The following is a 57,671-nucleotide window of genomic DNA, read 5'->3' as shown; positions in this document are numbered from 1 at the left end:
CTTGAACCCGTGCGAAACGGATGCCCCGTTGTATTTGAGGTGTTCCATGTCCCACAGGTGGCTGAACTGGTGTTCGGCTCCCGACGCGGGTCGGCTCGACTGGGTTGCCTGCATCGCAAAACCGCTCAGCAGCAACCCTTCGGCCAGCTGTTCCACTTTGACGACATTCCCCGCATGTACGCCCGCCGGGTCGCAGAGCGCCTCTTTCAGGCCGTCCTGCACCACCGAGAATGCGAAGTCGTCCATCAACTCCGACCCCACGGCGTCGGCCAGCATCCAGTCGGCACCGGCCGGGATCTTGGCAATCAGGTCGGCATAGCCCGAGGCGGAGAGCTTCGCAGGCGCAGCCGCAGCGATGTTCGGGTCGAGCACCATCCCCAGCGGCGCCGGGCAATCGAAAGTCTGCTTGTTGCCATCCTTGGTGATCGAAGCCCCGTAGGCCGTATAACCGTCCATCGAAGCGGCCGTACCCACGACCATGTAACGGCGTCCGTTATGGCTGGAACAGAGTTTCGTCAGGTCGTTGATCACCCCCGAACCGACGGCTACGGGCACGGCATCGGTCTCGGCAAGCACGGTATCCAGCTCCCCGACATACGCCCATTCGGCATAGAGCTTCGGGTCGGTAAAGACATATGGTTCATCCTGCGCGACACCCGCTCCGGCCAGTATCTTATGCACGTCATCGCCGGCCACGCGCCATGTATTGGCATCGGCCACAACAAGCGCCCGCTTATCCGGGAAAAGTTTTCTGAACATTTCCGCAACCTGCGGAAGGGTATCGGTTCCGATCACCAACGCCTTGGTGTCGGTCGTGCGCGACAGGGCACTTTCTACTTTATTCATAGTACGAAATTAATTTATTACCATCCGGAAAAGGGGATAAGCCATCCTAAAGCAAAATAAAGACGCAAGAATTTTCCCTTTCATGCCTCAAAGTTAACATATTTTACTTTATTATGCAATATAAGAAAACAAAATACCAACAAATAGCTATCTTTTTCTTTTCTTTTTAATCTCCAATGTCGATAAAAACCAGGGACTGCAGACACCCGCAGCCCCCGGTTCACCATATCCACCAAAACTAATTAACCTTCTTAACTTTCAGATTATCCAGCCACATACGATGGTTTTCACCATCTTTATCAAGAGCCGAATAGATTTTAATGCGCGTATCGGCCGTAACGCCGGTGATCTTCACTTTGTGATTCGTATAGCGGTACGTATCCTTCAGTCCCTCCTCGATCATTTTATCCACAAGCACGTTACGTAAAGTCACCGTGGCACCGCCGTCACTGATAACAGCATCGGTCGAGGTCTCGCCCGTTACGCTCACGATCGTCGCTCCGGTCACCGTCACCCCGAAATACTCGGTAATATCGGTGTTCGAGGGCGCCATCATATCCCCCTTCGTACTGGGCTCATAATAGGGGCACGCATCGAATTCCAGCTCGATCTCCGTAGCACCGGACAACGAGGAAAGTTTCGGCAAAGTCAGCCATGCGGGATTCTTGCCGCCACCGAATTTCATATATCCGGCGGCAAGCCCGACATTGGAACTGTTAGCCTTCCAATCCGCACGATCCCACTCGGGCAGGTATGCACTGAAATAAGAGTCATTATCCTTCACGCCCTGGCAATAGATGGAGTTCGCATCGCCCGTCGTAATCAATATCTTATCCGGATCGGAAAAATCGGTCGTGCTGCCCAGGCTGAAGCCGTAGGCACCATAGAAGGGCTGACCGCCTCCGGGAAGATTCTCGAAGTCCTTATAGAGGAGGTATCCGGACTTGTCGGGAGCCGCGTCGGTCGTAACGGAAGCCGAAGCCCACTCGGAATCGAGAAGCGCCTCCTTATTCGCCGTCGACTTGCGGCGGAGCTCCAGTGTATAGGTCGCCCCGGGCGTCAGCCCGCCCCACACGAGCCGGTAATATTTATACTTCGTAAAATTGAATTTCGAGAAGTTCTCGATCGACCGGATCACATTCCCGCCGGCATCCTTCACCCGGAAATCATAGGTATCGGTCGACCCTACGGGCTGCTGCTCCAACGCTGCGGCGGACAGCTCCCACTCCAGCACGGCAAGGCCGTGTGTCTTCGCGTAAATCCGCGCAGTGGGAGCAATCATAGGCACGGGATCGGTGGTCACGAACTGAACCGCCACCACGTCCGAATCGAATTCATTCGCCACGGAGCCGTCGCCGACAAGCGCCTGAACCGAAACCGTATAATCCGTACCGGCCTTGAGCCCGGCAGCCGTATAGCTGGTGGCGCCGACGATCGTCGAGGCAACCTCCTGCCCATCGAACGTCGTTTTGACCACGACCCGGTAATTGGCGGCGCCGTTCACTTCGGCCCAGCTGATCTTGGCCCCCGAGGAGGTCACGTCGGCAGCCGCCAATTCTGTTGGCGTCGCTAATTTTTCAGCCGCGAAGCCCAAAGTCCCCACGACCTTCTGCGTCGGGTCGGAATTGAATTCCGCATTCCCGGCGTAAAGCGCCCTGACGGTAAAGATATAAAGGCCGGGTTCCAGATCGGCGAACTCGCAGTTCGAATCCTCTGTCTCGACGGTTTTCCTGAAGTCGGGACGCGTTTGCTGCGCCACGGAAGCCTCATAGGAGGTCGCCCCCTTCACGCCTTCCCACGCAAATGCGATGGAAGTCTTGGCGGGCGTATAGGTAATCTTTTCAAGCTCGGGGGCCGGCAGTTTCTCGGTCACCTCCGTCTTGTCGGCAGCCATAACGACGATATTGTCGATATTGATACGGTACCCCTTTTCGTTATAGGTCTGCGCCTCGATCTTGATGCGCGTCTTGTTGGTAGCGTCCTGAACGGTAAAGGTCAGCGTCTTCCATTTGCGGCCGGCAGCCGAAGTCTGTGCCGGGAGCACGGTATTGTTCACTTCGCCGTTGGTTACGACTCCGGCACCCTCGGCAGAAACGATGTAGGTACCCGTTTCGTTATCGAAACGCAGGAAGTCGATCGAAACCGACACGGTCTCGGGTGCCGCCGAAAGGCTTTCGAGCTCCGGCGTCATGATCCAGCCGCCATTGGCCGTAACCCCCAGCTTCACATAACCCGGGTGCTCATATACACGCAAGCCCGACCACTTTTCAACGCCGCGGTTGATGCGGTAGGTCTCGCCCATCGTGTTGAAAACGTCGCTCGTACCGTCGGATCCCGCCGAAATCACATCGGGTTCCGCAGGCTCCGTGCCATCGAACTCCTTGCCGGCGCCGTCCTTTCCGTTCGGGCCGGGGCCCTTCTTGTTGTTCGGGTAATCGCCGCCCCATTTGAACAGGTCGAAGCCCATGCCGAACACTTCGTTCGACGAACTTACGTTCCCCGAAACATCGCCCTGGAATTTCACGACCCCGTCGAGTTTGAAAGTCACATGGCACACCACCTCACCCAGCGTCACGGGCACACCGGTGATAGGCACCGAAATCGTACCGCTACCTTCGTGCTCGATCACAGACTGATAGGGGCTGCTGATGCCGAGCCCCTCGGCGGCAAGGCCGTCGAGCGTGGCTTCGATTTCCACCATCTCTTCGCCGAAAGCCTTGTCATAGGCGATTTCGAGCATTGCGGCGGATTCCGTATTGGACTTGAGCGTCCCCGAAATCACGGGGTCGTTCACCGAGAAATGACCGTCGGCCTGTGCGACCTCGATCTTGATCTCCTCACCGTTGGCCGGTTTCAGATAAATGTATCCCGTACGTTTGTCGCCGGGATTACGCTCGGCCGTAACGGTCACCCACTGGTAATCGCGTCCGTTACCGACACCATTGTCCGGAGAGACGGAGAACCAGTTGTTCACCGGAGCCCCGCTTCCGTCCGTACACTCGACACGCGCCGACCACGAACCGGCATAGCGTACCGAGATCTGGGTCGTGGCGCCTGAATTGTACGTCAGCTCGACGGCATCGGTATCCCGTTTGAGCGGAGCCACATCCGGATCGTCGGAGCAAGCCGCCAGACAGAGGGCCGACACGAAGAGCATCGTCTTTATCCAATTTTTCATAAGTTTCATAACATTTTGATTAGAGTAATAACTATTACCGAAAATAGCAAAGCGGATACGCCTCGGGGCGCGTCCTTACTCTCAAGAGATATGTCGGAACAACTTGCAGGACAAACATAAGCACATTTTTTCTTTTTTGCAAATTTTCGCACCTTAAAAACACTATTGCAACACAAATTGTTTCCTTTAGTGATTATTTAAATAGTTTTTAACACGCATGAAACATCAATAAACGAGCTTTGCCACACAAAAGACAATAATAAGACAACACGAATCAAGACTAACAAAATACAAACACTAACAATTGATTTTAAGGTATTTACAATATATAAATATAAAAACACCCCAAACCTACATAATTTTTACTATTCTTTTTGCAAAGTTTTTAAACCAAATAGTTGCACGAAAGAAAATAAAAACATATATTTGAAAGCAAAATTAGAAGAACCTTATTTATTAAATAATTAAAACACACAAACCTGACACACGCGAAAACCTAACTACTTTTTTTCACACTCTCCAGCAGAAGTTATATCGGGAATGACTTGCAACCAGCCGAAATCCCCGGAAAAACCCGGCCTTATATAATAATAGGTATGGGATCCGGCAACGAACCGATTGATAACTTAAACTGATGTAAAATGAAACAATGTTACACGCTGACCGGACTTGACGTACTGGGCAAAATACGCTCGTACATCAGGCTCCTGACGGTTATTCTTTTATATGTGACATTTGCGCTCCCGGCCTCGGCACAAGGGGGGGGGAAGGCCGTCTCGGGTATCGTTAAAGACGACACGGGAAATCCACTCATAGGTGTCACCGTCACCGTCCCCGGTACCACGAAAGGCACGACTACCGATGCCAACGGTACATACACGATCAATGCTGACAATTCAGAGAGCCTGAATTTCAGCTATGTGGGCTACAAACCCCAGACAATCCACGTCAACAACCAATCCACCATCGACGTCACCATGAGCGAAGACAACACCAGCCTCGAAGAGGTCGTCGTCGTCGGCTACGGCGTACAGAAGCGCCGCGACATCGTAGGCGCCGTCGAAACCCTTTCGACAAAGGGGCTCGAAGAGCGCATGGGTTCGTCGATGAGCATTTCGCGCTCGTTGCAGGGCGCCATCCCCGGCCTTACGATGACCTTTTCCGACGGTAAGCCCAACCGCGGCGCGACGGTGCGCATCCGCGGCGCGGAGAACTCGATCGGTTCAGGCGGTTCGGCCCTGGTGATGGTCGACGGCGTCGAAACCGACATGTCGACCGTGAACCCGGACGACATCGAGTCGATCACGGTGCTCAAGGACGCCTCTTCGACCGCCGTATACGGCGCCCGCGGCACCTTCGGCGTGATCCTCCTTACCACCAAAAAGCCTCAGAAAGGCAGCGCCAAGGTGACTTACAACGGCACCTTTACCTTCTACAAGCGCGCCACCAAACCCGAGATGGTCACCAACGGCTACGATTATACCACCTCGTTCCTGGAATCCTACGTCAACGCATTCGGCAAGGATCCCTCGAACATCAACAACGTATTCAAATTCTCGCGCACCTGGTACAACGAACTGGCACGCCGCAACAGCGACCCCTCGTATGAGAAATGGCGCGTCAACAACCGCAACGTCTACGAATACTTCGGCAACACCAACTGGTACGACGTATTCTACAAGGACTATACGACCGGACACCAGCACAACATCAGCGTGACAGGCGGCGGTGACGTGGCATCGTACTACGTCTCGGGCCGTATGTTCGAGCAGGACGGCATCTACAACGCCGGCGACGAGAAATACCAGCAGTTCAACGTCAAAGCCAAAGGCATCGTCAACGTAAAGCCGTGGCTGCGCGTGGAGAACACCACCGACTTCATGTACCGCTATTCGCACCAGCCGACGAGCCACACGGGCATCTCCACAACGCCGATGACGGTATCGCGCATGCTCAACCACCAGGCTTACCCCGTAGCCCTGGTCACCAATCCCGACGGCACGTGGACGGAAGCGGCCGTATACACGGGCTGGGCAGGCTTCGTCGAGGGCAACTCGTGGCGTAAAGACCGCAAGTTCGACATGAACAACCGCACGGCGGTCACGATCGACCTGTTGAAGGACGTGCTGGTCGCCGCCGCCGACGTGAGCTTCTATTTCAACCAGACCGACCGCCGGCAGGCCGTGAACAGCTACACCTACTACACGGGGCCCGACAGTTCGGGCGAACGCCCCTCGGGCTCGCTCTACGAAGAGCGCTCCTACAACCGTCAGAAAGTCGCTTCGAGCGCCACGCTGACCTACACGCCCCGCCTGGGCGACAACCACTCGCTGAGTATCATGGGCGGTTGGAACATCGAAGATTATACCTACAAGAGCAACCTGATGAGCCGCGAAGGCATCATCATCCCCGGCAAGCCCAATTTCAGCCTGCTGGAAGGCGAAGCGATGACCCTGAAGGACAACGGCAGCTACGACTGGGGACTGGTCGGCGCATTCTACCGCGTAAGCTACTCGTACAAAGGGAAATACCTATTGGAAGCCAGCGGCCGTTACGACGGCAACTCCAAGTTCCCGTCCAACCAGCGTTGGGGATTCTTCCCCTCGGGTTCGGTGGGATGGCGCATCTCGGAAGAGAACTTCATGAAAAACGCCAACTGGCTCGACAACCTGAAGATCCGCGCATCGGTCGGTTCAGCGGGCAACGGCCTCATCAGCGATGCCTACGCCTACCTCTCCACGATGTCGATCGCACAGTCGAGCCTGCTGAACAACGGTTCGGTGTTCAACTACACGCAGGCACCCTCCCCGATTCCCAAGAGCCTGACATGGGAAAAGGCCACGACCTATGACCTCGGCCTGGATTTCGAGGCATTCAACGGCCGCCTGAACTTCTCGGCCGACATCTACCGCAAGAAAACAACCGACATGTATGTGGTGGGCGAAGAGCTGCCTGCCGTATTCGGCAACAGCGCCCCCAAGGGCAACTACGCCGACATGCGCACCGATGGCTGGGAGGCCAGCCTCTCGTGGCGCGACAGCCACAAGGTTGCGGGCAAGACCCTGAGCTACAATATTAAAGTCGCCGTATGGGACAACACCAGCAAGATCACCCGCTATACGGCCAAAACTGGCACGCTCCCGACCAACTACTCGATCAACTATTACGAGGGGATGACCCTCGGCGAAATGTGGGGCTACAAGTGCGACGGGCTGTTCCAGAGCGACGAAGAGGCGCAGACATGGGCCAACTATTCGAAGTTCACCAACCGTTCGGCGACCTGGCAGGCCGGCGACCCGCGCTACCTCGACCTGAACGGCGACGGATACGTCAACAACGGCAACAACACGATCTACGACCACGGCGACCTGGTGAAGATCGGCAACACCACGCCCCGCTACAGTTACAGCATCCAGGGCGGCGTGCGCTGGAACGGCATCGGCATCAGCATGATGTGGCAGGGCGTCGGCAAACGCGACTGGTATCCGGCCAAGGAGTCGGGTTATTTCTGGGGACAGTACGGCCGCCCGTACAGCATGGCACTCCCGTGGCATAACAGCGACCGCTGGTCACCGACCAACCGCGGCGCCTACTGGCCGCGCCTGGTCGGCTACTCGGCCAGCGACTCGGGCCTGATCCTCGCGCAGCCCAACACGCGCTACGTGCAGGACGCTTCGTACATCCGCCTGAAGAACCTCACCATCGACTACAACTTCCCCAAGGAGCTGGTCAACAAGATCGGCCTCCAGGCACTCAAGATCTATGTGTCGGGCGAGAACCTCCTGACCTTCTCACCGCTCAAGAAGTACGCGAAAAACTACGACCCGGAAGGTATCTACGCCGGCGATGCGGACTACGGAACCAACAAGTTCGGTAGCGACAACTTCGGCGACGGCGACGGTTATCCCGTCATGAAATCGTACACGATCGGTTTGAGCATAACTTTCTAAATTACGGACGACAATGAAAAAGATAACAATATATTTACTTTCGGCCTGTTTCCTGCTCACGTCCTGCGAGGATTTCCTTAACAGGGATCCCGACGCCAAGGTCGGATCCGGGGATTACTTCACGGACGAAGGCTCTCTGCTGACCTATATCAACGGGTTCATCCAGAAATACACCCCCAGCGCAGCAGACCTGGGTTACGGCGACGGATACTCGGACATCATGGCTACCGAAAAGTCGTTCACGTTCCTGACCAACGCTTCGTGGACACCCGACCTGCAGAGCGGCTGGTCGATCAGTAACTGGACACCGATCTACAACATCAACTATTTCCTGGTGCACATGCGCGAGGCGAAGGGGCTCTCCGAAGCTACCTACAACCACTACGAAGGCACAGCCCGTTTCTGGCGCGCATGGCAGTATTTCGAGAAGGTCAAGACCTTCGGTGCCGTACCCTGGTACGACGAACCGATCGACCCCGAAGACATGGTGGCGCTCTACAAACCGCGCGACAGCCGTGAATACGTCATGGAGCGCGTGCTCGAAGACCTGAACTTCGCCTGCGAGCACTGCTACACGTCGTCGGACTGGATCAACTGCGCCCGCATCAACCGGTACATCGCCCTGGCTTACAAGGCCCGCGTGTGCCTGTTCGAAGGTACCTACCGCAAATACCATTCGGTAGACCCGTCGACGGGCAAGGCATGGGAAGACAAGCAGGCTTCGGCGAAATTCCTGCGCGAATGCACCGAGGCCTGCGAGGAACTGATGGCAGCCGGCGTATACAGCATCGTGAACAACCCTGCCAAGGTCAAGACCCAGTACCGGGAGCTCTTCACACAGGAGGCCGTCAACACGACCGAAGTGATCTGGGCTCGCCAGATGAGCGTCGGCATGACCACGTTCCACGACCTTACGTGGCGTTACACGTCGGGCAGCTACGGACAGCGCTGGTCGCTCGACCAGGATTTCGTGAAGACCTACCTCAACCTGGACGGCTCGCGCCACACGACCACCGGCGAGGAGTTCACGACCGAAATCGAAAACCGCGACTACCGGCTCTCGCAGAGCATCATCACGCCGGGCTACACGAAGCTGGTGGGCGGCATCTCGACCGCAACACCCCCCGATTTCACGGTGACGCTGACCGGCTACCAGGTCATCAAGTTCAACATCGACGACAAGGCATACGAGTCGGCATCGGTTTCCTACAACTCGCTGCCCATCATGCGTTACGCCGAGGTGCTGCTCAACTACGCCGAGGCGAAGGCCGAACTGGGCGAATTCAGCGACGACATTTGGAACAAGACCATCAAGCCGCTGCGTGAGCGCGCAGGCGTCGACGGCAAGCGCCCGACATCGGCAGACCCCTATCTGCAACAGTACTATGGGCTGAGCGACAGCGACCTGCTCGAAATCCGCCGCGAGCGTGCCATCGAGTTGCTGCTGGAAGGGTTCCGTTACGACGACCTGATGCGCTGGCATGCGGGCGAACTGCTGAACAAGCAGTGGTACGGCATCTACATCCCGGCCATGGACACTTCCTACGACCTCAACGGCGACGGCATCAACGACGTCTGCGTGACTTCGGGCGAAGCCGGCAACGAACCCGGTGTAACGTACATCATACTCGACAACAGCAAATACTCGCTGGAGAACGGCACGACCGGACGCCTGCTCTATACCGTGGGCCGCAACTTCGAGGAAAAGCGCTACCTGCGCCCCATCCCCAAGACGGCACTGAACATCAACCCCGACCTGGGACAAAACTATTACTGGAGATAAACAGGGAGGAAACGTGCCCCGGAGCGATATTTTCCCGGGGCGCGCATCCCGACACAAACCTTAATTCAGCATACAATGAAACGATACATATTTATCATCGCCGCGCTCACTGCCCTGATCTTTTCCGGGTGTTCGAATGACGACGACCGCCCGGTAAAGACCCCCATAGATCCGCTGACCGACATCTACGGCGTGGTGACCGACAACCAGGGGAACCGACTTCAGGGAATCGTCGTAAGCGACGGATACACCTGCACAGCCACCGACGAGAACGGCGTATACCAGCTTACGGCCGGGGAATTCTCCTATCATGTGTACCTTTCGATCCCCGCGGCATACGAGGTACCCGTGTCCGAAGGGCTGCCCTGCTTCTGGCAGAAACTGACCGAAGGGCGCAAGCGCTACGACTTCACGCTGACCCCGCTGGCCGGAGGTGCCGAAAACGAGTTCAACCTCTTCTGCGTGGCCGACCCCCAGTGCCAGAACACGACCAACATCGCACGTTTCAACAACGAGACGGTGCCCGACATCGCCGCACAGGTCGCAGCCTCGGCGCTGCCCTCGTACGGCATCACGCTGGGCGACATAGGGTGGAACACCGAGAATACGGACTACACGAACGACGTATTCCCGCTGATGAAAAAGGCCATGCAGACGGACAAGGTCGGGCTGCCGCTCTTCCAGGTGATGGGCAACCACGATAACAAGGTGATCGCCGTCAGCAAGGATAACTACACCGTCGCACACGACATCGCCGCACAGCGGAATTTCGAATACATCTTCGGCCCCGTGAACTATTCGTTCGACCGCGGCAACGTGCACATCATCGCCATGGACAACATCATTTTCCCGAGCCACAAGGATTATTCGCTCGGATTCCGCGACGACCAGGTCGAATGGCTCCGACAGGATCTGAGTTATGTTTCGAAAGACAAAATGGTGATCCTCTGCGTACACATTCCCATGCGCGCCAGCGGCAACCAGAACGTACAAGCGGTATTCGAACTGCTCAAGCCGTTCGCCGAGGTGCACGTCATGTCGGGGCACACGCACTACGCCGAGAACAACGTCTACGACAGCCACTACGAACACGTGCATGGCGCGGCCTGCGGCGCATGGTGGAACTCCACGATCAACGTCGACGGCACGCCCAACGGCTACGCCATCTACAACATCAAGGGCGCCACGATTACCGACTGGGTATACAAGGGCACGGGGCTCGATGCCCAGCAGCAGATACGGCTCTACCGCGCCAACGACATCTTCATGCGTGATTACTCGAAAAACTACCAGTTCTATTACAAGGGCGACGACCAGATCGTAGCCAATGTCTGGAACGCCGACAAGGACTGGAAAATCGAAGTATACGAGAATGGCATAAAAACAGGGGAAATGACGCATTTCGACTACACAGGCAATGAAAAGGACAAGTCCTGGGATGCCTGGGCACTGGGTTACCACATCGGCGTAGTAGGCAAGGCCGAACTGGACAGCAATAAGAAACCCACGAGCTACTACCAGCGCAACGTCCGCCACCTGTACTACTACACGCTTCAGTCACCGACAGCGTCGGTCGAAGTGCGTGCCACAGATCGGTTCGGCACGACCTTCACGCAAACGAAATTCACCACGGGCCTTGCCGAGGATTTCCCGGTCGGCGAGTAGGTTATTACGGAAAAATTCGTAACTTTGTGAATTGCGATTCAAAAGCAAAAACAAAATGAAACGACTGATCTCGATACTCGTCGCCCTATCGGCCTGGGGCATTGCCATCGGACAGCCCTCGGTACGCATTGCCCACGGGCCCTACCTGCAACAGGTCACCGACGACGGTTTCACCGTCGTGTGGACGACGACCATCAATGCCGCATCGTGGGTCGAAGTCGCTCCTGACGACGGATCGCATTTCTACGCCGCCGAGCGGCCGAAATATTACGATTCGCACATCGGCAAACGCCGCATAGGCCGCCTGCACCGCGTACGCGTGGAGGGGCTGGCTCCGGGGACGACCTACCGTTACCGCATCATGCAGCAGGGCGTGCTCTGCGACGAAGGCAACAAGCGGGTAGTCCTGGGCGAAGGTTACGGGAGCGACATCCTCAAACACAAGCCCTATACGGCCACTACGCTCGACGAAAAGAAGGATCAAACCGAATTCTGGGTTGTGAACGACATTCACGCCCAGGATTCGATCTTCCGGTTGCTGCTGGAAGGTGCCGAAAAGGCCAAACCCGATTTCGTCTGCTTCAACGGCGACATGCTCACTTCGATGGAGTCGGAGAAGCAGCTTTTCGAGGGGTATCTCAATTCGGCCGCCGAATTGCTGACGCCCGCGGGAATCCCGATCTTCGCCACGCGCGGCAACCACGAGAACCGCGGCTCTTTCTCCCCGAGTTTCCTCGACTACTTCCCGACCTCCACGGGCGAGGTATACTACACGTTCCGGCAGGGGCCGGCCTATTTCGTCGTGCTGGACTGCGGCGAGGACAAACCCGACAGCGACATCCGCTATTACGGGTTGTCGACCACCGACGCCTACCGCGAACAGGAAGCCCGCTGGCTGAAGGGCGTGGTCGAAAGCGAGGAATACCGCGCGGCACCCCTGCACATCGTCGTGCTGCACATGATCCCGGGCGGGAAAAGCAGCTGGCACGGCGAACAGGAGATCCGCAGATTGTTCGTACCGATCCTCAACGAAGCTTCGGTCGACATCATGCTATGCGGGCACTACCACCGCTACCAGTGGATAGACGACGGGAGCCGGGGCACGAACTTCCCGATCCTCGTAAATTCGAACCGGGACAAGCTCGTGGTGAAGGCCGACCGCAGGGGAATCGACATCGACGTCGTGAACACGGGCGGCGAGGTCATCAAACGCCACCGGATCGACAAGTAACCGCCTGAAAGGAAACAGAACAGGGACAAAGGCGCTTCCGGGCGCCTTTGCTCTTGGAACAAACCGCAGAGAACCAATAAAACACACTATGAAAACATCCAGACTACTGACCGCCTTCGCCACCGCCGCCCTGCTGCTCGGATGCGCCCCGGGCGGGCAAAAGGCCGAAGGGCCCTACTACATCGACATCAAAGACCGCGCACAGCTGCACGAGTGGTTCCGCTATTCGCCCGAGCGGCCGGTCGTCATCAGCGGCCACCGCGGCGGCATGGTGACGGGATTCCCCGAAAACTGCATCGAGTCGTTCGAGAAGACGCTCACGATGATGCCCTCGTTCTTCGAGATCGACCCGCGCATGACCAAAGACAGCGTGATCGTGCTGATGCACGACGCCACGATCGACCGTACCACGACCGGCACGGGCAAGGTTTCGGACTACACCTACGCGGAGTTGCAGCAGTTCTTCCTCAAGGATCGCGAAGGCAACGTCACGACCTACAAGATCCCCACCCTCGAGGAGTGCATCGCCTGGAGCCAGGGCAAGACGATCCTCAACCTCGACATCAAGGACGTCCCGCTCGAAGTGATGTCGCAATTCATCAACCGCCTGGCACCGGCCAACGTGATGTATACCGTGCGCAACGCCAAACAGGCGCGCACGTATCTCGACCGCGACCCGCAGGCGATGTTCTCGTGCTGGTGCAAGAACATGAAGGAGTTCAACGAGTATGTCGGGGAGCGGATTCCCTGGTCGCAGGTGATGGCCTACGTCGGCACGATGATGCTGCCCGACCAGCAGGAGCTTTACGACAACCTGCACCGCAACGGAGTGATGTGCATGATCTCGCTCGCCCCGACGCACGACCGCAGGGCCACCGACGCGCAGAAGATACAGGGCTATGAACTCGAAATCCCGACGGGTTGCGACGTCATCGAAACCGACTACCCCTACTTATTCCAGAACCTCAATCTCAACCGCAAGTAAACAAATGGCTGCATTCGAAAAATACCGCTCGGTCTACACGCACGACGAACTGATGGAACACCTGCGCCGCATCCGGCACGTGGCACTCGACATGGACGGCACGATCTACATGGGCATGTCGCTCTTTCCCTACACCAAGCCGTTCCTCGCGGGGCTCAAGGAGATGGGCATCGGGTATTCGTTCCTGACCAACAATCCGTCGAAGTCGATCGCCGACTACCTGCACAAGCTCGACGTGCTGGGCATACACGCCACACGCGAGGAAATGTACACCACCGCCCTTGCGACGATCGACTACATCCGCGAGCACTACCCTGCGGCCAAACGGCTTTTCCTGCTCGGCACGCCGAGCATGATCTCGGAATTCGAGGCAGCAGGTTTCGAATCGGCCGCGGATTCGGCGGACGACGTGCCGGACGTGGTGGTCGCGGCGTTCGACATGACGCTGCAGTATGACCGCCTGTGCCGCGCCGCATGGTGGGTGTCGCAGGGCGTGCCCTACATCGCTACCAACCCCGACCGGGTATGCCCCACCGACCAGCCGACGGTACTGGTCGACTGCGGTTCCATTTGCGCTTGCATCGAACATGCCACGGGACGGCGGCCCGACATCACGCTCGGCAAACCCGATCCCAACATGCTCTCGGGCATACTCTCGCGCCACGGCCTGCAACCCGACCAGATCGCGATGGTCGGCGACCGCATCTACACCGACGTGGCGATGGCGCACAATGCCAAGGCCATGGGCGTGCTGGTGCTCTCGGGCGAAACGACGCTCGACGTGGCGGACAAGGCCGACCCGCAGCCGCACATCACGGCCGACAGCATCGAAGTGCTGGGCGCGCTGATCCGCGAAGCGCACAGCAAATAACCGGACGCAGCATGCCGTCCGGCAGACCGGCAGCACCGCACCGCCGCACCGGCATATCAGCGCTTGGGCGCACAAATGCCTGTCGGAAACAGCACTCCGAATAGGCGGAGGTTATACTCCTATCAGAAAAACCGGGCTCCGAAAGGGCCCGGTTTTTTACGGTGTTCACCGGAAAAGCACTATCTTTGCAGAAGATAAACCGCACCCGGACAATTGGGAGTTTGCGCTCTTGCCGCCCGGTTGCATTATCTTCGCGGCGATAGAGCCATACAAACGAACGGTAAACCCTATGGAACACAATATCCTCATACCCCTGCTGCTGACGCTGGGCGCCGGACTGGCCACCGGCATCGGCAGCGCCATCGCTTTCTTTGCCCGCCGCACCAACAAGCGGCTGCTGTCGTTCTCGCTGGGCCTGTCGGGCGGCGTGATGATCTACGTATCGTTCGTCGAGCTGTTCCAGCAGGCGCACACCACCCTCTCGGACGAATGGGGCGCACAGACGGGGATCATCGTCACCGTCGCCAGCTTCTTCGCCGGGATACTGCTCATCGGCATCATCGACCGGCTCGTCCCCTCGTTCGAAAACCCCCACGAGGCACACATGGTCGAGGAGATGGACAAGCAGCCCCGCAACCCGAAACTCATGCGCATGGGCGTAATGACCGCACTGGCAATCGGCATACACAATTTTCCGGAAGGTATCGCCACGTTTACCTCGGCCGTGGACAACATGGCTCTGGGCGTTGCCATCGCCGCGGCGATCGCCATCCACAACATCCCCGAAGGCATTGCCGTCTCGATCCCGGTTTACTATGCCACGGGCGACCGCAAAAAAGCCTTCAAACTCTCGTTGTTGTCGGGGCTCGCGGAACCTGTCGGGGCGGTGCTGGCCTACCTGGTGCTGATGCCCTTCATGACGCCGACACTGATGGGCTGCATCCTCGCGGGCGTAGCGGGAATCATGGTATTCATTTCGATCGACGAACTGCTGCCAGCAGCCCGTGAATACGGCGAAGCGCACATCTCGATCTACGGCGTAGTGGCCGGCATGGCACTGATGGCCGTAAGTCTCATAATGCTCGGATAAAACAATGGACATCCTGTTACTACTCGTCGGCCTGGGGCTGATCCTCGGCGGCGCAAATTTCCTGACGGACGGCTCTGCGGCGGTAGCCCAGCGTTTCCGCGTCCCGGAATTCATCATCGGCCTGACGATCGTCGCCGTCGGCACCTCGATGCCCGAACTGGTGGTCTCGGTACTCTCGGCCGCGGCGGGCAACAGCGACGTGGCGATCGGCAACGTCGTCGGCTCGAACATTTTCAACGTCTTCGTAATCCTGGGAATCTGCGCGCTGATCCGGCCGCTCGTGCTTACTAAGGAAAACATCCGGCGCGACATCCCGTTCGGCATGGCCGCGTCGCTCGTGCTGCTGGCGGTCACTTCCGACCGCCTGGTATGCGCCGGGGCAACGGACAGGATCGGCCGCCCGGACGGCATCGTCATGCTCGCGCTCTACATCGGGCTGATGTGGTACATGATCCGCACAACCAAACGCCAGCGCAGCATACCCGGTGCGACAACCGGAATGAATATCCCCGTATCCGGAGCTGCCCTGAAAAACGGGGCGCAACACGCCGAAGGCACAAAGAAACCGATGGCCTTGTGGCTGGCGGGGGTAATGATCGCAGGAGGGCTCGCGGGACTGGTCTTCGGCGGCGAGATGTTTCTGAAAAGCGCTACGGCGATCGCCCGCACGCTCGGAATCAGCGAATCGGTCATCGCCATCACGCTCGTGGCGGGCGGCACGTCGCTGCCGGAACTGGCTTCGTCGGTGGTATCGCTGCTCAAAGGCAAAGCAGAAATGGCACTCGGCAACGTCATCGGATCGAACATCGCCAACATCCTGCTGATCCTGGGCATCAGCGCCACGATCCACCCCCTGACGATGGGCGGGATCACGCTGACGGACATCCTCGTGGTCGTGCTGAGTTCGCTGCTGCTGTTCATGGCAGCCTTCACGTTCCGCAGCAAAAAGCTCGACCGGTGGGAAGGCGCTATCTTCCTGGCGATTTACATCGCTTACATCTGGTATTTGGTCAGGTAACGGTCGATCAGCCGCGGCAGGGCATAGCCGCCAAGCGCGGCGGTTTCCACGGACGGGAAAGCAGGCATGGCGTCGCATTCGATGCGGTGGAAAACCGCATGCAAAAGCTGGTGCGAAAGCCGGTGCCCGGGCATCGTGACGCTGCGAAGCAGGTGCCACCTGCCGTTGCCGAGCAGCTCCCCGAACGCCGCCGTTGCAGCCAGCTCCGCGAAATCCACGGCCTTGTCGGTTTCGATAAGCGGAAATTCATACAACCCCTGCCAGATATCGCCTCCGCCGCGACGATGCAGCAGCGTCTGCCCGCCGCATGTCACGTGCAGGTAGTTGAACCAGCGGTCGCGCACCTTCGCACGCCCCTGTTTTACGGGACGCACGTCCACCGTGCCGGCAGCCAGGGCGAGGCACCGCCCAGCCAGGGGGCAATCCCCGCACCGGGGCTGCGCAGGGGTACATTGCAGGGCCCCGAAATCCATGATCGCCTGGTTGTAAAGTCCCGGGCGGGAAGTATCCAGCTGCGACTGTGCCAACTCGGCGAACGTCCTCTTCCCGGCCGTCGTATCTATCGGGATGCCGATATCGAAAAGCCGTGCCAGCACCCGGTATACATTCCCGTCGAGCACCGCACACGGGGCGTCGTAAACGATCGAGCAGACGGCCGCCGCAGTATAGTCGCCCACGCCGGGCAGCGCGCGCACGCCTTCGTAGGTGACAGGGAATACCCCGCCAAACCGAGACATGACCTGCCTCGCGGCAGCATGGAGGTTACGGGCACGGCTGTAATAGCCCAACCCCTGCCACAGTTTGAGCACCTCGTCCTCGGGCGTAGCTGCCAGTGCGGCGATGTCGGGGAACCGCTCCGTAAAGCGCAGGTAGTACTCCAATCCCTGCGCCACGCGCGTCTGTTGCAGGATAACCTCCGAAAGCCATATCCGGTAAGGGTCACGCGTGCGACGCCAGGGCAAGTCACGGCCTTCGCGGGCGAACCAGGATAGCAGTATGTCGGAAACAGGCTCCATCTTTCGGATGCAAAAATAACATTTTTCCCGATTAGGAACTATATTTGAAGAGGTAAAGCCACTATCTAAAACGCAAGGTTATGGAAAGAAAAAAACACACGCTGGTCGACAATGCCGACGAAAAGCGCTATGAATTCGACCTGGGCGACGACATCGCCATCATCGAATACATCAAAACCCAGGGATTCATTATCCTGACACACACCGAAGTCCCTGAAAAATACGAAGGGCAGGGCATCGGCGCCGAGCTGGTGCACGACGTACTGGAGGATCTGCGCGCCAAGAAACTACAAATGATCCCCCAGTGCCCCTTCATCGCCCAATATATCCGCCGCCATCCCGAATGGGTGGACGTGGTACTGAAAGAAATACCGGCCAAATAAACAGGAAACCCGCCTCCCGGCGGGTTTCCTGTTACGGTATCACGGCATTCAAAAATCGTCCGTGCGGAACGGCACGACCGGCAGCCCCCGGATGTTGGCCAGGTTGCCGGGCATGAAGTCGCGGAACCCGTACCGTACGGCAACCGGACTGGCAACCTCCTTCGACGAGACGACCAGCAACAGCTCCCGCCTGTCGACCTCCACATCGGCCGGATGGAATACCCGGTCGGGGCCGCACACCTCGAACCCGCGGATATCCTCCATACGGCTGAACCCCTCTTCGGTATGGGACAAGGCAACGTAAGCCTTTCCGTCGCGGATCCCGATCGACCTGAACCGCGGGCTTTCGCAGGCGATGTCTGAAAAACCGTAGGTCTTGTTGAGTGCCATGTAGGCCAACCTGTGCCCTACGTCCCGTTTATTCTTGGGGTGGACATTGGTTGCCTCGTAGGGTTCCACCAGGTCGTTCGTGCAAATCACGCCGCTGTTGGGGATGAGTTCCCGTGCCTCCCACTGCGCTTCGCGCAGATAGGGGCCGTTTCCGCTGCCATAGGCGAAGGGGGCGACCTCGACGTAATAGAACGGGATATCGCCCTGCTTCCAGAGCGAACGCCACAGCCCTACCATGTTGGAAAGGCGGACAGCATAGTCCTTATACTGGTTTACGTTCGATTCACCCTGATACCACAAGAAGCCACGGACGGTATACCCCGCAACCGGGTGCAACATGGCATTGTACATCACCATCGGGCGCAGCCAGTCGGTCGTAGCCTCGATGCCTTTTTCCGTCAGGTCGATATCGGGATAGGTTTCCAGTATCTCGCGGTTCGTCCAACCCTCGACACGCGTCCCGCCCCACGTGCAGTCGACAATGCCGACAGGCATGTCCAGCACGTCGCTGAGCAGTTCGGCAAAGAAATAACCCGTGGCGGTGAAATCGGGCGCGGTCTCCACCGTACATGGCCTCCACTTCCCCGGAACCCGATCCTGGGGCGTATAGGCCGCCGTGAGGGGTATTTTCACGTAGCGGAGCCTGTCGCGCATACTCCCCGCACGGGCTATGATCTCGTTGGCCCCGGCGATGGGACAGTTATTGAACCCGCGGAGCGGCATCTCCATATTGCTCTGCCCGCCGGCGAACCAGACTTCGCCGATCAGTACGTTGTCGAGCACGACCCTATCGCCGCTTACGATCGTCACCTGCTGCGGCTCATAACTGCCGGCCGGGGTGTTCACCCGCGCAGACCAACGGCCGTCGGCATCGCTTCGCACGGTGCATTCGGCACCCCACGAGGTTTCGATCCGCACCGTGGCCCGGGGATCGGCCCAGCCCCAGAGGCGGCATTGGGCATTTTGCTGGAGCACCATGTCGCTGCCGATGATCTCGGGCAGTTCGACCTTGGCCGCGGCACCCCATGCGGCGGCAAGGCAAATAAGGGACAAAATGAGTTTCTTCATATCGGTGCGGTATCAATTTATTTCCCGCAAATTTACATTTTTTCCGGCAACCGGGAATACCCCGCGCGCATAAAAACTACCCGGCTGTTAATATAGGTATCGAATTTTTTCGAAAATTCCCGTCCGGAAATTTGGTTTGTTTTACAAACTACTTTATATTTACAACAGATTTATAAGCCAAGAGAGTCATTTCACACCGCAAACCTATGGAACTTCTGGAAAACACCACCGACAAACGCCGCCTTTTCGGCCGCTGGTTCGCCCGCCGCATCACCACCTACGTCGCGGTATGCGCGTTCCTCACCTTCGTCAACTGGTACACCTCGCCCCACTACTGGTGGGTGGTATGGGTCATGGCCGGCTGGGGGCTGAACCTGATCCTCTCGCTGGTCTGGTACCTGACGGGCTGCGACGAAGACAAAGATTACCGTTAAACCCATAAAAATCCCGGTTATGAAAACCTTACACCTGTTACTGGCCGCCAGCTTCATGCTGGCCTCCACGGCCGTCTCGGCCAAGACGCTCGAAGTCACCGTATCGGACATTCGCAACGACAAGGGCAACATCCTCGTCATGGCCAAGGTCGCCGGGCAGGAACAGCCCGTCTACGGCATGGCGGCCGCAAAGGCCGGCAAAGTCGTCGTGACGCTCGAAGGCATCGAAGCCGATGCGGCCGAGATTTCGCTCTTCCACGACGAAGACGGCGACTACAAGCTGAAGATGGGCGACCGCGGCCCTGCCGAAGGCTACGCCACCCGAAAATGCAAGCTTCCCGCCGAGCACAACACGGCCACGCTGAAACTCTACTATCCTGCCACCGAAAACGAATAGGCGCATGTACCGTCCGCTGCTCACCGCACTGCTGCTCGCCGCGACGATCCCGGCCACGGCTCAACATACCCTCCGGGGGCGCGCTCTGGAGGGCGAGAGCCCGGTCGGCTACGCCACGACAGTCCTGCTGCGCGACGGACGCCAGGCAGCGGGCACGACGACCGACGACGCAGGGGGCTTCGTGCTCACGGCGGATACGGGCCGTTACACGCTCGTACTGCGACACGTCGCCTACCGGCCCTTCGAACAGGAGGTATGCGTCGCCGCAGCGGATACCGACCTCGGGGATTTGCCCCTTGCACCTCTCGGAATCAGCGAGGTGACGGTGACCGCCGAGACGGTGACACGGCAGGCCGACAGGTTCGTGGTCAGCATCGGGAATACGCCCGCACTCGCGGGACAGGACGGCACCGAACTGCTGGCACGGGCGCCGGGCGTATGGCTGGGTGACAACGGCATCTCGATCAACGGCGCCGGCGGGACGAAAGTCTACGTGGACGGCCGCGAGCTGAAAGGTTCGGCGGAGGAGACCACCACCTACCTGCGCAGCCTGACCGCAGCCGACATCGCCCGCATCGAGGTCATGCCGCTGGCCGGCGCCGAGTTCGCAGCCGACACGCGCGGCGGGGCGATCCTCATCACGCTCCGGCGGCGCCGCGACGGCGGCATGGACGGCAACCTGCAATTCTCCACGGTGCAAAGCAATCGGATAGCGGGCTATACCCCTTCGGGGCGTATCGGCATCCGCACAGGGCGCTGGACACTCACCGCATCGGGGTCGGGAAGCTTCACTCCGGTTGCCGAAAGCCGCTTCACGGAGACCCGCGAACAGGCCGGGCAACGGCTGCCCTTCGCCGGCAGGAGCGATTCGAAGAGCTGTACAAACTACGGGCGCGGGCATTTCTCCGCGGTATTCGACCCTACGCCGAAACACACCGCAGGTTTCGACATCGAATACACGGAACGCAGCACCCACATGCCGACACTATCGCGCACCACACTCGGACAAACCCAGAGCGACAGCCGCTACCGCCAGCACATGGGCGGGAATACCCTGACCGCAACCGCCAATTACATCTGGAAGATCGACACGCTGGGATCGCAGTTCAAACTGATCGCCGACTACACGCGTTACACCTCCCACGGCGACAACAGCTACCATACGACGACCTCCGCACCCGGAACCCTGCGCGACTCGCTCTACGAATCCTCCACGGGTTCCGTGTACGACATCCTGACGGCCGACGCCGGGCTTACGCGCAAACTGCCGCACGGCCTGACACTGCGCGCGGGGCTGCGCTACACCCGCAACGGCATGGCGGACAAAAGCCACTACGCAGCACAGACGCAGGGCACATGGCTGGCACTGCCCGAATACAGCTACGACCAGCACTACACCGAGCAGATCGGTGCGGCCTACGCCTCGCTGGAATACAGCGCCGGACGGTGGGAGCTTTCGGCCGGGCTGCGCGGCGAATACACCTCCGTCGCATCGCAGACGCTCGACCGCTCCTATTTCGGGTTGTTCCCAAACGTTTCGGTCAGCCGCGCGCTCAACGCCCTGCGCACATGGCTGCTCGTGGCGCAGTGGAGCCGCAACATCGAACGCCCGGCATTCCCGGCGCTGAACCCCGCACGGATCCGCATATCGGATTACAGCTGGCAGTCGGGCAACCCCTCGCTGCGGCCGACCTACATACACCGTTTCTCGCTCACGGCCGTATGGAAATACCGCTATACGCTCACCGTGGGAGGCAACCTGCACCACGACCTGATCCGCGAAATCGCACACAGGGACGAAACCGACCCGGACGCGGTGTATATCCGCCCCGAGAATCATTACACCGAAAACCACTGGTTCGTGGCGGCGAGCGTCCCGGCGAAAATCACCCGCTGGTGGAACCTCTCGGTCAATGCCGTCGGGGTGATGCAGCGCATCCGGCTCAACAGCACCGACAGCCCGGCCACGCACTACCTGATGTTCGCCGACGCCACCTGCTCGTTCACGCTGCCGGCCGGGTTCTTCGCCGAAGCCGCCTACCGTGCCCAAAGCCGCCTCTACTCGGGCAACAGCGAGGTCGGGCCGCGCCACACGCTCTCGGCGACCGTCAAAAAACAGCTCTTCGGCAAACGCCTGACGCTTTTCTGCACCCTGTCGAACATCACCGGCTGCGACTGGGAGTTCGCCTCCCTGACCGACGGCATGCGGCGCACGATCGACACACGGCAAGCCTGGTCGGGGCGCTTGTGGAAAGTCGGCGCGGCCTGGAATTTCCGCACCGGCAACAAATTCCGCGCCCGCACCGTCGAAAGCGCGGCAGAAACCCAGCGCAAGCGCCTCGTGAAAAGCACGGAACAATAAAAAATAATTCGTAACTTTATCCCCCGTAACCCACCGTCCGCCATGGAAGACAAAAACCTCGACGCAAACCAGCGCATCGAACTCATCCAGCAGATGATCCGCGGCACCCGCCGACGGCTCTCATTCGGCAGCAGCAACCTGTTCCTCCTGTGGGGATACCTGCTGGCCGCGACCGCCATCGTGATCTTCGTCCTGCTGAAAACCACCGACTGCCGCGCCTGGCTATGGTTGTGGCTGCCAGCCGCGGCAACAGGGGGCACCGTGACCTGGTGGCATAACAGGTTCCGCGCCCCGCAGGTCAAAAGCTACACCGACCGGCTGCTGGAACAGATATGGAGCTGCATAGCCTCACTGGTCGTCCTGTCGGCGATCCTGATTTGCGGGTACGACCCGTGGGCGGTCGACCCGCTCTTCCCTGCGCTGCTGCTGATCGGCGCCGGACTCTTCATCTCGGGGCAGGTAATCCGCAACAAGTACATGTATTACGCATCATGCGCCGTAATACCGATCGGCTTCGGTATTACCCGGGACTCTTGGCTCAATGCCGACCCCGACTACAACCTGCTGCAATTTGCCGCAGCGGTTCTCATCGGGCTCACGGGTGCCGGCTACGCGCTCAGAAGGCAGGTAAGGTGCGATGCGGACAAAGTGGCGAAATCAAACGACGCGCATGACTGAAGATAAGAAACTGAACGCCGCCCAGAGTCTGGCACTCATCGGCCGCATGATCGAAAATACACGCAACCGCATGGCCGGCAGCGCCGGGCTCCACCTGCTGACATGGGGTTATGTTACGGTCGCCACGACACTCGCCGTCTGGGGGCTGGCAAGCTATTTCGACAACACACACTGGAACTACCTTTGGTTCATGCTGCCGGTAGCCGGCTACCTCATAACCCGCCTGCTCGGATCCGAAACGACCGGATCCTGTTCCCGCACTTACGTCGACCAGGTGATAGACATAATCTGGAAGGTCATCGGGTTCGCCGCCCTGCTGGTCGGCTCGCTGGCGGTGCTGCTCATCATCCGGATTCCGGTGACGTTCACCATCCTGCTGATGATCGGCATGGGAATCGCCATCACCAGCCTGATTCTGCGGTTTACGCCCGGCATCGCCGGAGGCACGGCGGGGATCGTACTGGGATCGGTTTCGCTCGCGGTTACCGACCACTGGCACCTCGTATTATTCACGGCGGGATTCGTCCTGATGCTGATCATCCCGGGGCACCTGCTCCATTACCGTTATAAACATTCCGGGCAGTACCGTGCCGGCAAGGGTGGCGGCAAAACACCCGGCGCCCACTGAAACGACATGAAACGGACGCAAAAACACATCGCTATGGAAGACAAGCAACTGAATGCCGCCGAGAGCATCGCGCTCATCAGCCGCATGATCGACAACACCCGCAACCGTATGCTGCGCAACTCGGGACGGCCGTTCCTGGTCTGGGGTTACGTGACCGTCTTCACGACGCTCCTGGTCATGGGTGCGGTGTATTATTTCCAGGATCCGAAATGGAACATCCTGTGGATGCTGCTCCCCGTACTGGGCGCATTGCTGATGTGGCTGACACGCGACAAGCATACCGAAGGCAAAGTCAGCACGTTCGTCGACCGCGTCATCAACAACGTATGGCTGGTAATGGGCCTCACGGCGTGGTTCGTCAGCATGCTCTCGCTTTTCAGCCAGATACGGCTGCCGATCCTGTTCATCATCCTGCTGACGATGGGCATGGGAACCACGATCACGGGGCTGATCATCCGGTTCCGCCCGGCCACCGCCGGCGGTACGGCGGCTATCGTCCTCGCTCCCGTTTCGCTCATCGTGAGCGGTTACTGGATGCCGGCCCTCTTCGCCGCCGGATTCGTCGTGATGATGATTATCCCGGGGCATATCCTCAACTACAAGTCGAACCATACGATATAAATAACACAATGGACAGGCAGAAAATATCCGAAACGGAAGCGCTGGACATCATCGCCCGCGTCTTCGACCGCAATATGCGCCGCATGAATTACGTACGGGGCGAATTGTTCATCTGCTGGGGAGCGCTGCTCAGCCTCACGGCACTGGCCGAATACGGGCTTTACCGCTGGACAGGCGACGTGCGCGTGCTGTGGAGCTGGCTGGTTCCGCTGGTCTGCGGCTATATTTGGACGGTTCGCAATTCGCGGCGGAAGGCCCTCGTCCGCACGGGGTTCGACGACCTGCTGATCCTGATATGGGGCATGCCGGCGATGATCTCGGCCGCCGCGATCGTCTATGCCGTAACCATCCCCGGGAATACGATAAACCCCGTAGGCGTCATGCAGCTGCTGCTCGGCACGGCACTGGCCATCACCGCCGAATTCTACCGGGGTAAAGGTTCCCAGCAATCGGGGTCGTTCGCAGCGTTGCTGATGCTCTCGGTCTTCGAGCTCATCATGGCGTTCAACTATACGTTCCGCATGCCGTTCGACGCCCAGGGCGGAACATGGATGCTCGAACTCTCCGCCCATGGCATACTGCTCGTACTGCTACCCGGTTTTATCCTCCGCCACATAACCCGCAAGCAATGTTCAAAGAACTGAATCCGCTGCTGCATTCGGAACTGAGACTGGCCGTGATGTCGATCCTCATCGGGGTCGAGAGCGCCGACTTCGTCTTTATCCGGCAGCAGACCGGAGCCACGGCGGGCAACCTTTCGGTACAACTGGACAAGCTGGCGAAGGCGGATTATATCGAAATCGAAAAGACCTTCCGCGGGAAGATGCCCTGCACGGTCTGCCGCATCACGGACACCGGGCGCGATGCCTTCGCCGAATACGTCGCGGCGTTGCAGACCTACATAAAAAGATAGCCCCGAAACACCCCGCAACGGAACGCCGCGTTTGTTGCCGTCCAGCGCTGAATCCCCGCTTGGCGGGGATTTCTGCCGTAGCAGAGGCAACAGCACCCCGGAAGGGCATCCGTATCCGAATTTACATCGTGCAGAAGAACGTCACCAGGAACGGGACGCTGAAATCGAGCACGCAGCCGTGGAAGACCGACACCACGGCATAGGGTTTTCCTGCGGACTGCGTGATGATCGGCAGGGTGGTATCGAAAGTCGTGGCGCCGCCGATCGAAACGGCGGCCAGCGGCCCGAACCACCGGGCGACAAGGGGTGCGGCCAACAGTGTGAACAGCTCGCGCATGACATTGCAGAGCAATGCCACCGTCCCCAGCTCCGCACCCCGGAAATCGGCGATGAAGATACTCGAAAGCGAGTAGTAGCCGAACCCAGCGCCGACGGCCATCGTATCCCCGGCCGTAAGCGGCAGCAGGAGCAGTGTCGACAAGGCAGCGCCGGCCAGCGTACCGACGGCCGTCATCACGGGCAGCAGCGCCAGCCGCGGATCGAGCCGCCGGACACGTCCCGCGAGGGTCGTATCGTTGCCGAGGGTGATCCCCACGCAAAACATCAGGGCATAGAGCACATAAGTGCTGAGGCGCGACCCCGCCACGTCGAACGGCAAGGCGGAGGAGAGCCCCGCCAGACATCCTGCGACGAAAAAGGCGACGATCACCAGACTCCCCCGCAAGGCGCCCCACATCGAAAGCGCCGCGTCCGCCCCGCTTACGACGTGCTCCCCCGCAATACGCCCGGCGTTCTGTCCGGGACACTCCACTGCAACGGCCGGCCCGGGCATTCCCGTACCGGCAGAGGTCGTAACGCGCGGTTGCGGCGCCTCGATCCCCGCAGCGACAGCCCCGGCCTGTTCCGGCATCCCTTCTGCGGGAGGCCGGGATGCGGTTCCTCGCCGGACGCAGCGCCACAACAGCCACGACATGCAGATACTGCCCGCGACCGAGCATGCGAAGATGACGAAGGCCGTGCGTCCGAGGGTCGCCATACCACCCACGACGGCAGGGTCGGAACCGACTTCCAGTCCCAGCAGGAACAGCAGGAGCCAGATAATCACGGTAATCATACGGGAGACGAATACGAGGCGCCAGCTCGACAGCAGGCGCCCCGCAATGATTCCTCCGATGATGACGGCAAAAATGACAAGCATCGTTTATTCCTGCTTCGCCGTGAGTTTTTCGATCTGTTTATCGGCCTCGGCCCGGAGGTTGTCGGCCTGTTTGCGGGCTTCCTCGACCAGTTTGTCTCCGGCCTTCTCGGCAGCCAGCTTGGCCAGCGCACCTTTCTCCTTCGCACCGTCGATAAGCTTCGTCCGTTGCGCCTGGGCGGCCTCGACGAGTTTCTCACCCGCCTTCGCGGCCTCGGCCCGGAGGTTGTCGGCCTGTTTGCGGATCTCCTCGCCGAGCGACTCACTGCCCGTGAGCTTCTGGATCTGCTGGTCGACGACGTTCTTCACGGCCTGTTCGGCGGCCTCCTTCACACCGAGCGTGATCTTGGGCGAGGTGAACGTGCCGCCGATACCGACGTTGACCGATTGCAGGATACCGCCCGTCGAACCGGCCGGGAGGGCTACCCTGGCCGTATAGTCGATGGTCTGGTCGAGCCCCGTCGAACCCGACATGTTGATCCTGATGTCGCCCATCTTCAGGTCGAAAGGCTCCGTAGCGATACGTCCGTCGCGGATGGCGAAGCGGATAGCCACGTCCTTGGCCTCGATCTTACGCAGGTTGTCGTTGTTGAGCGCCTTGGCCAGTGCATCGAACGCCTCAATGTTCTGGATGCGGATATTGGCCGACTTGATCTCGCCCGTGGCGTTGACCGACTGCAGGTCGGGCGACATCTGCGCATCGAGCGTCGCGGACATATCGAGCGAGAGCGAATAGTCGCCGCCCGTCTTGGCAAAGACCGGGACGAGTTTCTGCACCATCTCCAACTCGTCGAAGGTCTTGGAGAACGATGCCCCCGAAAGCCCCAGCGAGAGTTTCAGCGCCGGCCGCTGCGGATCGAAGGCCGTCGAATAGCTGCCCGATGCGGTAGCCGTACCTCCGAAGAGCTGCATACGTAGGCGGCTGAGCGACAAAGTTCCGTCCGCCATGCGCATTTCGCCGGTGATGCCGCCGATGGTCATCTTCTGGAACAACACCTTCTGCAACTCGGTATTGAGCGAAAGGTCGAGGTTGCGCGGGACTTCGAGCGCCTGCGCGGGAGCAGGGGACTCGGCGGGCGCCTGGGCAGCAGCTTCCCCGCCGGCGGTTTCTTCGTCGGCCGGCATGGCGTTCATGATCTCGTTCAGGTCGAGCAGGTCGGATTTCACGTAAAGGCGCCCGGAGAGCTTGTCGCCCCGCAGCAGGTAGCCGATATACCCCGTAAGCTGGCCGTTGGCCGCAAGGTCGCTCTTACCCACGGTCACGCCGAACTCGCCCAGCGTCATCGACGCCGGGGTGATCGTAGCCGCGGCACGGCGGATATGCACCGCGGGCAGGCCGGGCATGGAGAGGCCGAGTTTCTCGACGACGAACGTCCCCGAGGCGCCGATCTGCCCGTAACGGGCCTTCTCGACATCGGACATGCGCCCCGAAACCTTCACGTCGGCGCTAATCAGTCCGCTCAGGGCTACATCCTCACCGAGCGGGTAAACCTCTTTCACCGCCCCCAGGTCTACCCGTCCGTCGGCCGCAGCGCGGAATACCGGATCGCTGGCGAGGTTCGTCGCATAGAGCGATGCCGAAAGCGTGTTACCCGCCATGCGGAGCGTGAATTCCGAAAGGTCTACCTCGGTCTTGTCCATGACGCCGCCGGGGTTGGCTATCCGTACGGCGATATTGATTCCGTCGACCGCCTTGGGCAAAGACGAATACTGGAAACTGCCGTTGCGCACCTCGGTCTTGAGTTCGAAGGCCGGGAGCGCCGCCCCGCGCATCTCGCCACGGGCCCACAGCGCCATCGAAAGTTCGCCGGAGGCGGACAGGTTGCGGAAATCGCGGGTATAGAATGCCGGGACAAGCGAAAGCACGTCCTTGAACTGCACCTTGTCGCATCCGGCCGTAATATCCATAGCCACGGCATCGTCCTTCATCTCGGCCCAGCCGTCGAGCGTAAGCTCGATCGCATTGAGGCGCAGACGGTTCCGGGAGAAGGTAAAACGGTTGTTCTTCAGGTCGGCCGCGATCACGGCGTCGAGCTCCGCCTCGGCGTCGCTCAGCAGCGGAATTCCGCCCGAAACCAGCCGCACGGCACCGGCCGTAAGCCGCAGGTCGAGGTCGGTCTGGTCGGCCGACATGTCGCCCCGCAGGCGAAGGGAGAGGGGTGCCGTCGAAAAACGCATGCCCGTCGAATCGTCTTCATAGCGGATCGTCGCGTCGCTGATCCTGAAATCGCGAATCGAGAGGCTGAACGACGAAGAACCTTCCTCCGAAGACACTTCCCCGGCGGCGGGTTCCTCCCCCGAAGCCTTCACGATGTCCCAGTTGACCTTGCCGTCGGCGAGTTTATGCGCGTGCAGCGCCGGTTCGGCGAGGATGACCTTCGTCACTTCGAACCCGTCGTCGCCGAACAGCGACATCGGGTTCACGACGACCGATATGCGGTTCGCGGCAACGATCGTATCGCCTTCGAACGGCCCCGCGCCCACGACGGTCAGCCCTTTCAGGTCGAGCGACGCGCGCGGGAAATGGCGCAGCAGGCTGATGTCGAGTTTTTCGAAATCGACCCGTGCGTCGAGCATCTCATTGGCTTCGCGCTTCACGATCTGGGCGATCTTTCCCCTCAGCAACATCGGGGCGACAAAAGCCGCCACCAGAACAACGGCCACGACAATGGCCACAATCTTCACGATTTTTTTCATTTCCTATCTGTTTTAAAGACGAAAACCGTAGTCCCCGCCTCTTCGAATCCGACTTTACGGTAAAGTGCCCGGGCAGCTTCGCGCGCAGGGTTCGAGGTGAGCATCACCTTCGCGGCACCGATGCGGGCGGCATGCTCCGTGGCGGCCTTAACGAGCGCCTCGCCGGCACCGCAGCCGCGCTCTGCGGCATCGACCACCACATCCTCGACCCAGGCTTTCCGGCCCGAGGGGAGGTCGTACCACACCAGCGTCAGCACCCCGGCGATCCGACCGTCCCGCCGGGCGGCGAACAGCGCCGTGCCGTCGCTGCACACGACACGCTCCAAAGCCTCGCGGGAGAGTCCACCCAGGCAGGGCGAAAGCTGCGGCATGAGCCTTGCGAACGCCTCGGCGAGTTCGTCGGATACTTCTGTCACACACTCTATTTCGACCGCCATACGTCTCGAATATTTTTCACAAAGTTAATCTTTTTTTCGAAACCCCGGCTTTTTGCCCGTATCCCGGCTGCCATATGCCGAAAAAAGAGTATTTTTGTCCCGTTCGGGACAGACAGGCAAACCGGCACCGCGACGCGATCGCGTGCCACCCGGCGGCGGATCGTACGCCGGGCGACCGGTGCAGTTGCGGACAGCCTCCCCCCTCCGGCGCGGAGAAAATGCCTGGGGAGGGGCAGGAGCCCGGGCGCCGGCAAGCCCGGGGAATACCCGCGCCGAATCCCGGCAGAAACCGTAAAAAATTATGGAAAACATGAAAAAATATGCATTCCCGCTCGCGGCGCTTCTTTTCGCCGCCTGCAATTCCGGCGAAGAGACCACGACCACGCAGATCCAGGAGCCCGTCGCCACGATCCTCGAATACACCCCGGCACCGGGCCAGTTCATCAACGGCACGATGGCCGGGTTCGACCATGTGGCATCGGCGGCAGACGCATGCAGCTATGCTGCGAACCGCCTCGCCTCGAACAACTGGGTTTCGCTCGGCGGCTGGGGAGGCCGCATCGTGGCGGCCTTCGCGGAACCCGTGCCCAACACGGGCAGATACGACCTCTACGTCAAAGGCAACCAGTTCGATACGTCGTCCGAACCGGGCATCGTGTGGGTGTCGCAGGACGCTGACGGGGACGGAGCGCCCAATGACACGTGGTACGAACTGCGGGGCAGCGAATACGACAACGCCGAAACGATCCGCGGCTACGAGATCACCTATACCCGCCCCGCGGAGGCGGACGCCCCGGTAGCATGGAGGGACAACCAGGGCGGCAGCGGCACGATCGACCGTGTGAAAGAACATACGCAGGCCTACTACCCCGAATGGATCGTGGAGAATGAAATCACATTCGAAGGGACACGGCTGCCGAGGAATATCGGGCAAGCCGGGGAAAAATGGACGATGGAGCCTTTTGCATGGGGGTACGCCGACAACTATTCGGCCTCCGACCGCACCGGCATGACCAACCGCCTGCGGATCAGCGACGCCGTAACGGCCGATGGCGCCCCGGCCAACCTCGCACAGGTCGACTTCATCATGGTGCAGACGGGAGTGAATGCCAAAGCGCCTCTGATCGGCGAGGTATCGACCGAGGTGAGCGGCATCGGCTGCTACCGCACCGTAACGAAAAAACAATAACCGCACACGGCGACCCGCCCTGCCCGTGGCGGCATAGCCCCGAATCCCGGAAACGATGACCCTCCGCGACCAACTGCTCGAACTCCAGGAGCCGAAATACATGAAATTCACCGCGGCACTGATGCCGGGCGTGGAAAACGTACTGGGCATACGCCTGCCGGTACTGCGCAAAATAGCCCGCCAGATCGCCGCAGGCGACTGGCGCACATACCTTGCCGAAGCCGAGGATTTCTATTTCGAGGAGCGGATGTTGCAGGGGCTGGTGATCGGCTGCGCCCGCTGCACGCCGGCCGAGAAGCTGGAGCATGTGGCGCGCTTCGTGCCCAAAATCGACAACTGGGCGGTCTGCGACTGTTTCTGCTGGCGCCTGAAGGCGGCCGAACGGCAGCCGATGTGGGAATTCATACAGCCCTATTTCCGATCCGAAGCCGAATACGACGTGCGTTTCGCCGTGGTGACGGGGCTGGGGAATTTCGTCGACGGGGAGCACCTCGAGGCACTGCTGCAACTGCTCGACGGCGTCCGCCACGAAGCCTACTACGCCCGTATGGCCGTGGCATGGGCGGTGTCGGTCTGCTATGTAAAATTCCCGCTGCGGACACACGAGTGGCTCGGCAGCTGCTCGCTCGACGACTGGACATTCAACAAATCGCTGCAAAAAATCGTCGAATCGTTGCGCGTGAGCGACACGGACAAACAGGCGATCCGCGCCATGAAACGGCGCAAACAGGCAACTTCACGGGCCGCCGTGAACCCGCGCCCCGGCACCGAAACGGCCGGGCAGGCGGAAAAACAGCCTGGACAGGCCCCAAAACAACCGACAGACGGTAAAACGGCAGCCCGGCGACGGCGCCCGGCAGAAAAACAGGGCGCACGGCACAGATTTGCAAAATAATGTTACCTTTGTGTAAGAAATTCCAAAACGAGCCCCTATGCGCAAACTGGTAATTATCCCGACATACAACGAGAAAGAGAATATTTCGGCGATGATCGACAAGGTCTTCTCGCTGCCCGAGGCTTTCGAAATGCTCGTCATCGACGACGGTTCGCCCGACGGCACCGCAGCAATCGTCAAAGAGCGCCAGCAGGAATTCCCCGCGACGCTGCACCTGCTGGAACGCAGCGGCAAGCAGGGGCTGGGCACGGCCTATCTGACGGGGTTCCGCTGGGGACTGGACAACGGGTTCGACTACATCTGCGAAATGGACTGCGACTTCTCGCACAATCCCGACGATCTGCTACGGCTGTACCAGGCTGCGGCCGAAGGGAACGACGTAGTGGTAGGTTCGCGTTACGTGCAGGGTGTGAACGTCGTGAACTGGCCGATGTCGCGCCTGCTGATGTCCTACTTTGCCTCGATGTACGTACGCATCGTGACCCGCATGCCCCTGCGCGACGCAACGGCGGGGTTCGTCTGCTACTCGCGCCACGCGCTGGAGACGATCGACCTCGACGCCGTGAAGATGAAGGGATACGGGTTCCAGATCGAGATGAAATACTCGGCATGGCGGCTGGGACTCAAACTCAAGGAGGTGTCGATCATCTTCGTCGAACGCCGCGAAGGCACCTCGAAAATGAGCGGCGGCATCTTCCGCGAAGCGTTCTTCGGCGTGCTGGGACTCCCGTTCCGTTCGATCAGAAGCGCGAAAAGGCAGTGACAGCCATCCGGCAGGAATACGGACGCCAGCCTCCCGGGAGGCTGGCATTTATGCATACATACTTTACAGCGGAATCCGAGCACCCCGGAAATCAAAACGTAAAGAAATAGTTCATGAAGAAATTCCAGAAGGTGACTACCCCGATGGCAAATAATTTAGCCAGGTAGAAATTCAGTTTCCAGCGTTCGTGCAGCAGATAGATCGTGAGGTTGTTGATCACGAGCCCGACGGCTGCGATACCGAGGAAACGGAGGTATTGCCCGGCAATGTCGGGGTTTTCATTATGGAACGTCCAGATGCGGTTCAGGACATAGTTCGAGGTCGACGCACAGAGGAACCCCAGCGAATTGGCCAGGTACTTGTTCAGGCGCAGCCATTCCTTGCAAAGGTAAGTGATCCCGAAATCAACGAAGACCCCCGAACCGCCGACGACACAGAATTTGATGAACTGCTGGATCATGGTGCGACGACCTCCGTGCGGAGAGGTTTCCCGTTAAACCAATTCGTATACCCATCGCGGCGCAGGGCGAAACCGGCATCGAAACCGGCGCCGGAGAGTTGCTCCGGGACGACGAACCGCACCTCGCGCGTGATGGTATCCCCGGCCGGGATATTGAAATGCTCCCCCGTATCGAATTCCTCGACGCGGAAGCGGCCGTGCTTCCAGAGCATCACGAGCGACCGATCCCCGCAGACCCCGATCGCATAGGGATAGGGGTTCGAGATGCGCAGCGTCAAACGCAGCGTATCGCCCGCAACGACCTGTTCGGGCAGCCCCGTAAAGGCAATATCCACCAGGCGCGTCGGATGAAAATGCGGGTCGACGAACCACGAAAAACGTTTGCCGTTGGGCAACACGACGCTCCGGACGCGGCCCGTGGTATCCGCCCCGTCGTAAGGCGTTTCGACCAGCACCTCGTGTCCCGCGAAGCGCGTATCGTCATCGCGGAACTGCCACTGGTGCGTACGGTAGCGGATATTGGGCTGGCAGTAGGCCTCGCCCCCGGTATAGAAGGCGTATTTGGCCGCGACGGCATAGCCATGGCGGAAAACGACGGGGCGGCCGTCGGCGATCCCGGCGATCCGGCCGTAGCTCGCAGGATTGTCGAAGACCTCGAAACGCAGGCCCAGCGGATTGAAGATCATTTCGAGACGTACCAGACCGACCAGCAAAACGGTCGCCAGCCCGGCGCACATCAGGTAACGCCGCGTGCGGGAATGCCGGCGGGCATAGGTGAAAAGCGTATAGATCAGGCCGAAAACGGCGACGATCACCCATTGGGGTTGCACGTAACCGCGAAATGTCGAGAGCAGGAAAAAAACGATGAACGCCACGGGGATAAACTTCAGCGCACGTTCGACGGCGTTTTGCGGCTTCACGGCGATCCAGGCCTTCACGTACAACGGCACGAAGAAGGGATTGAAGACCACCAGCAGGTTGAGCAGGTATTCGGCGACATAATTGGGCCGGAACACCGAATTACGCCCCGCCAGATGATAGGCCAGCGAGGCCCAGTCGTGCTCGTACTGCCACACGAAATGCGGCACGAGCAGCAACAGCGCTACCGCGCCGCTGAGATATAGGGTCGGACGCAGGAACAGACGGGGGGGGGTCGCCGCAAGCGCGAAGAGTACGACCAGCGCCCCGTGGTATTTGCTGTAAGCCATCAGCGCCATGGCAACCCCCATCCAGAGCCATGCACAACGCCGGTTCTCGGAGAACCACTTGAATGTCAGCAGGAACAGCGCGGTGGTCATCATCAGCGGGCCGTCGGGCACGGCGATGAAGCCGTAGAGCTGCAACATCAGCGTCGCGGCCGAGAGGACGACAAAAAGCGCCGCGTCGCGCCGGTCGGCATCCGCGGGGCGGATTATCCGCCATAGTATATAAAGGTAGAGCGGTTGCAGCACCGTAAAGAAAAACCGCACGCCCAGTTCGCCCCCGAAAAGGTGCTCGCCGAGCCAGACCAGCAAGGCGGTCATCGGCGGATGGTCGAAATATCCCCATGCGAGGTTTTCAGCGAACATATGGTAATACGCTTCGTCGTTGGCCAGTTCGGAAAACCCGGCCTGCAGGAGGTTGCACACCCACCACACGCCGAGCCACAAAGCTACCAGGCCGTCGGCGCCGAGCGAAGCATAAGTCTTTTTGAGCGATGCCTTCATACAAGCGACAAAGGTAGCAAAATTTATCGTTTTTGCGCCATTCCCGTCCGAAAGAGAGGGGAGGGGCGAAACAGCTTTCGCACAAATCAGTCCGCGGGGACACACTTTGCCGGTGTAAAAAACGTTTCCGTAATATCGGATCGTTGTTACGGGCCGGCCCCATCGGCGGAAAATCCCGGACAATACCGTGTCCCACAGCCAGATGCCTGCAATGGAAGCGGAAGAGGGAAACACCTGTGGCATGTTACCATATTTGGAAGTCCATAAAAAAATGTTTCAGACAATGACACAACGGATTACAGATGCCTGATTCACAAATCCGGCATTATGTCCCAGAAAAGAAGCCTCCGGAATATCCTCGGCTCCCGAAGCGCAGCAATCGCCAAAGACACCCTAAAAAATACGAATATCAGACAATAAATACATAAAAAGAAACAATATTTATCCTATAAATAGCCTTAACTTCGTAGCATAAAATATCATTTTTTTACGGCAGCCCGCAACCTGCCGTTTTTGCTACGGAAGGCTGCATACGAAGAGGCCATGAAACTACGAAATTCCATACGTCCGATAAGGTTACTCCTGCTGCTCTCCGGCTTGCTGGCATTAGCGTCGTGCCGGCAGGACGAGACGCAATCCCTCTCGGAATATCTGGACTACGTAATCGAGAACAAACATATTTTCGAAGCCGAAAAGGAAGAGCGGATCAGCAGGCTGAGGAACCTGCTGGGCGTAAGCAACCTGACCCCGGAACAGGAGTACGAGATCAATACGAAGCTGTACGAAGAATTCAGGAAATACAAGCTGGATTCGGCCATCCGCTACGTCGAACGGAACCTCGAAATCGCCAGGCAGCTGGACAACAAAAGGCTGACCTACCTGTCGAACATGTACCTCGCCCAGCTCTACTCTTTTTCGGGCATGTGCGTCGAGGCAAACCAGATACTCCGCTCCATTCGATCGTCCGAACTCCCGCGCGACCTGCTTCCCGTCTACTACGAGGCCAACAACCGCTATTTCCAGCACTACGCCACGCTGAGCAGCCAGCGCAGCCACCTGCACGAAATGAATATCTACCGGGACTCGCTGATGATGGTTTCCGACCCGGGATCGTTCCGGTACAGGATACACCTGAGCTACAAACTTATGGGAAACGGTAAGATGGACGAAGCCAGGGCGATCCTCGACGAGTTGCTGGAAGAGGTCGGCAAGGACACGCCGCTCTACGCGGAGACGGCCTATGCCTACGGTTATTTCTACCGGCTGAACAAAGACCCGGAGGCTGGAAAGAAATATTTCATGCTCTCCGCGATCGCCGATGCGAAGAGTGCGGTGAAGGAGAACGCCTCGTTCCACACGCTGGCTCTGATGTATTACGACCAGGGCGACCTTTCACGGGCTTTCAAGTACACGCAGGCGGCCATCGAAGATGCGGTATTCAGCAACGTGCAGTTCCGCACGACCCAGATGTCAAAGTTCTATTCGATCATCAACTCGATCTACCAGGCCAAGGAGGCCAAGTCCAAATCCAAGTTGCAGCACTACCTGATCCTGATCAGCGTCCTGTCGCTGTTCCTCGTGCTGCTGTTCATCTACGTTTACCAGCAGATACACAAGCTGTACCGCATCAAGGAGGAGCTGTCGCGGACGAACGGGCGCCTGATGCAGCTCAACGACGAACTGCATGAGAAAAACACGCAGCTCACCGATTCGAACATCATCAAGGAACAGTACATAGCGAGGTTCTTCGACCTCTGTTCGATGTATATCGACAAGATAGAGGACTACCGGAAATCGCTGAACAAACTGGCGCAGAACCGGCAGATCGACGAGTTATACAAACAGCTGAAATCCACGTCGATGATGGAGAACGAACTGGATGAACTGTATAAGAATTTCGACGCCATATTCCTGAACCTCTATCCGACGTTCGTCGCCGATTTCAACGCCCTGCTGGTCGAGGACGAACGGATCGTGCTCAAATCGGAAGACCTGCTGAACAAGGAACTCCGGATTTACGCCCTGCTGCGGCTGGGCATCACCGACAGCGTCAAGATCGCCTCGTTCCTGCGATGCTCGCTGAGCACCGTATATAACTACCGCACCAAAGCCCGGAACAAGGCCGCAATATCGCGCGAGGACTTCGAAAAAATGGTCATGCGAATCGGTGTGCCGCCCGAAAACAGGCCGTGACCGATTCCACGGCAACTACATTTTTTTTGTATATTTTTTTGATAAAATATTTATTTACAAACATATAATACTTTACAGGTTCTACAATTTCCGCCCCAACCTATAAATATGGTATATAATAGGATTAATTTTGTAAACACAGCGTCCAGCCACCCTCTCCCGCAGCGGGCAGCCGGATTGCATCGGATTGTAAACACCTACTTAAACCTATTTTATACGAAATGAATCCAATTAAAGTCGGTCTGATCGGTTTTGGCAGAATGGGAGGTTTTTACCTCGAAGAGATGCAAAAAAGCGGTAACTGGGATATCGTTTACATCTGTGACGTATCTCCCGCATCACGGGAACTGGCCCAGCGGCTCTCTCCCCGGTCGAAAGTAATATCCGACGAACAAATCATATTCAACGACCCCGAGATTCAGGCGGTCGGGCTGTTCGCCCTGGCGGATTCCCGCCCGGAGCAGATTCAGAAAGCCATTGCGAGCGGGAAGCACGTCATAGCCGAGAAACCGATCGCCGACACGGTGGAAAAGGAGTGGCAGACGGTCGCGCTGGCCGAGAAGGCCAAAATCTTCTCGACGGTGAACCTTTACCTGCGCAATTCGTGGTACCACAACACCATCAAGGATTTTATCGCACAGGGCGAAATCGGCGAACTGGCGATCATCCGCGTATGCCACATGACACCGGGGCTGGCCCCGGGCGAAGGACACGAATTCGAGGGCCCGTCGTTCCATGACTGCGGCATGCACTACGTGGACATCGCACGCTGGTATGCCGAATCGGAATTCAAGACCTGGAACGCACAGGCCATCCGCATGTGGGATTACAAGGATCCGTGGTGGCTCCAGTGCCACGGCACGTTCGAGAACGGCATCGTATTCGACATTACCCAGGGACATGTATACGGACAACTGGCCGAAAAACAGACACATAATTCATACATCGACATCATCGGCACGAAAGGCATCGCGCGCATGACGCACGATTTCAAGACGGCGATCGTCGAACTGCACGGAGTGACACAGACGCACCGGCTCATACAGCCCTACGGAGGCAAAAACATCGACGTACTGTGCAAACTGTTCGCCGAGTCGATCGAAAGCGGGAAACGCAATCCGTCGCTCCCCTCGTTCCGCGACGCCGCCACGGCATCGGAATACGCATGGCGGTTCCTCCAGGATTCGCGGCAGCACGACCTGCCGGCAATCGGAAATCTGGAAACGCTGCAGGAGATTCGCGAACGCCGCCGCACGATGTCGAATGGCTACGGGTTGCTGAGGAAGCGCGCATAAGCCGCAATCTGATACTAAAACAAACTTTATAAACCTTAAAAACAATCGGTATGAACCACTTACTGTTTATCGGCAACCTGGGTGCAGGCGAAATCATCGTCATAGCCCTGATCGTACTGCTGCTCTTCGGCGGCAAAAAAATCCCGGAACTGATGAAGGGTCTCGGCAAGGGTGTGCGCAGCTTCAAGGAAGGCATGAACAACATCGAGAACGACATCGAAAACTCGGGTACGGAAAAATCCAACAACGAAAATAAATAGTCCCTCAAAAACAACTAACTTAAATCAAGAAACAATGTCAAGCGAAATGTCAAGGAGAAAGTTCCTGAAAAAAGGAGCTGCTGCCGCGATCGGCTTAGCGGTCGTTCCGGGTACGGTTTTAGGTAAGAAGTTCGGGCACACGGCTCCGAGCGACAAACTCAACATCTTGGGTGTCGGTATCGGCGGCCGCGGCTCGTCGGTGCTCCGCGGCCTCGAAAGCCAGAACATCATCGGCCTGTGCGACGTCGACTGGAAATATGCCGACCACGTGTTCAAGCGCTACCCGGCTGCCAAGAAGTACAACGACTACCGCAAGATGTTCGACGAAATGCTCAAGTCGGCAGACGCCGTGATGGTGGCTACGGCCGACCACACGCACGCGATCATCGCAGCCGATGCGATGACGGCCGGCAAGCACGTCTACGTCGAGAAGCCCCTGACGCATACCGTATACGAATCGCGTCTGCTCACCAAGCTCGCCGACAAATATAAAGTAGCCACCCAGATGGGTAACCAGGGTGCGTCGGACGAGGGTGTCCGCAAGGTCTGCGAATGGATCTGGAACGGAGAGATCGGCGAAGTCCGCAAGGTGGAGACCTTCACCGACCGTCCTATCTGGCCGCAGGGGCTCTCACGTCCCGAGGACGACCAGCGCATCCCCAAGACGCTGAACTGGGACGCCTTCATCGGCCCGGCTCCCTACCGTCCCTACAACGCGATCTACACCCCGTGGAACTTCCGCGGCTGGTGGGATTTCGGTACCGGCGCACTGGGCGATATGGCCTGCCACATCCTCCACCCGGTATTCAAGGGCCTGAAGCTCGGCTATCCGACCAAGGTTCAGGGTAGCTCGACGCTGCTGCTCAACGAATCCGCACCGATGGCGCAGACGGTGAAGTTCGTCTTCCCGGCACGCGACAACATGCCGAAGGTAGCCATGCCCGAGGTAGAGGTATACTGGTACGACGGCGGCCTGAAACCGGCGCGCCCCGAAGGGCTGCCCGCAGGCAAAGACCTGAACATGGCCGGCGGCGGCGTTATTTTCTACGGTACGAAGGATACGCTGATCTGCGGCTGCTACGGCGTGAACCCCTACCTGGTTTCGGGTCGCGTGCCCAACGCACCGAAGGTACTGCGCGAGATCAAGGAGTCGCACCAGATGGACTGGGTACGTGCCTGCAAGGAGGATGCCGACGACCGCGTGCCGAGCGCATCGGACTTCAGCGAAGCCGGCCCGTTCAATGAAATGGTGGTTATGGGCGTGCTGGCAGTCCGCCTGCAGAACCTGAACCGCGAGTTGCTCTGGGACGGCCCGAACATGCGTTTCACGAACATCCCCGATGACGCCACGATCAGTGCCGTCATCAAGGACGGGTTCCACATCAAGGACGGTCACCCGACCTTCGACAAGACCTGGACGGATCCGGTCAACGCACAGCAATTCGCACAGGAGCTCATCAAGCACACCTACCGCGACGGTTGGAAACTGCCCGACATGCCGCGTTAATCTACGGACAAGATTATCAATTCAAATTAAAACAACGGAAAGAATATGAAAAAAGTCATTTTATTCTCGACATGCATCGCAGCAGCCGCAACGATGGCGGCATGCGGCGGCCCGGGTGCCAAAGGCAAAGCGGCAGCCGACACGGCAGCGGCAGAAACCAAGGCCGTACCCGAATACACGGTCATCAACAATGCGACAATAGACCTCTCCGGCTTCCCGCAGGACAAGGACGGCTACTACGTGATCTTCGACGGCAAGACGTTCAACGGCTGGCGCGGCTACGGCAAAGACCACGTGCCCTCGAAATGGACGATCGACAACGGCGCGATCAAATTCAACGGTTCGGGCGGCGGTGAAGCCCAGGACGGCGACGGCGGCGACCTGATCTTCACGCACAAGTTCAAGAACTTCGAGCTCGAAGTGGAGTGGAAAGTTGCCAAAGGCAGCAACTCGGGTATCTTCTACCTCGGCCAGGAGGTAGCCACGACCAAGGACGGCAAACAGCGGATGGAGCCCATCTACATCTCCTGCCCCGAGTACCAGGTACTCGACAATGAGAACCACCCCGATGCCAAACTGGGCGTCGACGGCAACCGCAAGTCGGCTTCGCTTTACGACATGATCCCGGCCGTTCCCCAGAACGCCAAGCCCTATGGCGAGTGGAACAAGGCGAAGATCATGGTTTACAAAGGCACCGTGGTACACGGCCAGAACGACCAGAACGTGCTCGAGTACCACCTCTGGACTCCCCAGTGGACGGAGATGCTCGAAAAGAGCAAGTTCAGCCCCGAGAAGTGGCCCCTGGCATTCGAACTGCTGAACAACTGCGGCGGTGCACAGCGCGAAGGTTACATCGGCTTCCAGGATCACGGCGACGATGTATGGTTCCGCAACATCCGCATCAAGGTGCTCGACTAATTCCGTTAACAACGGTAACGTATGAAACGTAAACTGTTTACAGCGGTTTGCATCCTGCTCGCTTCGGCAATTGCTCCCTGCGGGGCATTTGCCAAAGCGAAGAAGGACGCAAAGAAGGATATCGGTATCCAGCTCTACTCGGTCAGGGATCTGATCGGGAGTTTCGGAAGAAACCAGCACGACTACAAACCCGTCCTGAAGGCACTCGCCGACATGGGTTACACCAGCATCGAGGCCGCCAGTTACAACGACGGTAAATTCTACGGCAACACCCCCGAGGAGTTCAGGCGCGACGTGGAGGCCGTAGGCATGAAGGTGCTCTCTTCGCACTGCGGCAAAGGCCTCTCCGACGAGGAACTGGCTTCGGGCGACTTCTCCGAGTCGATGAAATGGTGGGATCAGTGCATCGCAGCCCACAAGGCCGCAGGCATGGAGTACATCGTGACCCCGTACCTTCCCGTCCCCAAGACGCTGAAGGAGATGCAGACCTACTGCGACTACCTCAACGCGATCGGGAAGAAGTGCCGGGAAGCCGGAATCAAATACGGCTACCACAACCACGCCCACGAATTCCAGAAGATCGAGGACAAGGCTGTCATGCTGGACTACATGATCGAAAACACCGACCCTGAAAACCTGTTCATCGAACTGGACGTATACTGGGCCGTGATGGGGAAGGCAAGCCCCGTCGACTATTTCCACAAATACCCCGGCCGCTTCAAGATGCTCCATATCAAGGATCGCCGCGAAATCGGCCAGAGCGGTATGGTCGGGTTCGATGCCATCTTCGAGAATGCCAAGACCGCCGGTGTGGAAAACATCATCGTCGAGGTCGAGCAATACAGCTACGATGTGGAGAAGAGTGTCAAACTGAGCCTGGATTACCTGCTCGAGGCACCTTTCGTGAAGGCTTCGTACAGCAAATAATCCCTCCGGAAGCATGAAGACGATATCCGGCCGTCAGACGGATGGCCGGATATTTCTTCGCTGAAAGATACCTTCCGGAAAATAAGCAATAAACCCTACTATCCCATGGAAGAAAAGGAAATGACGTTCTGGGCGCACCTCGAAGACCTGCGCTGGTCGCTGGTTCGCGTAATCGCCGTCTTATTCGTGTTCGTTGTCGTCTGTTTCTGCCTCATGCCCTATCTGTTCGACAATTTCGTACTGGCTCCCACCACGTCCGATTTCCCGCTTTACAGATGGCTGTCGAAACTGGGAGGCGGCAACCCGCTGCTCCCCGATTTCAGCAACGACCACTTCTCGGTAGAACTCATCAACATCAACGTAGCCTCGCAGTTCCTGACGCATATCAGCACTTCGTTCTGGTTCGCGCTGGTACTGATATTCCCCTACCTGACGTTCGAAATATGGCGGTTCGTACAACCTGCCCTGTTCGACAACGAAAAGAAGAGCGTCGGGTTGGCATTCGCATTCGGGACATTCATGTTCTTCCTCGGATGTGCGGTCGGTTACTTCCTGGTCTTCCCCTTCACGTTCCGGTTTCTGACCGAGTATCAGTTGAGTCCGCTTATCACGAACCAGATCTCGCTGACTTCCTACATGGGTAATTTCCTGATGCTCATTTTCGTAATGGGCATCGTCTTCGAGTTGCCGCTGCTGGCATGGCTGCTTTCGAAACTGGGCCTCGTGACAAAGACATTCTTCCGGAAATACCGGAAACATGCCGTAGTCGTCCTGCTGGTGCTCTCTGCGGTCATCACCCCGACGGGCGACCCGTTCACGCTGATGATCGTCTTCCTGCCGCTTTACCTGCTCTATGAGCTGAGTATAAAGATCGTCCGGGCATAGCGGGCAACGACACACGATTTGCCGGCTTTCGCCGGCATACGGATTACGGCCGGGAATTACCCGGTCGTAATCGTTAGACGGGGACACCCTGCCGGATCAGCCGCCCTGCCCCTCCGCCTGAGGTGCATTCCGCATCGAAGCCCGGTACTGCGTCGGTGAAACGCCGTAACGCTGCTTGAATGCCCGGTTGAAATAGGGAATGTCCGTAAAACCCACTGCATAGCAGATTTCGGAAATGTTCTTAGAAGAGCGGGTCAGCATCGTACAGGCCATCTGCAACCGAAAGACATTCAGGTAGGCGACAAACGACTCGCCGGTCGCCTTCTTGAAAAACAGGCAGAAGGCCGTCTTGTTCATCGAGGCATAGGACGCGATTTCCTCGAGGGTTATCTTACGGTGGTAATTCTCGACGATATACTTGTAAACGGCCTGCAGGCGCTGCTTGTTCTTATGGATTTTTGCCCCGCGGAATTTCCCGGGCCCGATGGGGCGGCAATGCCCGTCCTGCGCGATCAGGAAAAGCAACTGCAATAACGTCACGAACCGTTCGGGGTCTGAGCTGCGCTCAAGACCCGCCAGTAATTTACGCACCCTGACCGCCGTTTCGCCAGTGAGCCCGACCGCCTGGCGCAACTCCTTATAAAACCGTACGACGGGCTGGAACTCGGGCGAGAGCTGCGACAACTGCACCAGAAACTCCTCGCCGAATTGCAGCGAACCGTTTTCGATCATCCCGTCCGGGGCGCACAATGCCTTGTCATAGACCCAGCCATGCGGAAAATAGGGCGGCAACACGACGACTTCCCCCTCGCGGAAGGGTTCCGTGAAGTCGTTGGTCACCCGCTGGCCGTTCCCGCTGAAAACCACCGTAATCTCGTATTCGGGATGCTGGTGGTATGGGAATTCGTCCCGGTACCACAGCCTTTCGTGGCGGTAAGTGAAAGAGCGGGAGGCACCCTTGAATATTTGCCCGCATGCAACAGTTCCCATCGGTCTTATGCAATCATTTTTTGCGAATATAAGACAATGTTCCGGAAAATCGGAAAAAACAGGGGAAAATTTCGCAGGCACACCTGTTTCAGCCCCGATCAGCTCTGCAACCGATATTCCCTGGGGGTGTAGCCGACATGGCGTTTAAAGAAGCGTACGAAATGCTGCGGATACTGGAATCCCAGTTCATAGGCCACCTGCCCGATGGTTTTGTTCGGGTCGAGAAGCCCCTCCTTGGCCGCGTCGATCATCTTCAGCTGGATATACTCCTGGGCCGATTTCCCGGTCTCCTTCTTCACCAGATCGCCGAAATAATTGGGCGACAGGCATATTTTGCTTGCAAAATAGCGTACCGAAGGCAACCCTTCCTTCGCAGCGGCGCCTTGGGTAAGGTAATCGTCGAGCAACCGCTCGAAACGTGCCAGGACATCGAGATTCATGTCCTCGCGCGTGACGAACTGGCGCTCGTAAAAACGCATACAATAGTCGAGCAGCAGTTCTATATTGGTCGCAATAAGCCCTTTGGTATGCTTGTCGATGGCGTGGAGCAGTTCCATGCGGATTTTTTCCAGGCAGTCGAGGACAATCATACGTTCTTCCTCCGACAGGTGCAAGGCTTCGTTGGACTCATAGGAAAAAAACGTATATTTCTTAATCTTCTGCCCCAGCGACGTACCGCGGATAAAATCGGGATGAAACAGCAGCCCGACCGATTTCTTGGGAACACCCTCCACGTCGGTATACCCCACCGTCTGCCCCGGAGCGATGCAGATGACCGTCTGGTCGTCAAAATCATAACTCGTCTTGCCGTAGTCGATCCGGCATCCCGCAGTCTCCTTGAGGAATACCGAATAGAACCCCATCGTCATCCGGTAGTTTCCCTGGCTCTCGGCCGTATCGAACGAAACGACGCCGACCTGCGGGTGGCGGGTCTCGAACCCGAAGAGTTTGTTATACTGGTCGACAGTGTCGATTTTCAGGATTTCTTCCATGGCTTTTTTCTTTACCTGTTACAAAGATAGTGTTTTTGCAGATTCGGCCCACACGCCGGGCCGCCGAAACAGTAATTGGGGTAATATTATCCGTAATAGGGGTATATTACTGTACATCAGCATATTTCATAGACAACCAAACCAGTAATCAGGGTAAATATATCCGTAATACGTATACAAAACGAATGCCCCGCGGGATGTAGTTTTGCAGTGTAGAAAAACATCAAACACAATAGAGCCATGAAAACAAAAATGAATTTCAACATGCGGATCCCGACCCGCATCCTTTTCGGGGCAGACGAACTGAAAAACCTGCACAGCCAGCAGATGCCCGGGAAAAAGGCGCTGCTGGCAATTTCGAACGGCAAGTCGACCCGGGAAAACGGCTATCTGGCCGCCACGGAGGAACAGCTCCGGCTGGCAGGGGTCGAAAGCGTGGTGTTCGACCGGATCGAGGCGAACCCCTTGAAATCCACCGTCATGGCCGGAGCGGCAGCGGCACGGGAGCACGGGTGCGACATGATCGTCGCATTGGGAGGCGGCAGCGTCATGGACGCCGCGAAGGCCATAGCCCTGATGGCATCCAACGACGGCGACCTGTGGGACTACGTATTCGGCGGGACGGGCAAAGAACAGCAGGCCGAACACGCACCGCTGCCGGTCATCGCAATAACCACGACGGCAGGAACCGGGTCGGAAGTCGATCCGTGGGGCGTCGTAACCAACGAACAAACCCATGAAAAGATCGGCGTCGAAGCCGCATTCCCCGTACTGGCCGTAGTCGATCCGAAGCTGATGCTCACCGTGCCGCCGAAATTCACGGCATACCAGGGGTTCGACGCATTGTTCCACAGCGTGGAGAGTTACATTTCGAAATTCGCCAACCTCGCAAGCGACATGTACGCACTGACCGCCATCGAGCATATCGCCCGCAACCTGCCGCGCGCCGTGGCCAATGGCGACGATCTCGAAGCTCGCACCCGCGTGGCCTTCGGCAACACCCTTTCCGGCGTGGTGATGTGCCTGAGCGCCACGACCAGCCAGCACTCGATGGAACACGCCATGTCGGCCTACCACCAGGATCTGCCCCACGGCGCCGGGCTGATCATGCTCAGCAGGGCTTACTTCTCGTTCTTCATCGACAGGCACGTCTGCGACGAGCGTTTCGTACGGATGGCTCGTGCAATGGGGATGGAGCAGGCCGCACAGCCCAGGGATTTCATCACGGCGCTCACCCGCTTGCAACAGGCATGCGGCGTCGCCGACCTGAGGATGTCCGACTACGGCATCACCCCCGGAGAGTTACAGCAAATGACGTTCAACGCATTCGACACAATGCCCGGACTGTTTGAATCAGACCGGCACAGGCTGAGCATCGACGAATGCACAGCTATCTACCGGGCCGCCTATAAATAACCCGAAAAAACGACACGATCATGAAACGACCATTAATTCTGACAACAGCCATACTTATGATACTCGGCACGAACACATCCGTCGCACAGGGCGACGCAGACAATTTCTACAAAAGCAATTCGGTAAACACCGAGAAAGTATCCTTTTCCAACCAATACAAAATGAAAGTAGGCGCACGGCTCTTCCTGCCCAAGGAGCTGGAGGAAGGGCGAAAATACCCCGCCGTCATCGTCGGGCACCCGATGGGCGCAGTCAAGGAACAGAGCGCCGGTCTGTACGCCACGAAACTGGCCGAATGCGGGTTCGTCACGCTGGCACTCGACCTCTCCTTCTGGGGTGAAAGCGACGGAGAACCGCGCAATGCCGTCCTGCCGGATGTCTATTCGGAGGACTTCAGCGCGGCGGTGGATTTCCTCGGCACCCGCCCCTTTGTCGACCGGGAACGTATCGGCGTTGTCGGGATCTGCGGCAGCGGCAGCTTCGCCATCAGCGCTGCGAAGATCGACCCCCGCCTGAAAGCCATCGCAACGGTCAGCATGTACGACATGGGGGCAGCCAGCCGCAACGGGCTGAAACACGCTCTGTCGCCCGAACAGCGCAAACGGATCATCGCCCAGGCTGCCGAACAGCGTTATGCCGAATTCCTGGGCGGGGAACCCCTTTACACCGGCGGCACAGTACACGAACTGACGGCCGAATCCACGCCGATCGAGCGCGAATTCTACGAATTTTACCGTACGCCGCGCGGGGAGTTCACCCCCGACGGGGCCACGCCGCGCACGACTACGCACCCCACACTGACCAGCAACGTGAAATTCATGAACTTCTACCCCTTCGCCGACATCGAGACCATCTCGCCGCGGCCGATGCTCTTCATCGCGGGAGAGAACGCCCATTCGCGGGAATTCAGCGAGGACGCCTACCGCCTGGCTGCCGAGCCGAAAGAGCTTTACCTCGTGCCGGATGCAGGGCATGTCGACCTCTACGACCGGACAGGCCTGATCCCGTTCGGGAAACTGGAAACATTCTTCAGGGATGCGCTGAAATAATCCCGCTGCGCGGGCAACAGTGCCAAAAGCACACCGGGATGCCGCACCTGTCCGGCGCCCGCGTACCCGGGATCGACCAACCTGTAAAACCAATAAAGAACGACTATGAAAAAATTATTGTTACTGCCGTTCATGCTGCTATCGCTGGTACTGCCGGCGGCATGCGGGGAATCGGGCGACTACCCCGCCCCTTCCGGAGGGCACCCCGGTCAACCGGAGACGCCCGGCGGAAACGAGGGCGGCGACCCGGGCGAAACATCGCTGAAAATCGGCATCACGGTCGGCAGCCGCACGATTACCGCCACGATGGAGGACAATGCCGCCGCACGGGATTTCCTTTCGCGCCTGCCGCTGGAGGTGACGTTGTCGGATTACAGCAACGCCGAGAAAATATTTTATCCCTCACCGGCGCTGACGACCTCCAAGGTCGCACGCAGCTGCACCCCTGCACCGGGCGACATCACGATCTATGTCCCGTGGGGCAATGTGGCCATATTCTACAAAAACGGGTCGAGGAGCAACGACCTGATCCGAATCGGGCGCATCGACGGCAACGGAATCGAAGCCCTCAGCATCCCCGGCTCGCTTAGCGTCCGGTTCGAAAGGCAACGACGGGAAACACCGGAAAACAATAGCGAACAAAATCCGACATGACGGAGCGGAAGAAGCAGTCGTCGTATGGCTTTGCAGCCCCGGAGCGAGCTACATTACGGGCCAGGCAATAGCCGTCGACGGCGGATATACGGCCATGTAAATTCAAACTAAAAAACAAGAACGATGCAGATAAAAAACGCCACCTACGGAGGCGAACGCCCGCTGTTCGCCTCGCACGGCCTGCGCATGGAGCACGTAACCATACAGGCCGGCGAATCGGCACTCAAGGAGTGCTCGGACATCGAAGCCGTCGATTGCCGTTTCGAAGGCAAATACCCGTTCTGGCACGTCGACGGGTTCGTCGTCCGGAACTGCCTCTTCACCGAGGGCGCACGCGCGGCGCTGTGGTATTCGCGCAACCTTACGATGAGCGACACGCTGGTCGAAGCCCCCAAGATGTTCCGCGAGATGGACGGCATCCGGCTGGAGAACGTACGGTTGCCTTTTGCGCAGGAAACGCTCTGGCACTGCCGCAACGTGCGGCTGCGCAACGTGCGGGTCGACAAGGGCGATTACATTTTCATGCACGGCGAAAACATCCGCATAGAGGATTACGCACAAAGAGGCAACTATTCGTTCCAATACTGCCGCAACGTGGTGATCCGCAACGCCGTCATCAACTCGAAGGACGCTTTCTGGAACACCGAGGACGTGACGGTCTACGACTCCGAGATCAACGGCGAGTACCTGGGCTGGCACTCGAAGCGGCTGCGGCTGGTCAACTGCAAAATATCGGGCACCCAGCCTCTGTGTTACGCCACGGATCTCGTACTGGAAAACTGTACGATGGCCGACGACTGCGACCTGGCGTTCGAATACTCGACATTGCAGGCCGCCATAGACGGCCCCGTCCGCAGCGTGAAGAACCCCCGCAGCGGTTCGGTCACGGCCGAAAGCTACGGGGAGGTCATCCTCGACGGGAATGTCAAGGCACCGGGCGACTGCCGTATCGCAACGTGGGACAAACAAAGCAACTGCGCATAGCTGGAATGCGATTTCGATGCCGGGAAACGGAGCATCGGGCATTTTTTTTGTAAATTCGGAACAAAACAATAACGCCATGAAAAAGATATGGGCCTATATTCTCCCGACAGCGCTGTGTTTCGTTCTCGGGGGACTTGCCGGATGGTTGCAGCAAGACGCGATCGAGGAATGGTATCCGCTGCTCGACAAACCGACGCTGACACCGCCCAATGCGGTTTTTCCGATCGCATGGAGCATCATCTACCTCTGCATGGGTATCTCGGGCGGGCTGGTACTGACCTCCGAAGCCCCCGCCCGTAAAAGTGCGGTGAGGCTGTGGTTCCTCCAGTTAGGGTGCAATTTCCTGTGGAGCATACTCTTCTTCGTCTGCCGCAGCCCCCTGCTGGGCATGGTGGACATCGTGGCGCTCGACGTCCTGGTGATTCTCTATCTCGTCCGCAGTGCAAACGTACGCGCCGCTGCCGCATGGCTCTTCGTCCCTTACCTCTGCTGGCTCCTCTTCGCCACCTACCTCAACGCCTATATCCTCGTTGCGAACGGGACGGGGCTGTAAACCGGGGAAAGGCGCGATGTGCAGCAGGACGAAGATTTGAAAAATCCCCGGGAAGGAAACTCCCGGGGATTCGACGGCGTATCGCATAAGGCGGCTATTCCAGCAACGGCAACCTGCCCAGCATATCCCTGAGCCGGATCGCCGTACGGGGCATCGGCTCGGCGACCGTAAGGCCCACCAGCTCCTTTTCAGCCGCAATATCGTTTATCACGCGGACGACCGCCTCTATTTTCATCCCGTCGGGATCGGTGCCGACCGCCGCAACGATCTCCGCCGGGTCGAGCACGTCCATATCGAAATGAACCACCACCTTCGACGCCCCGCACGATTTCAGCCAGGCCCGGAGCGCATCGCTGTCCGCAGCCACCTCTTCGGGGGTGAGATGCTTTATCCCGTACTGATGCTGGCGGGCCTTAATCTCGTCCCGCTCCCAGTTGCGCAACCCTACGAACAGGATCTTCGACGGGTCGAATGCGGCGGGCAGTTCCGCCACGATCTTCGCATCGCCGTGCCCCATGCAGGCCGTCACGGCCATGGCATGGTAGCCGGGATAGGGATCGCCCGGAAGCGTGATGTCGGGATGGGCGTCGATCCATACCATCGCCACGTCGCCGCCGTATTTCGCGGCAAGGTAGGTGAACGGCACCACGCTCACGGAGCAATCCCCGCCCAGGGTCACGATCCTGCCGGGATCGCTCGCCCGCAGCATCTCCAGCGCGGCTTTCGTCTGCCGGAGAATGACGTCGCGGTCGAGTACACCGTCCGTCACCCTGCGTTCCCCGATCTGGGTGGAGACGGGAACGGTGAGCGTTTCCTGCCCGCCGCAGGGAGCCAGGAAGTCGAGCAGCTGCGCCCCGAGGTAATATCCCCGTGCGGCATCGTCGGGATCCTTTACCTCGGGCACCATTGCCGCGACATTGCCGCCCTGCCATTGCGGGTAGATCAGGCGGATCGTCGATGTATTTGTTTTCATAACTTCGCTGTTTGTCGGTACTTTTTGCTGCACTCCGCCAGAAACCACTCCGCCGGCCAGCACGCCGGGCAACAAAAATCCTTTCATAGCGGGTTCGTCCCTTTTGCAGGACATGCAAAAATACGAAATGCCTCCGGGAGATGCAAGTACGTGCAAATTATTCGTATATCGATAAATTTACGGGATGGACAAATTGCGGAAATACGGCTGGCAGTTATTCGGGAAGCGTTATTTTTGCACAAAACCGATCTCTGCTGGAAGCCGCGCACAGGAGTAACGCATTTTACCCGGGCAGATCCCTACCGATACGGAAATTCTACGCCCTCCCGATTGCGAGGCCGGGCGATTTTTTTTGTGATTTGTATAACAATCAAAAAAAATAATTACCTTTACGCCGTTATGGTTCCTGCCCGGTATGCCGGACAGGATGAAAAGGGAATCCGGTGAAAATCCGGAACAGTACTCGCTGCTGTAAGTCCCCTCCTTCGGGAGAAGTTGTTTATCGTACTCTTTGCCACTGGTTTAAACTGGGAAGGCGCGATAAACGGGACGAGTCAGAAGACCTGCCTTAACGATTGATTTGCACCCGCGGGTTTCGGGTTGGAATCGAATGGTACGGTCGTCGTTATCGCAACGCACTCCCTCCCCGATTTGATTTTCAGCAGTTTCCTGTCGTGCAATCACCCGCGTGATTCGAATGACAATGGGAATAATTCATAACAGACAGGGTTATACAACGGGAGAGGCTAATCCGCGCCCCGTCCGGATCTCCTGTTCATCCTCTACGCTTGCCGCAGGCCGTCGCCTGTCGGCAGGCGTTTTTTATCCCCCGGAAATCAAACCGATTAATAATTAAAATCTGAAAAGCATGAAACAACTATTTACCCTTTTGGCAATAACCCTGTTCGGTGCTGCGACATGGAGCTGCTCGTACGACGACGACGATCTGTGGAAGGAGATCGACGGGATCAAGACCCAACTCGCGGAACTCAACAAAGAGGTTTCGGCGCTGCAAACGCTTGTGGATGCCCTGCGCCAAAGCAAGACGATCTCCGATGTGACCCAGACGGACACCGGATACACCATCACGTTCAACGACAACACCTCCGTTTCGATTGCCGACGGCAAGAACGGTACGAATGCCCCGGAGGTCGGTATCGACCTGTTCGAGGGGGGCTACTACTGGACGATCGGCGGCAAGGGCAACTGGCTGACCGATGCGGACGGCCACAAAATCCCGGTAGCTGGCAAAGATGGTTCGAAACCCGAAATGGCCGTCGATGCCGACGGTTACTGGATTGTGGACGGAGCGCGCATCAAAGATGCGGCCGGCAACGACGTAAAAGCGACGGGAAGCAACGGAAAAGACGGGGATTCGTTCTTCAAATCGGTCAGCGACGGCGACGATGCCGTAACGTTCACTCTGACCGACGGCACGGAAATCGTCATTCCAAAAACTTCGGTGTCCTCATTCTGTTTTGTACAGCCCGACGACGGCCGTTCGTACTTCGTATTCGACTTCGGCAAGAAAAAGACGCTGACGCTGAATACGACGGATGTGGAAACCGCCGACTTCATGAATATTCCCGAAGGGTGGAAGGCGTCGCTGAACCTTGCGAAAAATAGCGTAACCGTGCAGGCTCCGGCGGCTTCGGATGCAGCTTACTCAGGCGGCATCATCACGCTGATCGGGATCGATAAAAAAGGGGATACGGTCTTTGCCTCGGCCGACGTGTGCGCTTCGGTAGACTACACGGACAAGGACGGTACGTTCGTGGTCTGCGAGGGCAATATGACTTCAGTAAACGGTATGCTGGTCTACTACGACAAGGCCGGCAAGGAGTACCGGGAGGTATTCGAGCAGGCCAACGGCGGATTGGAGATCGGCAACGTCGTACAGGATATGTTCATGGCCAACGGAAAAATCTACCTGTTAACCCAGAACGGCGACCGCATGGGCGGCGCAGGCCGTTTCGTTGTGTGCGATGCCCGGACGATGCGCATGGAATTCGCCGACCCGCTGGTATTTAAAACCCCCGAAGACAAAGACACATGGCCTCAGCATCTGGTCGTTGTAAGTGCAACGAAAGCCTATGTTCAATATTCCGATTCAAGTATGGAAAGCACTTCGGGCATAGTCGCCCTGACCCTCGGTGAAAATTCGGTGCAAATCGGCGCGACCCTCGAAGGCACGTTCGGAGCCTTTACTTCGGTGGGCGCGATCAAAACCCGCATGGTCTATTCACGGGGTAAGATTTATGCGGGATGCGGACACAGCGTCGTTATCATCAATGCCGAAAGCGGAACGGTGGAAAAGCGGCTGACCTATGAGGGCCGGCAAGTAAAAGGCATCGTCAAAGGTGCCGACGGCAATATCTATTTCGCCCTTGCCGGAACCTATTCCGGCACGAGCCCGAATATGGGAACCCTGACCTCCGATCCGATGATCGTTGGCATCGATCACTCGGGCACGGTCGTTTCAGAAAAAGAACTTTCCGGAGGTGTTCGATTCCCGATCGCAACATGGTCTCCGGCTATCGGCATGTGCGCCAGTTTCACCGATCCTTATCTCTATTTTGTGGATACCGATGCTTTCAACGCCACGAGCGCAACGCGGTACAATTACCAGACGCAGACCGTCGATTACAAATATCTATCTGGAAATGAAACGATTTACGGCATTATGGGGCAGCATCCGACAACCAATGTGTTGTGGGTCGGCAAGTCGAGCTACGTCGATTCGAATATCTACACCTATGACGTGAGCGGAACTTCCGCCTCGGAAATCAACCATTTTTCCTATCCCACGCAGAAAGGTGCCAGCCCGGCCGGGATCGATTTCGTCTACCGTTTCTCCGAAGCGTATATTAACAAATAAAGCATAAAGAGATGAAAAAACTGTTATCCTGTTTATTTGCTGCGTTGTTCGTGTTGTCGTCCTGCAACAAAGACGATGTGATCGAGGTCGATTCGCAGACGGCCCCCCGTATCACGCTCGACAGCGAGAATGCGGTTTACACCATCAAATCAGGCCGGGAACTGACGATCAGCCCCACTTATGAAAACGCGGACAAGGCACTCTATGTGTGGAAAATCGACGGAAAAGTCGTCGGCACGCAACCCGCCCTTACGGTGTGCGAACAAACCGTAGGCGAGTTGTTCGTGCTCCTCCAAGTGTCGAACCGTTACGGCACGGCCTCCGAGGAGCTGCGTGTGGATGTGGTAGAACTGGAAATCCCGACAATCAGCCTGCCGGTTCCCGAAAAAGGGTATACGATTCTGGTCGGCAGTCCTCTGACGCTGAAACCCTCCGTAATCGACACCTCGATCCCCACGACCTGCACATGGAGCGTGAACGGCAAAGAGGTTTCCTCCGAAAAGGAATTTACATTCGACGCGTCCGAAGCCGGAGATTATACGCTCGAATTCGCCACCCGCAATGAGGACGGCGAGGACAGCAAGGAATTCGGGGTAAAAGTCTGCACGATCGACGAAATGCCGTTCGGCTGGACATTCGATCAGACGGTCTTCAACCTATCCGCCGGCCGCCGCATCCGTCTGATGCCTTTCGACATTACCAATGCGTTCGATGCCAGTTATACCTGGTCGGTAAACGGCAAACAGGTGCAACAGTCCTCCGATCCGGTATATATTTTCTCCGAATCGGCCGAAGGAACGTACACGGTCAAAGTCGAAATGAAAAACTCATATCTGACGGTTCCTCAGGAATTGACCGTCAATGTCTGCCCCGCAGAAGGCCGATACTACCGTGCCGGATCTCCGGCAAGCAGCAAGGATTGGAACAAGGTCTACGAGTTCCTTGCCGCTCCCGGACAATTCGTCAACGAACGTTATGACGTGACGACGATGGACGCAGCGTGCGCCTATGCCGAGTCCCAGATGAAACTCAACACCTATGTGTCGCTGGGAGCTTTCGGCGGCTATCTGGTAGTCGGCTTCGACCACAGCATTGAAAATGACGGCGGCTACAACATCGGCGTTTCGGGCAACTCGTTCGACGGTTCATCCGAACCGGGCATCGTATGGGTCATGCAGGACGAAAACGGCGACGGACTGCCGAACGACACATGGTACGAACTGAAAGGCTCCGAATACGGTAAGCCTGAAACGACACAGGATTATGCCGTGACCTATTACCGTCCACGCGCTGCCGGCATGGAGGTGCAGTGGACGGACAACAAGGGTGCGAGCGGTTCCGTCGATTACCTTTCGCAATTCCATACGCAGGACTACTATTATCCGGCATGGGTCGAGGCTGACAGCTACACGCTGCGCGGCACTTGCCTCAAGGCCAACAATTACGACCAGTCGGGCAACGGTTCCTACTGGGTCAATCCGGCTTACGACTGGGGCTACGCGGACAACTTCAGCCCGATCGACCGTCTGACCGACGATCCGAACTCCGGAGCAGGCGTCAACGCCAACCATTTCCGGATTTCCGACGCCGTCACTTTCGACGGCAAGCCCGCTGGCCTCAAATACATCGACTTTGTCAAGGTGCAGACCGGCATTCAGGCAAAAAGCGGCTGGCTGGGCGAAATTTCGACCGAAGTGTTCGGCGTATTCGATTACAACATGACCAAAAAGAAATAATACGATGAGAAAAATACTGATTCTGGCCGCAGCGGTTTTCGCGTTCTGCGGCTGCAACGACAAAGAGGAGAACCAGCCCTTTGCCGGCATCGACAACCACATCACTTCGTTCGCGCTCACCGCCAAGGACGGAACGGTATACCGCGCCGCACTCGTCGGCGACGAAATCGTGGTTTCCATTCCCCGCAATGTGTCGCTCGAAGGTGCTACTGCTGACTACGAACTTTGCGAGCAGGCGATCCTGTACCCCGATCCGGCGAGGATCACCGACTGGGACAACGAACACCGTTTCCGCGTCATGGCCTATAACCAGACCCTGCGCGACTACGCCTACTCGGTCAAGCGTAACGACGTTACGGCCGGCAGCGTCGCACTGCCGACACAGGCCGATGTCGAAGCGTTCGCCGCAACGGGTGCGACGGTGATCGAGGGAAACCTCACGATCGGCGATTTTTCGGCCTGCGACGATCCCGTGACCGACCTTGCGCCGTTAGCCGGACTGACCGACGTGCGCTACAACATCGTCGTAGGCAACTCATTCGCTGGGGAAAAACTCTCCGGGCTCGAAAACCTGCGTTCGGCAGGCGGTCTGGTGTTGGGAACGGCCACCACGCCGCTTACGACCGCCCAGGATTTCGACGTGGTACTGCCCGCCCTCGAATCGCTCGGACAGCTCTCGGTAAACGGCAATACGGTCGCCAAACTCGACCTGCCGAAACTCGTATCGACGGGGACGGTCTATATCAATGCAGCCAAACTCTCCGTTTTCAATGTTCCGGCGCTGAAGGAGTGTACGGGCGATCTGACGATCCTCTCCGGCACAAATGCCTCGACCGGCAACAAGGCCCTGGCCGCACTCGGACTCTCGTCGCTCGAAAAAGTAACGGGTTCGCTGTCGCTCCAGTATCTCAGCGAATTGCAGTTATTGGAACTCCCGAAGATCGCCTCCATCGGCGGCAACTGCACGCTGACTTACCTGACACAGCTCAAAGTACTCAATATGCCGGAACTGGTGCATCTGGGCGGTGCATTTACCTGGAACTACCTGACGGCAGCGACCACATTCGCAATGCCGAAAGTTCCTTCGCTGGCCTCGTTCTCGCTCTCGGACAGTAGCTCTGCAGCCATGCTTTCCAGCATCGACCTCTCGTCGCTCGAAAAGGTACGTGCGGATTTTAAGATCGACACGAAATTTTCAAGCGACAGGCTCGAACTGCCCGCGCTCGAAACCATCGGAGGACAGTTCTACCTGCGCCACCTTTCTCTGATCGAAACACTCTCCATCCCCCGGCTCACGGCCTGCGAAAACATCTATTTTTACCAGTTGAACCTGCTGCCGTCGCTCGACCTGTCGGGCGTGGAGTCGCTCCCGAAGGTCGAACTGATCGCCTGTTACAAACTGGCGAAGGTCAGGGTTCGGAAAAATGCGCTGGGCGATCTGTCGCTGAACGGCGGTTCGAGAGCGTGCGACTTCACCGCACTCGAAGGCGCTGAAACCATCTCGGGAAAACTCAGCGTTTCCAATTATACGCAGAACGACCTGATTACCTTCCCCGGCATTAAATCCATCGGTACCTATTCGCAGTCGGGCGGCAAAGCCAGCGGCCAGACAACTGTTTCATTTCCCGATCTGGAGCAAGTCGGAACTTTCCAGATGAGCAGTTGTTCGTACCTCAAAAAACTCAGCGCCCCGAAACTTACCGAGGTGACGGACAAGTGGGACACGAGCTATATGCAGTATGTGGATGAAGGCGATCTCGAATTACCCTTGCTGCGCAAGATCGGGGTATTCAAATTCTGGGGCGGAACCTACTCCGGTGCGGCCAGCCAAATGAAGCTGACAGGCATGGCCGATTTCGCGGGCGTCACTGAAATCGGTTCGGTAGATATCAAATACTGGGGCAAGATGACCGATTTCTCCGGGCTGAAAAATGCGCTGCCGTCACTTTCGGCCGACAAGTGGAATGTCTCGGGCAACGGTTATAATCCGACCTGGGAGCAAATAACCGCAGGGGAGTATGTCAAGCCGTAGGATGAACCGCTTTATATTCATCGTCGCAAGCTGTTGTTCGGTTCTCACCGGCTGTATGAAGTGGGACTACGATCTCGGTCGGGAGATCGCAGTCCGCCCCGAGGTGGGACACGGGCTGTTCATCACCAACGAGGGGAATTTCCAATACGGCAATGCCACGCTCTCGTTCTACGACACGCAAACCCGTAAGATCGACAACGAGGTGTTCTTCCGCGCCAACGATCAGAAGCTGGGCGACGTGGCACAGTCGATGACGATGTACGGCGGCTTGGGCTGGATCGTCGTGAATAATTCGCATGTGATCTTTGCCATCGACCCCGTGACCTTCAAAGAAGTCGGGCGCATCACGAACCTCACCTCCCCGCGCTATATCCATTTTTTGTCGGACGAAAAAGCCTATGTCACACAGATCTGGGACAACCGCATTTTCATCGTCAATCCCAAACGGTTCGAGATTACGGGATACATCGACTGCCCGGGTATGACGATGGAAACCGGTTCGACCGAACAGATGGTGCAATACGGCAAATACGTCTACGTGAACTGCTGGTCTTATCAGAACCGGCTGCTGAAGATCGAC

At 58.0% G+C, this 57,671-nt stretch carries 49 protein-coding genes and 1 riboswitch (1 of these 50 running past the window's edge); of the genes, 37 read left to right on the top strand and 12 right to left on the bottom strand.

From position 1 onward, the window contains the following. Nucleotides 1-846 carry the 5' portion of a sn-glycerol-1-phosphate dehydrogenase gene (locus tag B3C38_RS04800; RefSeq protein ID WP_022332512.1) on the bottom strand. 495 nt of this gene lie to the left of the window's left edge, so 846 of the gene's 1,341 nt are visible here — the first part of the coding sequence; it begins with the start codon at nucleotides 844-846; its stop codon lies beyond the left edge, outside the window. A 238-nt stretch (nucleotides 847-1,084) separates the two neighbouring features. Further along, the gene (locus B3C38_RS04795; protein ID WP_286725869.1) at nucleotides 1,085-4,024 is read right to left on the bottom strand and encodes a fibronectin type III domain-containing protein; all 2,940 of its coding nucleotides are present in this window, start codon (nucleotides 4,022-4,024) and stop codon (nucleotides 1,085-1,087) included. A gap of 641 nt (nucleotides 4,025-4,665) precedes the next feature. On the opposite strand from B3C38_RS04795, the gene B3C38_RS04790 reads away from it, so the two are divergent. The 8 genes from B3C38_RS04790 (at nucleotide 4,666) to B3C38_RS04755 (ending at nucleotide 16,617) form a co-directional block, all read left to right on the top strand. Beyond that, on the top strand, nucleotides 4,666-7,974 hold the full coding sequence (locus B3C38_RS04790) for a SusC/RagA family TonB-linked outer membrane protein (protein WP_022332514.1): 3,309 nt from the start codon (nucleotides 4,666-4,668) through the stop codon (nucleotides 7,972-7,974). 13 nt (nucleotides 7,975-7,987) lie between these two features. Then, nucleotides 7,988-9,757 carry a RagB/SusD family nutrient uptake outer membrane protein gene (locus B3C38_RS04785; RefSeq protein WP_286725865.1) on the top strand — a complete coding sequence of 590 codons (1,770 nt, stop codon included), beginning with the start codon at nucleotides 7,988-7,990 and terminating at the stop codon, nucleotides 9,755-9,757. Nucleotides 9,758-9,832: 75 nt separating this feature from the next. Further along, nucleotides 9,833-11,422 (top strand): calcineurin-like phosphoesterase C-terminal domain-containing protein, encoded by a 1,590-nt coding sequence (locus B3C38_RS04780; protein ID WP_022332516.1) that lies wholly within the window; start codon nucleotides 9,833-9,835, stop codon nucleotides 11,420-11,422. Between the two features lie 55 nt (nucleotides 11,423-11,477). Beyond that, nucleotides 11,478-12,653 (top strand): FN3 domain-containing metallophosphoesterase family protein, encoded by a 1,176-nt coding sequence (locus B3C38_RS04775; RefSeq protein WP_022332517.1) that lies wholly within the window; start codon nucleotides 11,478-11,480, stop codon nucleotides 12,651-12,653. Between the two features lie 88 nt (nucleotides 12,654-12,741). Next, nucleotides 12,742-13,638, top strand: coding sequence for a glycerophosphodiester phosphodiesterase family protein (locus B3C38_RS04770; RefSeq protein ID WP_032136070.1), 897 nt, complete (start codon nucleotides 12,742-12,744; stop codon nucleotides 13,636-13,638). Nucleotides 13,639-13,642: 4 nt separating this feature from the next. Next, nucleotides 13,643-14,509, top strand: coding sequence for an HAD-IIA family hydrolase (locus B3C38_RS04765; protein ID WP_286725857.1), 867 nt, complete (start codon nucleotides 13,643-13,645; stop codon nucleotides 14,507-14,509). 289 nt (nucleotides 14,510-14,798) lie between these two features. Then, nucleotides 14,799-15,599, top strand: a complete 801-nt coding sequence (gene zupT / locus B3C38_RS04760) for a zinc transporter ZupT (RefSeq protein WP_032136072.1) — start codon at nucleotides 14,799-14,801, stop codon at nucleotides 15,597-15,599. 4 nt (nucleotides 15,600-15,603) lie between these two features. Next, the gene (locus B3C38_RS04755; protein ID WP_276654471.1) at nucleotides 15,604-16,617 is read left to right on the top strand and encodes a calcium/sodium antiporter; all 1,014 of its coding nucleotides are present in this window, start codon (nucleotides 15,604-15,606) and stop codon (nucleotides 16,615-16,617) included. Here the strand turns inward: B3C38_RS04755 and mutY are convergent. Continuing rightward, nucleotides 16,593-17,633 (bottom strand): A/G-specific adenine glycosylase, encoded by a 1,041-nt coding sequence (mutY, locus tag B3C38_RS04750; protein WP_286725850.1) that lies wholly within the window; start codon nucleotides 17,631-17,633, stop codon nucleotides 16,593-16,595. The genes B3C38_RS04755 and mutY overlap by 25 nt on opposite strands. A gap of 80 nt (nucleotides 17,634-17,713) precedes the next feature. Between mutY and B3C38_RS04745 the strand changes: the two genes are divergently transcribed. Further along, nucleotides 17,714-18,016: a GNAT family N-acetyltransferase gene (locus tag B3C38_RS04745; RefSeq protein WP_022332523.1), complete on the top strand. Its 303-nt coding sequence runs from the start codon at nucleotides 17,714-17,716 to the stop codon at nucleotides 18,014-18,016. A 48-nt stretch (nucleotides 18,017-18,064) separates the two neighbouring features. Here the strand turns inward: B3C38_RS04745 and B3C38_RS04740 are convergent, their stop codons facing one another. Further along, entirely contained in the window at nucleotides 18,065-19,474 is a 1,410-nt protein-coding gene (locus B3C38_RS04740; RefSeq protein WP_286725846.1) for a sialate O-acetylesterase, read from the bottom strand. A gap of 206 nt (nucleotides 19,475-19,680) precedes the next feature. Between B3C38_RS04740 and B3C38_RS04735 the strand changes: the two genes are divergently transcribed. From B3C38_RS04735 to B3C38_RS04700, 8 genes are read left to right on the top strand one after another with little or no spacing between them, the layout of a single operon-like run. Then, entirely contained in the window at nucleotides 19,681-19,908 is a 228-nt protein-coding gene (locus tag B3C38_RS04735; RefSeq protein ID WP_055202442.1) for a 2TM domain-containing protein, read from the top strand. 19 nt (nucleotides 19,909-19,927) lie between these two features. Next, complete coding sequence (locus tag B3C38_RS04730) at nucleotides 19,928-20,305, top strand: DUF2141 domain-containing protein (protein ID WP_281547567.1); 378 nt, start codon at nucleotides 19,928-19,930, stop codon at nucleotides 20,303-20,305. Between the two features lie 4 nt (nucleotides 20,306-20,309). Continuing rightward, complete coding sequence (locus tag B3C38_RS04725) at nucleotides 20,310-22,667, top strand: outer membrane beta-barrel protein (RefSeq protein WP_286725838.1); 2,358 nt, start codon at nucleotides 20,310-20,312, stop codon at nucleotides 22,665-22,667. 42 nt (nucleotides 22,668-22,709) lie between these two features. After that, nucleotides 22,710-23,345, top strand: coding sequence for a hypothetical protein (locus B3C38_RS04720; RefSeq protein ID WP_286725835.1), 636 nt, complete (start codon nucleotides 22,710-22,712; stop codon nucleotides 23,343-23,345). Next, the gene (locus tag B3C38_RS04715; protein ID WP_286725832.1) at nucleotides 23,338-23,973 is read left to right on the top strand and encodes a hypothetical protein; all 636 of its coding nucleotides are present in this window, start codon (nucleotides 23,338-23,340) and stop codon (nucleotides 23,971-23,973) included. Before B3C38_RS04720 ends, B3C38_RS04715 begins: the two co-directional genes overlap by 8 nt. A gap of 33 nt (nucleotides 23,974-24,006) precedes the next feature. After that, nucleotides 24,007-24,594 carry a hypothetical protein gene (locus tag B3C38_RS04710; protein ID WP_117508223.1) on the top strand — a complete coding sequence of 196 codons (588 nt, stop codon included), beginning with the start codon at nucleotides 24,007-24,009 and terminating at the stop codon, nucleotides 24,592-24,594. Nucleotides 24,595-24,602: 8 nt separating this feature from the next. Further along, on the top strand, nucleotides 24,603-25,238 hold the full coding sequence (locus tag B3C38_RS04705; RefSeq protein ID WP_276654457.1) for a hypothetical protein: 636 nt from the start codon (nucleotides 24,603-24,605) through the stop codon (nucleotides 25,236-25,238). Then, nucleotides 25,223-25,507 carry a winged helix-turn-helix domain-containing protein gene (locus B3C38_RS04700; protein ID WP_018696559.1) on the top strand — a complete coding sequence of 95 codons (285 nt, stop codon included), beginning with the start codon at nucleotides 25,223-25,225 and terminating at the stop codon, nucleotides 25,505-25,507. The genes B3C38_RS04705 and B3C38_RS04700 overlap by 16 nt, the downstream gene beginning before the upstream one ends. A gap of 121 nt (nucleotides 25,508-25,628) precedes the next feature. Here B3C38_RS04700 and B3C38_RS04695 read toward each other — a convergent pair whose 3' ends face one another. From B3C38_RS04695 to B3C38_RS04685, 3 genes are read right to left on the bottom strand one after another with little or no spacing between them, the layout of a single operon-like run. Further along, nucleotides 25,629-26,705, bottom strand: a complete 1,077-nt coding sequence (locus B3C38_RS04695; protein WP_286725822.1) for a lysine exporter LysO family protein — start codon at nucleotides 26,703-26,705, stop codon at nucleotides 25,629-25,631. A gap of 3 nt (nucleotides 26,706-26,708) precedes the next feature. Further along, nucleotides 26,709-29,399 carry an AsmA-like C-terminal region-containing protein gene (locus tag B3C38_RS04690; RefSeq protein WP_286725819.1) on the bottom strand — a complete coding sequence of 897 codons (2,691 nt, stop codon included), beginning with the start codon at nucleotides 29,397-29,399 and terminating at the stop codon, nucleotides 26,709-26,711. Then, a complete protein-coding gene (locus tag B3C38_RS04685) occupies nucleotides 29,396-29,836 on the bottom strand; it encodes a GNAT family N-acetyltransferase (RefSeq protein ID WP_286725816.1) in 441 nt (146 codons plus the stop codon). The genes B3C38_RS04690 and B3C38_RS04685 overlap by 4 nt, the downstream gene beginning before the upstream one ends. A 310-nt stretch (nucleotides 29,837-30,146) precedes the next feature. Here B3C38_RS04685 and B3C38_RS04680 point away from each other — a divergent pair, with 310 nt between their 5' ends. Genes B3C38_RS04680 through B3C38_RS04670 form a run of 3 tightly spaced genes read left to right on the top strand, consistent with a single transcriptional unit; the run spans nucleotide 30,147 to nucleotide 32,683 of the window. Then, nucleotides 30,147-31,025 carry a hypothetical protein gene (locus B3C38_RS04680; RefSeq protein WP_286725813.1) on the top strand — a complete coding sequence of 293 codons (879 nt, stop codon included), beginning with the start codon at nucleotides 30,147-30,149 and terminating at the stop codon, nucleotides 31,023-31,025. A gap of 55 nt (nucleotides 31,026-31,080) precedes the next feature. After that, nucleotides 31,081-31,920, top strand: coding sequence for a DNA alkylation repair protein (locus B3C38_RS04675; protein WP_286725810.1), 840 nt, complete (start codon nucleotides 31,081-31,083; stop codon nucleotides 31,918-31,920). 37 nt (nucleotides 31,921-31,957) lie between these two features. Beyond that, nucleotides 31,958-32,683, top strand: coding sequence for a polyprenol monophosphomannose synthase (locus B3C38_RS04670; RefSeq protein WP_117508106.1), 726 nt, complete (start codon nucleotides 31,958-31,960; stop codon nucleotides 32,681-32,683). A gap of 91 nt (nucleotides 32,684-32,774) precedes the next feature. On the opposite strand, the gene B3C38_RS04665 is transcribed toward B3C38_RS04670, so the two are convergent. Beyond that, nucleotides 32,775-33,143, bottom strand: coding sequence for a GtrA family protein (locus B3C38_RS04665; protein WP_055211448.1), 369 nt, complete (start codon nucleotides 33,141-33,143; stop codon nucleotides 32,775-32,777). Beyond that, nucleotides 33,140-34,849, bottom strand: a complete 1,710-nt coding sequence (locus B3C38_RS04660) for an ArnT family glycosyltransferase (RefSeq protein ID WP_286725805.1) — start codon at nucleotides 34,847-34,849, stop codon at nucleotides 33,140-33,142. The genes B3C38_RS04665 and B3C38_RS04660 overlap by 4 nt, the downstream gene beginning before the upstream one ends. Before the next feature lie 543 nt (nucleotides 34,850-35,392). On the opposite strand from B3C38_RS04660, the gene B3C38_RS04655 reads away from it, so the two are divergent. The 7 genes from B3C38_RS04655 (at nucleotide 35,393) to tatC (ending at nucleotide 42,834) form a co-directional block, all read left to right on the top strand. Then, nucleotides 35,393-37,042: a DUF6377 domain-containing protein gene (locus B3C38_RS04655; protein ID WP_162852191.1), complete on the top strand. Its 1,650-nt coding sequence runs from the start codon at nucleotides 35,393-35,395 to the stop codon at nucleotides 37,040-37,042. Between the two features lie 221 nt (nucleotides 37,043-37,263). After that, nucleotides 37,264-38,337: a Gfo/Idh/MocA family protein gene (locus B3C38_RS04650; protein ID WP_055211452.1), complete on the top strand. Its 1,074-nt coding sequence runs from the start codon at nucleotides 37,264-37,266 to the stop codon at nucleotides 38,335-38,337. Nucleotides 38,338-38,387: 50 nt separating this feature from the next. Then, the gene (locus B3C38_RS04645; RefSeq protein WP_022333036.1) at nucleotides 38,388-38,597 is read left to right on the top strand and encodes a Sec-independent protein translocase subunit TatA/TatB; all 210 of its coding nucleotides are present in this window, start codon (nucleotides 38,388-38,390) and stop codon (nucleotides 38,595-38,597) included. Between the two features lie 34 nt (nucleotides 38,598-38,631). Beyond that, nucleotides 38,632-40,104, top strand: a complete 1,473-nt coding sequence (locus tag B3C38_RS04640) for a Gfo/Idh/MocA family protein (RefSeq protein WP_172678899.1) — start codon at nucleotides 38,632-38,634, stop codon at nucleotides 40,102-40,104. Nucleotides 40,105-40,149: 45 nt separating this feature from the next. Continuing rightward, a complete protein-coding gene (locus B3C38_RS04635; protein ID WP_018696572.1) occupies nucleotides 40,150-41,022 on the top strand; it encodes a 3-keto-disaccharide hydrolase in 873 nt (290 codons plus the stop codon). A 21-nt stretch (nucleotides 41,023-41,043) separates the two neighbouring features. Further along, entirely contained in the window at nucleotides 41,044-41,949 is a 906-nt protein-coding gene (locus B3C38_RS04630) for a sugar phosphate isomerase/epimerase family protein (protein ID WP_022333038.1), read from the top strand. 105 nt (nucleotides 41,950-42,054) lie between these two features. Beyond that, the gene (gene tatC / locus B3C38_RS04625; RefSeq protein WP_055202420.1) at nucleotides 42,055-42,834 is read left to right on the top strand and encodes a twin-arginine translocase subunit TatC; all 780 of its coding nucleotides are present in this window, start codon (nucleotides 42,055-42,057) and stop codon (nucleotides 42,832-42,834) included. A gap of 96 nt (nucleotides 42,835-42,930) precedes the next feature. On the opposite strand, the gene B3C38_RS04620 is transcribed toward tatC, so the two are convergent. Together B3C38_RS04620 and B3C38_RS04615 are read right to left on the bottom strand one after the other, a co-directional pair. Then, on the bottom strand, nucleotides 42,931-43,824 hold the full coding sequence (locus B3C38_RS04620; RefSeq protein WP_022333040.1) for an AraC family transcriptional regulator: 894 nt from the start codon (nucleotides 43,822-43,824) through the stop codon (nucleotides 42,931-42,933). 98 nt (nucleotides 43,825-43,922) lie between these two features. After that, the gene (locus tag B3C38_RS04615) at nucleotides 43,923-44,816 is read right to left on the bottom strand and encodes a helix-turn-helix domain-containing protein (RefSeq protein WP_153918956.1); all 894 of its coding nucleotides are present in this window, start codon (nucleotides 44,814-44,816) and stop codon (nucleotides 43,923-43,925) included. A 240-nt stretch (nucleotides 44,817-45,056) separates the two neighbouring features. Here B3C38_RS04615 and B3C38_RS04610 point away from each other — a divergent pair, with 240 nt between their 5' ends. The 6 genes from B3C38_RS04610 (at nucleotide 45,057) to B3C38_RS04585 (ending at nucleotide 49,472) form a co-directional block, all read left to right on the top strand. Then, nucleotides 45,057-46,232: an iron-containing alcohol dehydrogenase gene (locus B3C38_RS04610; RefSeq protein WP_216651293.1), complete on the top strand. Its 1,176-nt coding sequence runs from the start codon at nucleotides 45,057-45,059 to the stop codon at nucleotides 46,230-46,232. Between the two features lie 20 nt (nucleotides 46,233-46,252). Continuing rightward, nucleotides 46,253-47,281 carry an alpha/beta hydrolase gene (locus tag B3C38_RS04605; protein WP_026318504.1) on the top strand — a complete coding sequence of 343 codons (1,029 nt, stop codon included), beginning with the start codon at nucleotides 46,253-46,255 and terminating at the stop codon, nucleotides 47,279-47,281. 105 nt (nucleotides 47,282-47,386) lie between these two features. Continuing rightward, nucleotides 47,387-47,935 (top strand): cyclophilin-like fold protein, encoded by a 549-nt coding sequence (locus tag B3C38_RS04600; protein WP_279143540.1) that lies wholly within the window; start codon nucleotides 47,387-47,389, stop codon nucleotides 47,933-47,935. Further along, on the top strand, nucleotides 47,913-48,035 hold the full coding sequence (locus B3C38_RS04595) for an SDR family oxidoreductase (RefSeq protein ID WP_346987532.1): 123 nt from the start codon (nucleotides 47,913-47,915) through the stop codon (nucleotides 48,033-48,035). The genes B3C38_RS04600 and B3C38_RS04595 overlap by 23 nt, the downstream gene beginning before the upstream one ends. Nucleotides 48,036-48,058: 23 nt before the next feature. Next, complete coding sequence (locus tag B3C38_RS04590) at nucleotides 48,059-48,919, top strand: DUF3737 family protein (RefSeq protein WP_278809154.1); 861 nt, start codon at nucleotides 48,059-48,061, stop codon at nucleotides 48,917-48,919. A gap of 76 nt (nucleotides 48,920-48,995) precedes the next feature. Further along, nucleotides 48,996-49,472 (top strand): TspO/MBR family protein, encoded by a 477-nt coding sequence (locus B3C38_RS04585; RefSeq protein ID WP_117508217.1) that lies wholly within the window; start codon nucleotides 48,996-48,998, stop codon nucleotides 49,470-49,472. A gap of 94 nt (nucleotides 49,473-49,566) precedes the next feature. Here B3C38_RS04585 and B3C38_RS04580 read toward each other — a convergent pair whose 3' ends face one another. Then, nucleotides 49,567-50,559: an arginase family protein gene (locus B3C38_RS04580; RefSeq protein WP_410511655.1), complete on the bottom strand. Its 993-nt coding sequence runs from the start codon at nucleotides 50,557-50,559 to the stop codon at nucleotides 49,567-49,569. A gap of 269 nt (nucleotides 50,560-50,828) precedes the next feature. Then, a riboswitch (cobalamin riboswitch) is annotated at nucleotides 50,829-51,030 on the top strand. Between the two features lie 283 nt (nucleotides 51,031-51,313). Between B3C38_RS04580 and B3C38_RS04575 the strand changes: the two genes are divergently transcribed. The 4 genes from B3C38_RS04575 to B3C38_RS04560 all read left to right on the top strand — a co-directional run. Beyond that, a complete protein-coding gene (locus B3C38_RS04575; protein ID WP_286725777.1) occupies nucleotides 51,314-53,323 on the top strand; it encodes a DUF5074 domain-containing protein in 2,010 nt (669 codons plus the stop codon). 11 nt (nucleotides 53,324-53,334) lie between these two features. Further along, nucleotides 53,335-55,059 carry a PKD-like domain-containing protein gene (locus B3C38_RS04570; RefSeq protein ID WP_022333048.1) on the top strand — a complete coding sequence of 575 codons (1,725 nt, stop codon included), beginning with the start codon at nucleotides 53,335-53,337 and terminating at the stop codon, nucleotides 55,057-55,059. Nucleotides 55,060-55,063: 4 nt separating this feature from the next. Continuing rightward, nucleotides 55,064-57,091: a hypothetical protein gene (locus tag B3C38_RS04565; RefSeq protein ID WP_022333049.1), complete on the top strand. Its 2,028-nt coding sequence runs from the start codon at nucleotides 55,064-55,066 to the stop codon at nucleotides 57,089-57,091. After that, a partial coding sequence (locus B3C38_RS04560; protein WP_414630900.1) for a YncE family protein occupies nucleotides 57,078-57,671 on the top strand: 594 nt, incomplete at its 3' end. The genes B3C38_RS04565 and B3C38_RS04560, both read left to right, overlap by 14 nt.

Origin of the sequence: Alistipes sp. UBA1686 (assembly GCF_002320215.1) — a bacterium.
Lineage (GTDB): Bacteria > Bacteroidota > Bacteroidia > Bacteroidales > Rikenellaceae > Alistipes > Alistipes onderdonkii.
Note: the sequence above shows the minus strand (reverse complement) of the source record. Positions and strands in the feature narration are given on the sequence as shown.

Coding starts and splice junctions, on each gene's coding strand:
- B3C38_RS04635 (WP_018696572.1), top strand. CDS start 40,150: ATGAAAAAAGTCATTTTATTCTCGACATGCATCGCAGCAGCCGCAACG.
- B3C38_RS04605 (WP_026318504.1), top strand. CDS start 46,253: ATGAAACGACCATTAATTCTGACAACAGCCATACTTATGATACTCGGC.
- B3C38_RS04710 (WP_117508223.1), top strand. CDS start 24,007: ATGGAAGACAAGCAACTGAATGCCGCCGAGAGCATCGCGCTCATCAGC.
- B3C38_RS04640 (WP_172678899.1), top strand. CDS start 38,632: ATGTCAAGCGAAATGTCAAGGAGAAAGTTCCTGAAAAAAGGAGCTGCT.
- B3C38_RS04570 (WP_022333048.1), top strand. CDS start 53,335: ATGAAAAAACTGTTATCCTGTTTATTTGCTGCGTTGTTCGTGTTGTCG.
- B3C38_RS04630 (WP_022333038.1), top strand. CDS start 41,044: ATGAAACGTAAACTGTTTACAGCGGTTTGCATCCTGCTCGCTTCGGCA.
- B3C38_RS04745 (WP_022332523.1), top strand. CDS start 17,714: ATGGAAAGAAAAAAACACACGCTGGTCGACAATGCCGACGAAAAGCGC.
- B3C38_RS04775 (WP_022332517.1), top strand. CDS start 11,478: ATGAAACGACTGATCTCGATACTCGTCGCCCTATCGGCCTGGGGCATT.
- B3C38_RS04755 (WP_276654471.1), top strand. CDS start 15,604: ATGGACATCCTGTTACTACTCGTCGGCCTGGGGCTGATCCTCGGCGGC.
- B3C38_RS04585 (WP_117508217.1), top strand. CDS start 48,996: ATGAAAAAGATATGGGCCTATATTCTCCCGACAGCGCTGTGTTTCGTT.
- B3C38_RS04735 (WP_055202442.1), top strand. CDS start 19,681: ATGGAACTTCTGGAAAACACCACCGACAAACGCCGCCTTTTCGGCCGC.
- B3C38_RS04740 (WP_286725846.1), bottom strand. CDS start 19,474: ATGAAGAAACTCATTTTGTCCCTTATTTGCCTTGCCGCCGCATGGGGT.
- B3C38_RS04720 (WP_286725835.1), top strand. CDS start 22,710: ATGGAAGACAAAAACCTCGACGCAAACCAGCGCATCGAACTCATCCAG.
- B3C38_RS04705 (WP_276654457.1), top strand. CDS start 24,603: ATGGACAGGCAGAAAATATCCGAAACGGAAGCGCTGGACATCATCGCC.
- B3C38_RS04690 (WP_286725819.1), bottom strand. CDS start 29,399: ATGAAAAAAATCGTGAAGATTGTGGCCATTGTCGTGGCCGTTGTTCTG.
- B3C38_RS04615 (WP_153918956.1), bottom strand. CDS start 44,816: ATGGAAGAAATCCTGAAAATCGACACTGTCGACCAGTATAACAAACTC.
- B3C38_RS04680 (WP_286725813.1), top strand. CDS start 30,147: ATGAAAAAATATGCATTCCCGCTCGCGGCGCTTCTTTTCGCCGCCTGC.
- B3C38_RS04715 (WP_286725832.1), top strand. CDS start 23,338: ATGACTGAAGATAAGAAACTGAACGCCGCCCAGAGTCTGGCACTCATC.
- B3C38_RS04610 (WP_216651293.1), top strand. CDS start 45,057: ATGAAAACAAAAATGAATTTCAACATGCGGATCCCGACCCGCATCCTT.
- B3C38_RS04580 (WP_410511655.1), bottom strand. CDS start 50,559: ATGTCCTGCAAAAGGGACGAACCCGCTATGAAAGGATTTTTGTTGCCC.
- B3C38_RS04650 (WP_055211452.1), top strand. CDS start 37,264: ATGAATCCAATTAAAGTCGGTCTGATCGGTTTTGGCAGAATGGGAGGT.
- B3C38_RS04700 (WP_018696559.1), top strand. CDS start 25,223: ATGTTCAAAGAACTGAATCCGCTGCTGCATTCGGAACTGAGACTGGCC.
- B3C38_RS04665 (WP_055211448.1), bottom strand. CDS start 33,143: ATGATCCAGCAGTTCATCAAATTCTGTGTCGTCGGCGGTTCGGGGGTC.
- B3C38_RS04725 (WP_286725838.1), top strand. CDS start 20,310: ATGTACCGTCCGCTGCTCACCGCACTGCTGCTCGCCGCGACGATCCCG.
- B3C38_RS04620 (WP_022333040.1), bottom strand. CDS start 43,824: ATGGGAACTGTTGCATGCGGGCAAATATTCAAGGGTGCCTCCCGCTCT.
- B3C38_RS04780 (WP_022332516.1), top strand. CDS start 9,833: ATGAAACGATACATATTTATCATCGCCGCGCTCACTGCCCTGATCTTT.
- B3C38_RS04765 (WP_286725857.1), top strand. CDS start 13,643: ATGGCTGCATTCGAAAAATACCGCTCGGTCTACACGCACGACGAACTG.
- B3C38_RS04675 (WP_286725810.1), top strand. CDS start 31,081: ATGACCCTCCGCGACCAACTGCTCGAACTCCAGGAGCCGAAATACATG.
- B3C38_RS04645 (WP_022333036.1), top strand. CDS start 38,388: ATGAACCACTTACTGTTTATCGGCAACCTGGGTGCAGGCGAAATCATC.
- tatC (WP_055202420.1), top strand. CDS start 42,055: ATGGAAGAAAAGGAAATGACGTTCTGGGCGCACCTCGAAGACCTGCGC.
- B3C38_RS04730 (WP_281547567.1), top strand. CDS start 19,928: ATGAAAACCTTACACCTGTTACTGGCCGCCAGCTTCATGCTGGCCTCC.
- mutY (WP_286725850.1), bottom strand. CDS start 17,633: ATGGAGCCTGTTTCCGACATACTGCTATCCTGGTTCGCCCGCGAAGGC.
- B3C38_RS04590 (WP_278809154.1), top strand. CDS start 48,059: ATGCAGATAAAAAACGCCACCTACGGAGGCGAACGCCCGCTGTTCGCC.
- B3C38_RS04795 (WP_286725869.1), bottom strand. CDS start 4,024: ATGAAAAATTGGATAAAGACGATGCTCTTCGTGTCGGCCCTCTGTCTG.
- B3C38_RS04695 (WP_286725822.1), bottom strand. CDS start 26,705: ATGCTTGTCATTTTTGCCGTCATCATCGGAGGAATCATTGCGGGGCGC.
- B3C38_RS04575 (WP_286725777.1), top strand. CDS start 51,314: ATGAAACAACTATTTACCCTTTTGGCAATAACCCTGTTCGGTGCTGCG.
- zupT (WP_032136072.1), top strand. CDS start 14,799: ATGGAACACAATATCCTCATACCCCTGCTGCTGACGCTGGGCGCCGGA.
- B3C38_RS04790 (WP_022332514.1), top strand. CDS start 4,666: ATGAAACAATGTTACACGCTGACCGGACTTGACGTACTGGGCAAAATA.
- B3C38_RS04685 (WP_286725816.1), bottom strand. CDS start 29,836: ATGGCGGTCGAAATAGAGTGTGTGACAGAAGTATCCGACGAACTCGCC.
- B3C38_RS04565 (WP_022333049.1), top strand. CDS start 55,064: ATGAGAAAAATACTGATTCTGGCCGCAGCGGTTTTCGCGTTCTGCGGC.
- B3C38_RS04660 (WP_286725805.1), bottom strand. CDS start 34,849: ATGAAGGCATCGCTCAAAAAGACTTATGCTTCGCTCGGCGCCGACGGC.
- B3C38_RS04770 (WP_032136070.1), top strand. CDS start 12,742: ATGAAAACATCCAGACTACTGACCGCCTTCGCCACCGCCGCCCTGCTG.
- B3C38_RS04670 (WP_117508106.1), top strand. CDS start 31,958: ATGCGCAAACTGGTAATTATCCCGACATACAACGAGAAAGAGAATATT.
- B3C38_RS04600 (WP_279143540.1), top strand. CDS start 47,387: ATGAAAAAATTATTGTTACTGCCGTTCATGCTGCTATCGCTGGTACTG.
- B3C38_RS04785 (WP_286725865.1), top strand. CDS start 7,988: ATGAAAAAGATAACAATATATTTACTTTCGGCCTGTTTCCTGCTCACG.
- B3C38_RS04655 (WP_162852191.1), top strand. CDS start 35,393: ATGAAACTACGAAATTCCATACGTCCGATAAGGTTACTCCTGCTGCTC.